The following is a 57,671-nucleotide window of genomic DNA, read 5'->3' as shown; positions in this document are numbered from 1 at the left end:
GCGGGCTATCTTTCGATAACCTGCTCTTTTTCTTGATTTTTTGAACCAGCACCCTAACTTAATGACATTGGACGCAGGGGGCCTCCTTTGTTAACTCGGATTAGCAGCTCATTCTGCAGCAGTTGCCACAGAGGCAGGTTCTTGATCTGCCAGCTTGCCCCAGCGTCCTCCTCCTGGCAAAGGGCAAGCCCGTTCCTTCAACCAGGCGACCACTGGGATGATGCAGCCGCAAGCCGTGCAGGTTACACCGTCAGACAGCTTGGGACAAGTGCTGCACAGATGCAGCCTTTCCTGATACTGCTGCATGTCGACTCTTCGCTCCAGAGCAAATGCCGAGGTCTGCAAAATGCGCTGCATTTGCGTCTCTGTTACCTTGTAATTGTCCCGGCAGGCTTTGCATGTATTGTCCGCCATGAGACTTCTTACGCCTTCGGCGCCAGCTTCAGCGTCGTAACCGACATAGCAGGCAGTGTAGCATGGAGCTTGCCGCCTTCCAGACTACAAGCCTCAAATGTCTTCGGTGCGACGTTGTTTGGTTGATCAAAGGTATTATGAGCATCCACTCGGTCTCCGGCCAGTGTAATTCCTTCTACTTGCCACTGCGCTGCAGCCAATCCTCGGAGATTAATCGCCACATCCGCTTCAGCATGATGCTGCAAGTTGCACAGGCTGATATGAATGCAGCCCTCTGCATCTCGCGAAGCGGTTCCCGTTACAGCTGGAATTTCGCTGTCATCCAGCTTATAGCTGCCAGCATCCATAGCAAGCTCCAGCAACTCGGCATCCTGGTGAACCTTGTACATATCAAATACATGATAAGTCGGGGTAAGAATCATCTTCTCGCCTTCCGTCAAGATAACAGCTTGCAGAACATTGACGGTCTGGGCAATATTCGCCATGCGCACGCGCCGATTATGCTTATGGAAGATATTAAAGTTCAGCCCGGCTACCAGGGCATCGCGAATACTATTCTGCTGATACAGAAATCCGGGATTGGTTCCGGGCTCTACATTGTACCAGGTTCCCCATTCATCAACGATCAGGCCTACACGTCCCTCAGGGTCATATTGATCCATAATCGCCGAATGACGGGTAATCAGTTCATCCATCCGTAAGGTTTTCTTCAGCGTCGTATGCCATGCTTTTTCATCAAACCCTGTTGCTTCGCCCTTGTCTGCCCAGCTATCATTCGGAAGGGTGTAATAATGAAGCGTGATGGAATCCATGAATCTTCCTGCTTCACGCATGACGACCTCCATCCAATGGTAATCATCCACATTCGGGCCACAGGCGATGCGGTGGATCTTGTTGTCTCCGTAATTGCGCACATAGGTCTGGTAGCGGCGATAGAGATCGGCATAATATTCAGGGCGCATATTCCCCCCACAGCCCCAATTCTCGTTCCCCACGCCAAAATAGGTTACCCTCCAAGGAGCCTCCTGACCGTTGGCCGCTCGAAGCTCTGCCATTGGGGATACTCCGTCAAAGGTTAAGTATTCAACCCACTCGGACATTTCTTGAACGGTTCCACTGCCCACATTCCCGTTAATATAAGGCTCACAGCCTAATTGCTTGCACAGCTCCATGAACTCATGCGTACCAAAATGATTATTCTCAACCACCCCGCCCCAGTGCGTGTTCACCATGCGTTTCCGCTCTTCTTTCGGGCCGATGCCATCCTTCCAGTGATACTCGTCCGCAAAGCATCCTCCCGGCCAACGCAGTACAGGAATCTGGATCTGTTTGAGCGCTTTCACAACATCGTTGCGAATCCCCTTTGTATTAGGAATGGGCGAATCCTCGCCAACCCAGATGCCTTCATAAATACATCTCCCCAAATGCTCGGAAAAGTGACCATAAATATGACGATGAATCGTTCCTTTTCCAAGATCGGTGTTCAGTATCCCTTGCAAACTCATCCCGAATCACTCCTTAATTAATAAAAATATTAATCAATATGTCACTTCAATAATATTATAGTTACCTTTTCTCTTTTCAGTCAATTCATTTTTTTGTTCAAATCCTTATTCTTGTCAAAATCACAAACTATAGATAATATATTTATTAATCATGCGAAAAGGACGGAAGAAGATGAATCTTGATTTAAGCGAACAATCACTTCCGGTTTATGAGGCGCTGGCAAGCTCTGTCCGGCTGCAAGTGCTGCGCCTTCTGGCCGATCGTTCCATGAATGTGAAGGAACTGGCTGCTTCCATCGGCTTATCGAGCGCTATTATGACCATGCATGTCCGTAAGCTGGACGAAGCCGGGTTGATCACAACCCAGATGCTCCCGGGGAAAAGCGGTCTGCAAAAAGTGTGCTCTCTTGCCGTTACCGAAGCTCAGATTCAGTTTCCCGGGATTGACGACGCGCCGGAGCGCCATTGTCACCGGGTAGAAATTCCGGTAGGCCACTATTCCGATTTTTACATCGAGCCTACTTGCGGACTGGCTACGACGGAGAAGTTTATCGGCGGCTTTGATGATCCCCGCTACTTTTGGGAGCCTGAGCGGATTAATGCTGCGATCCTTTGGTTTGGACACGGCTTTATCGAATATAAAGCCCCCAATTATTTGTTATCCACTCAAGCTCCCACCGAGCTTGTATTCACCTTCGAGATTGCATCTGAAGCTCCGGGCATTAGCGAAAATTATCCGTCGGATATTTCCTTCGCCTTCAACGGGGTTCCCCTCGGTATATGGACGAGTCCAGGCGATTACGGTGAGCAGCGCGGAAAGTATACGCCGGATTGGTGGCCTAGCGCTATTAACCAGTACGGATTATTGAAGCAGCTGCGAATTAATCATGAAGGAACCTTTATGGACGGGATCAAGCTGTCGGACATCACGCTTGATCAGGTTGACATTCGAAGGAAACAATGGACATTCCGCTTTGCCGTTGACAAGGATGCGGTGCACATGGGCGGACTCACTTTATTCGGTAAGGGATTCGGTAATTACAACGAGCATTTGATTCTGGAGCTGTTCTATCAAGAAGCACCCTCCTCTAGCAGTTGAACTAACGGTTGTATGCTGGGGCAACGTGCGAATAGAACTAGAATATCCCAAAGGAGTAGTTTTAGATGAAGGCGCTATTACTGAAGGGCAAGGGGCTGGCCGATGGAATGAAGGTCGGAGCGATCTCCTTCGCCCATCCCCTGTCCTTTCACCAAGTTGCGCTTGGAAGCGTGCATCAGTCGAACAATCCCACTTAGCAGCGTGAACACCCCCTGGATTTGAAATCCCAGGGGGTGTTCCATGCTTTCTCAAGGGGCGTACTTATAGTTGAACTATATAGACTGCGTAGAAAGGGCATAAGAGCAAAGTGTTAAAAGCTTTCTGGAAGAAAGCTGCTTCGGAAGCATAAAGCGGAAGCATTCGCCTTTGTGAGTCGATTTCTACCTCCTATTATCTTGGTTCAATTAGAGAAATCCGCGAACAAGAGCGATCGTAAGCACACTTCACACGTTGCCCTCAAAACGTAAAATTCAATAGTTCAACTCTTTAGATGATATTCATTCAATTGAGCGCAGGATAGCTTAAGGTTTATTTGCTTGAAGCAGCGCAGCCAGAAGCTTGGCACTTTCTGCTCGGGTCGCTTGGTCCTGAGGCGCAAACAACAGATTGCCCCGGCCCTGCATTAACCCAAGCTCCACCGCTTGATTCACATACGTCTTCGCCCAGTCTGAAATCTTTGCACTGTCACCAAATTCTGCATTCTTGGCTTGCTCTGCAGATTTGCCATTCACGTATTGATATGCACGGACGATCATTACTGCTATTTCCTCACGGCTGATTGCCGCATTCGGATCGAACGCAGAGGCATTGCGCCCCGATACAATCCCCGCTTGCGCTACGGCAGCTACAGGGCCGGCATACCATTTGGAGCTGTCTACATCGGCAAAGCTCGAAGAAGCAGCCTCCGTATTCAGATCCAACGCCCGGGCGATCATCACCGCGAATTCCGCACGGCTTACGTCTTGCTGCGGCGCAAATGAAACTGCGCCCACGCCTTCGATGATGTGTTTTGCCGCCATTTGCTTAATCACATCCGAAGCCCAGAAGGAAGATGGTACATCATGATAGATTTTGTCATATTCCAGCACGGCGTATTTACTGAAGTGATAAACCTCGGCCGTCATGCTGCTGCCTTGCTTGCTTCCTCCTGCATATTCCAGTTGCCCACTGTCTGCCACATGGTATACCCCCCGCAATTCAGGCTTTGTCGTACCGGTTGCAACCAAGCTTAAAGTTACCGGTTTGTTAAAGGAGGATAAGACCACAGCGGATCCATTCTTAGGCACAATCTTTAGGTTGAAATCCAGAACATCGCCTGCTGCTGTCAGGCGAACCGCTTGGAGCATGGCTTCCGCTGCCTTAAGCAACGAGGCTGCATTCTCGGCAGAAAGTCTGTCGATACTGAAAATGATTTCAGCCGTACTCCATTGGTCCGCTGGAAGCTGCTGCTTTAACTGTTCCAATACGTCTGCCGGAATCTGTACCTTGACTTCTCCATTTACAAATTCAAGGCTTTGCCCTTGCAGTAAATCAGCTGCATTAGCAGGCAGGGCAACCTCGCGGACTCCATTTTCCATACTAATCACAACTTTTCCCGTGCCGTCATTCGCCTTTAGAGTGCTTTCGCTAATCTGAATGCGACTATTTGAGTGATTTGCATTGCCGGAGCTTCCCGCACTTCCCGTGCTGCCGGTATTGCCATTGTTGCCCTGATTTCCGCCTCCTCCATCAACCGTTCCGCCCGTAGTTGTCACCGTTAAGGTGAGCGTAGAGGTTGCTTTGCCGATTGCTTCGCTGTTCCCTGTAAAGACGGTATCCCAGATTGCTCTGTCCGGAGCAACCGAGACAGTAATCGTATTGACACCTTTCTTCAAGTTAATTTCTTTCGAGAAGCTCATGTCATCGGCAATGCTCACCGCTTGCGCGTTGATCTTCAGATCGCCGCCTTTGATAGCATTTCCTCTGATGGTCACTGTATCTGTGGTTAGAGATGCGCCATCCATTGGTGAAGTAACCACAACCGGCTGATCGATCCAGCGGAGGATGGAGTCCTCAATCACCATTTTGTTTCCGCCCTGGTTAGTGATCAAGACATTAAGATCGGTACCTTCAGCTCCGTAGCCGTAGTAACTGACATCATGATCGATCGCAGAATCATACGGAGTGTGATCTGCCAGACCCTCCTCGTTCCAGGTTTTGTTCTTCGTATACTTGTAGGTAATCGAAGTTCCGTCCTGAATGAAGGTAGTGTATTCCCAATCCGCCGAAGTGGCCCCGTTACGGCTCATTTCCCATGCATTCACATCCCAGTTATTCTGCGAGCCCGGAATCGTGATCGGTGTGCTCAATGGCGTATAATCCGGCGCATGGACTTTAAAGGTCACTTCTACCATCACAAGATCAGGAGTTACCGCCACAATATTCGAATCCACAGAATTGCCTTTTCTGTCGTAAGCCCGAACGAAATAAGTGTAGGTGGTTCCGTTCTCCACATCATAATCCCGATAGGTGTGAAGAGCAGCGCCCTTCACCACTGCGATGGGCTCACCATTACGGAAAATCCGGTATAAGAACACCGAGTCATATGCGGCTTCATCTGCTCCCTGTTCGCCGCCAAAGGCTGCCAGCTCTGCTTCTACAGTTGGCGCAGCCTCGTGAATTGCATCCATCAGATCGGTGCCCTCTGCATTCTCGGTGGTTGCATCAAATACAGAAGACAGTTGGAGCGTTGATTTCGGCTGAGGATACACAACCTCGGTAACTGACCAAGCGAGATTGACCTGTCCTGATTCCTGCAAAGGCTGATCCAGCGTAATGTCTACAACTGGCGGTATCTTGTCGGACGGATCTTGGGCGATCGTCACCGTTTCAATATTTGTATACATCCAATTTCTTCCGGCATCCGTTGAAAAAGCCACCCGATACTGGTATTCACCCGCTTCATAAGCGGTGAAGGTCCCTTTGAATACATTATTTGTGCCATATCCTCCGCCCTGGCCTGCATAACTGGCCGGAAGCGGCTCCCAATCCATCCCGCCGGGCACGATGATTTGCAGTTTCGCCTGAAGACCTTCTGCTAGGAACTTATCAGTAGCATCCTTAATCCACACCTCGGCAGTGACGCTTTGGTCATATTCCAGGTCCACATATACGGAGCTGGTTACTGTCGCAGGACTAATGTAATAGTCTCCGGAATTCCAGGAATAGTGCGGAACCAGTGCACTGCTCTCCGTCACCGGAGATTCATTCCCGTTTCCATCCACAGCTGTAACCATGAAGTAATACTTCTTCCCATTGGTGAGACCGCTTATAGAAGCGCTGGTACCTGTAATGATCTCTTCCGAAAGGATCCGTTCATGCAAGCTGCCGCGAATGGTGGAAACATATACATGATATTCCTGGGCATCTCCGCTTGGACTCCACTGAAGAGTTACCGAGCTAACGCCTTCTGCTCCAGTCAGATTGCTTACAGGTGCCGGCAAAGCAAGCGATTGTCCGGCATCCGCAGTCAGCATGCGTCCATCCATCGCGGGAATGGTCAAGGTAAGAGCGCCATTGGCCGTTGTCACCTTGTAGTTGCTATTCAGCTGGTCGGTCAGATGAATCCCGTTTTTCAATTGTCCTTGCAGGTCCAGTTCTACCGTCTGATTTTGGCTGCCTCGGTTAATCGCCACGATCGCGTATTGATTATCCAGCTTGCGTCCGTATACATAGACATCTCCGCTAGCATACAGGGTCTCCAACTCCCCGTAAGCGAACAATTGCTTATTGTCTGTACGAATTTTGCCGATCTTCTGGTAATGCTCGATCAGATCCGTATCCTCATTTCCCCAAGGATATACGCGGCGGCTGTCCGGATCACTTGAGCCCGTTACACCGGCCTCGTCCCCGTAATAAGTTGTCGGCGCCCCCGGGTACCCCATCTGGAAGATGGAAGCCAATTTCAAGCGGCTCTTGCCGAGCTCGTAGTTATAATTTTTATCAAATTCCGCCCGTTCAAAGCTGTCGGTACCGCCCCCGAGAACAAATACGGCCCTTGCGGTATCGTGTGAGCCCATCAGGTTCATCAAGGCATAAAATGCTTCCTTCGGATAATCCTCTTTTACAGCCATCAGTGTACTATCCGCCGATTCGGCATTTCCGTTCTTCAGGAAATTGATCAGGGCTCCGCGGAAGCGGTAGTTCATGACCGAATCGTATTGATCACCGAGAAAATATTTGGAGGCATCGTCCCAGATTTCTCCGAGGATCAATGGGTCCTTGCCACCGTTCAGCTTCTTATCCTTGATTTCCGTCCGGAATTCCTGCCAGAATGCAGGATCAACCTCGTTGGCTACATCGAGCCTCCAGCCGGAAGCACCGAGTGTAAGCCAGATTTTTGCCGCAGAGTCATCATCCCGGAAAATGTAATCCGCAAATTGCTCATTATTCAGCTCACTGTCATAATTGACCGCAGTCCCCGGCACCGATTTAATCTCAGGCAAGCTGTCAAATCCCCACCAGGATTGGTATTCGTACCGTTCATTAGCCGTTCCTGCGTCCACCTTGTTGTTCTTGATATTAAACCAGTTCTCAAAGCCATACGGACTAAAAGTCTGTCCTTCCTCCGTAAGGCTTTTGGCCGCTTGTTCCTTCGCCTCAGTCTCGGTCATTCCCTGATCATTCATCAGGTCATAAATAAGCGACCAATATTCGTATGCCCCGATGGTCGGATATTTGCCGTAACGGTCAAAATAGATGGAATCATCGCCGGTATGGTTAAATACGCCGTCCATAATCAAGTGCATGCCGCGCTTTTGCAGCTCGGCAGTAAACACCTCGAACTCCTCAGCGGTTCCGAACATCGGATCCAGTGACTTCCAATCCGCTGCATCGTACTTATGATTGGAGGAAGCCTCTGCTATAGGGTTAAGGTACAACGTATTGACACCCAGAGATTCGAGATAATCCAGCTTGGCGTGGATGCCCGCAATATCCCCTCCGAAGAAGTCGTTATTGTATTCTCCGTCTCCCTGATAGCCCGGTTCGTTTTTCATATCCGGATTATCCGGCAGCTCGCTCCAGTCCATATGCTCAATCGGCATAGGCCCCCTTGAGCCATGTTCATCCTTGACATGATCATTATCCTGATTTCCGTTAAAGAAGCGGTCCGGGAAAATCTGATACACGACAGCTTCCTTCATCCAATCCGGCGTTTTAAAGGCCGGGTCATATACCGTCAACTGGAAATATCCCGCATTGCTTGCAACCGCGCTCCCGGCTCCGCCTTCAGCGGCATCTTCGCCGTATTCGATTTGAGCGTCCCCGTCACCGGCAAGGAATTTATAGCCATATACACCTACAGCTGAGGGAGTAACGGATGCTTCCCAAATTTCAACTTCCTCGTTATTGATCATTGCCGTGCCTGCGCTGCTCATATTGTATAGCTTGCTTGAACCGCTCGTGTAATTCTTCAGAAGCACTCTCGCCCGAGTCAAGTCGCCGGACTTTGACTGCAAACGAAGTGTGACCTCTTCCCCGGCTGAAACAGCTCCGAATGGAGCGCGATATAGCTTATCCCAAGTGTGATGATACAGCTTGGCTGCGTTAACCGCGCCATCTGAACCGCCCGGGCTGTAGTCCGTGTAGATCGCGTGCGTTGCGTCATTTATATAAGTAAATGTGATCTTGGTATCCTCAAGCACATTCAAGCTGATATTGCCGCCATCCTTGACGCCGTCTGCACCATAATTGACATCCCAGGAAGGCCCTAGCGCTATCTTGTATTCATAGCTGCCCTTCGGCACATTCAAGGTAACGGTATAGACCTTGTTATCGAATTCAGCATCTCGCAAGAGGGCCTGGGCTCCGGCGGGATCCCAATCAGCGGAGTCTCCGATTTTAGACTGGATGGAGCCTACCAGACGCGGAAGCTGGTCCTTACTCAAAGGCGTATAGTGCGTCGTATCCGCAATGGCATGTGTATTATGGTTGTAGTAGAAGGTCACCTCCCGCTCAGCAGCCAAGGACAGCTTGATGTTATCTCCGCCCTTGTTCGCCCCGTAGCTTACATCCCAGGAGTTATTCAAAGCTACCTTGTACTCGTAATTACCTGCCGGCAGAGTCCCGGTAAAATGATAAAACCCGTTGCCATCGTAAATCATCCTGGCCGTATTATCTCCAGGCGACCAATCGGTGCCGTTCAATTCACTTTGCAAATCACCAACCAAGACAACAACCGCCGGTTCCGGATCGCCGCTGGCGGCACTTGCCGGAGAAAATGTAAACGCTTGCGAAAATAAACTGATAAACATGGCACACACCAGAGTCATGATAAATGTGCGCTTAGATAGAGAACGTCTGCTCACCGTTGTTTCTCCCTTCGTTTCAAAGTCTCAAAGTCCGACCCTCACCAACAATTCATGCACCCTTCCGCTTCTGGCGATCTCCCCTCCTTCCGGCATACAGAGCTACAAGAAACCGTACTAAACATCCAATAATGCCTTCACTTTTTATGCAAACGATTGCGCAAACTCGACAAAAATGACGTCTGCCGCGAAAGTTCCATTATAGTAATGACCTTACGTAAACAGCAGCATGTCACAATATGCCGAAAAATCAGCCTTCTCAAGCTCCAAGGCATATTTGATTCGTATGTAGAACACTAGGTGTAATTCAAAATAACCCTTCTTCTTCAAGAAAACGTTTGCGCAAATAGCAAAACGGAAGGACTTAATTGTATTTTACTAGAAAGCGCTTTTATTGCAAGAAAAATATAGATTTACATCATTTTTCTATAGCTGCTTGGCGTCATACCTGTCAGCTTTTTGAACACCTCGTTAAAGTGCTTTATGTCCTTATAGCCCACTTTTTGTGCGATCGCAATGATCTTCTCGTCTGTATGCTGAAGCAGATGGCAGGCCTCTTCGATTCGAAGGCCCTGAACGTATTCCGAAATGGTCGTACCGGTATAATCCTTAAAAAGCTTGCAGAAGTAGGTCGGACTCAGGAACGATTGGGAAGCCAGCTCGTTCAGCTTGGCCCCGAGAGCATAGTTCGCCCTGAGATATTGCTTGGATTGTTCGATTAGCTTGGCATGATGCGTCATCGCAGCGCCTCCGGCCTTGCCCGATTTCTTAAGCGCTCGGAAGATGTGAATAAGAAGCTCGATAAGATAAGCTCTGAGAAGTTCGACATATCCCTCTTCCTGCCCAGTAAACTCCTCCAGCATCTTCCGGTAGATCGCTTCAATCGCCGAATTTCCGCCGCCCAGTATTTTCACATCGTCGATATGGTCTGCTTCTATAGTGAAGATGGATCGAAAGGATAAATAGTGAATTACGTCGCTGAAGTCCATGTAATCAATCAGATTTACATCTATAAAATCAGGCTTAAATACACAGTTGTACACCTCCAGAGGGGCTGCGGAGGGCGAATCGAACGACCTGAATTCGTGAGGCACATCGTAGTTGATCAGGAACAAGTCGCCTTTGCCAACCTCATAGGTTTTATCTCCCAGAATATGAACCCCCGTTCCGGAAGCGACATAAGAAATTTCGATAAAGTCATGCACATGCAGATGCGGCTTAGGGCTCTCCGAAATGTAATTCAGAAAGATGGAATGCCCGTGCCGGAAAAATTGTTCTCCGGTATCCCGGTAAATTGAAGCATGATTCATAAAATTCACCCCCTACAATTATAATACAGCCCCATGAATTCATGGAAACCGAAGGATACAATTGGAGTGTACAAATTCCTGTTATCTTGAAGAGGAGGGAATGGATTGATTATTCAGGAGATGAAATGCAACAGGATCGAGAATCCGCTGGGTTACGAATTAAGCAAGCCCCGGATGAGCTGGATTGTTGAGCCTGGAGCCGAGGGTGCGACAATCCAGCAAGCTTGCCGGGTTGAAGTGGCCCTGGATGAGGCGTTCTTGAATATTTTGCATGACAGCGGAAAAAGAGAGGATATCAACAGCATCTGCTATTCTCCGGAACTGGACCTGGAACCCCGCACCCGCTATTACTGGAGGGTCCATGTCTGGACAGACCGCGGTGAAGCGGCCAGCCCTGTGGCCTGGTTTGAAACCGCCAAACTGGATGAGGCTTGGACGGGGAGATGGATTACGCCCGATTGGCAGGAGCAATCTGTTCATCCGCTCCTGAGAAGAGGCTTCAGCATTCATAAGGACATCGCTCGGGCAAGGCTATATATTTGCGGGTTGGGGCTGTATGAGGCGGAGATTAGCGGACAGCGGGTCGGGGACGAATACTTCACGCCTTACTGCAACAGCTACAACAACTGGATTCAATACCAGACCTTTGATGTTACCGACCACATCCGCCAAGGGGAAAATGTTATCGGCGCCATGCTGGGCAACGGCTGGTATAAAGGCAGGTTTGGATTTAACGGCATAACGGACGGCTATTACGGAAAACATTTTGCCTTGTTATGCGAGCTCGTCATCACCTATACGGATGGCAGCGAGGACACGATCTGCTCGGATAAGAGCTGGAGATGCGCGCCGTCGCAAATATTGGACAGCAATCTTTATGATGGGGAGGTTCAAGACGCTGGCAAATATATCGAGGAATGGTCTTCTCCCTCCTTCCATCACGCCGGTTGGGATGGAGTCCGCTGCCTCGACATCGATTTCAATCTGCTGGAGGCCCGCAGAAGCCTGCCGGTAAGGATCAAGGAAGAACTGAAGCCCATAAAGGTGATTCATACGCCAAGAGGCGAAACCGTTCTCGATCTGGGGCAAAATATGGTGGGGTGGGTCCGCTTTAAAAATAAGGCTCCAAAAGGAAGCGTCATACAGCTTCAATATGGCGAGGAAATGCAGGAGGGCTGTTTTTACAGGGACAATCTCCGGTCCGCCAAAGCGGAATTCACCTATATCTCGAATGGACGGCCCGATGAGGTGCAGCCTTACTTCACCTTCTACGGCTTCCGGTATGTGAAGGTAGAGGGGTGGCCCGGGCAAGTGACGACGGAGGACTTTACCGGATGTGTCGTCTATTCCGACCTGGAACCGACGGGAGCTCTTGAATCCTCTAACCCGATGGTGAACCGGCTCATTCTGAATGCCCTATGGGGGCAAAAGGGGAATTTCCTGGACGTGCCTACCGACTGTCCGCAGCGGGATGAGCGGATGGGCTGGACGGGAGATGCCCAAATGTTCTCCGGCACCGCCTGCTTCAATATGGATTGCAATGCCTTCTTTCATAAGTATCTGTATGACCTGGCCCAAGAGCAGGCTACAATGGGCGGGATTGTTCCGCTTACCGTTCCCAGCTTCGGCATGAACGAACAGGATTCGCACACCGGTTCCAGTGCATGGTCCGAAGCCGCGACCGTTATTCCTTGGAACCTTTATCTCCACTATGGAGACACGGCCATATTAGAGCAACAGCTAAGCAGCATGAAGGGCTATGTTGACTGGATAAGAAAGCAGGATAACGGAAGCAGGCTGTGGAATACCGGTGTTCACTACGGGGATTGGCTTGCCTTGGACGGGGAGGGGGAATTCAACCCGTTCGGGGGAACACCAACCGATCTGATTGCCACCGCTTATTATGCCTACTCCTCGGAGCTTGTCGCCAAAGCAGCCAAGGCATTAGGCAAGGACAGCATGGCAGCAGATTATTTCAAGCTGTCGGCTGAGGTAAAAGCAGCCTTCTGCCAAGAATTCGTCACCCCGAGAGGACGACTGGCGGCGGATACCCAAACCGCTTACATTCTTGCCCTTTTCATGGATTTGGTTCCGGAATCGTTCCGGGCGCGAATCATCGAAGACTTGCGCCGAAATCTGGAGGAGAACAAGTTCTATTTACAGACCGGATTTGTAGGGACGCCTTATATCTGCAGAGTTTTATCCGAAAACGGGCACAACGATCTGGCATACAGATTATTGCTTAACGAGGAATATCCGAGCTGGCTCTATGAGGTCAAGATGGGAGCAACGACGATTTGGGAGCGGTGGAATTCGCTGCTTCCCGACGGGAAATTCGGCGAGCTCGGCATGAACTCGTTGAACCATTATACGTATGGTTCCATCGTGGAATGGATGTACCGCAATATGTGCGGAATCCAGCCGCTGGAGGACGCCCCCGGCTTCAGAAGAATTCGGCTTGCCCCTCAGCCAAATCCCCTTCTGAAGCATGTTAAGGCATCCCTGAGGACAGCTTCGGGACTCTACGAGAGCGCTTGGAGCTATGAAGAGGACGGTCTCCATTACCGGTTCCGCATTCCTTTCCATGCCGAGGCCGACCTCGTACTTCTGGATGCGGATAGCAAGGACATCATGGTAAACGGAATATCGCTCGAGACAGGCAGTCTATCTTACAAGGAAGAAGACCGGACAGTGAACATGGTACTCAAGACCGGTCAGTACGAAATTATCCATGCTATCCAGCAGTGAGCTTCATGAAGAAATCAATCAGCAAAACGGCCAAAGAATTCTCCTTGGCCGTTTTTACTGTTATGTGCGATTATTTCCCCGCAACCAGCTTGCCCTCTTCCAAAAACAATACCCGGTCACACAGCGGCAACACTCGCTCATCATGCGTTACAATCACTGCGCTTTTCGCTTGTCCCCTTACTTGCTGCGCAATCAGGTTGACCACATCCAGTCCGCGGGCCGCATCCAGACTGGCGGTTGGCTCATCCGCAAACAGGACTGCCGGATCATTCATCAGCGCTCTCGCGATAGCGACCCGTTGCCGTTCCCCGCCCGAAAGCTTGTCCGGATACGCCTGTAGCCGATGGGACAGGTCCATCTTGCGGAGCAATTCAGCTGAACGCTTTGCGGATTGAGCCTTCACCTGACCTGCCAGGTTGGCAACAAGCTGCAACTGCTCTTGTACTTTCAAATACGGGATCAGATTTGCACTTTGAAAGATAAATCCGATTTTCCGCAAACGCAGCTCTGACAACTCCAGTTTGCTTCTATTAAGAATAGATGTGCCCTCAAGCCGAACATCGCCGCCCGTCGGTGCCAACAATGCGCCTGCAATGGACAGAAAGGTACTCTTTCCTGATCCGGACGGGCCCATCACGGCGATTATTTCTCCTTCGGATACCTCCAGATTCAGGTTGTCCAATATCTTTCTTTCGCTCCCTCCATCTTCAAAGGTTTGCGTAATTTGTTGCAATTCAAGCAGATGTCTCATGCCGCAGTCCTCCCAATCGCATCCAGCGCATCTATTTTAGTTACCTTCCATACGGAAAATAAGGAGCCGCCAAGTGACATAACGATAAAGGAGACACTGGTAATCACCATGGTTAGCCAGCCCAATTGAAATGGCATGGAGTCAGGCAAGACTGCCTTGAATAGTTGAACGATCAGAATACTTAGAGCCAGACTGCCGACCGACAGAACCAGAACCTGAAGCGCTACGCTTTTTGCCAGATAGGAAGTTCGAGTGCCAATAGCCTTTAAAATACCAAACTGGCTTGTCTTCTGGATGGTAATAACGTAGAAGAAAACGGCCAGGACAAATGCAGAAATGGCAAACAGGAATCCAATCATCATCAGCAGTGAACCCTGTTCTTCCTTGTAACCCGGAATGGCTGAGATAGCCTCCGACTTGGTAATTATCTCCGTTCCCGGCAAGACCTCCTGCAAATGGGTCAACTGATCCGCCGAATCCTTTACGGCAATCGCATTGTACCGGGTGTTACTTGCAGCCTCATCAGCACCTGGATGACCTGGGGACTGCATTTGAAGATCAATCCAGTCTTGCTCACTGAGAAATACCGCAGGGGTATGGCTAAAGGATTCATTGGCTACAAATCCATTGACCGTCCACTCCGCTCCTGAAGCTTGATCTACAAGCACCGTACCGATATCTATCCCATCCTCAGCCATCGATTGATCGACAAGAACATAACGTTTCGATAAATCAGAGAACTTGGTACCGGATGTCAGCTCAGGCATCAACCAGCCTTCCGGCCGAACAGCAAGCAGCGTAATATCCAGCTTCACCGTCTCCCCCTCAGGAATGACAGTCGTCATGCTGACTCCGAGCGGCTCCACATTCTGATCGCCTACAACCGCCGCTGCCGCATCAAGCTGCTCCTCGTCGATCTGTGACCGGGTAAATCGGTGATTCGAGTTATCTTCCATTACAAAATGAGTAGCCGCCATATTTTTTACAGAAGCAGCATTATCATAAGCAAGCCCTTGAGCAAGGCCTGTGACGAATAATACGAGAAACGCAACAAGCACCATTATTATAGCAATCAGGATATATCTTGCCTTGGCAAATCTCATCTCTCTAAGCGCTAAAAACATATGCTTCCCTCCTTTGGTATGAGCAAATTATAGGAAGCGAAAATAAACAGCAAATAAACAACAGGTTACAGCCGCGGTAAAGACACCGTAAAGAGGGTCCCCTCCGATGAACTGGTCACCTCAATTTGACCGTCATGGATCTGGATGATTTTTTTCACGATGGAAAGACCTAGCCCTGTCCGGCCAGTATGCTTCCGTGCAGGATCCGCCCGATAGAAACGATCAAATATAAAAGGCAGATGCTCGTCTTCAATCCCATCTCCGGTATCACGGATGTGGATCAAATGATGAGCAGCAGTCTGCTCGGCGCGGATCTCAATCGATCTTCCGTTCGGAATATGATTTACCGCGTTGCCAAGCAAATTCATCCATACCTGCATGAGCAGCACTTCATCGCCGTGAAGCTGGATCGTGTCGGGCACAGAGATTTTGAGCGACAGCTCCTTTTCCTCCAACTGCCATTGCAGCAATTTGGCTGCCTGCCGAATTTGGCCAAGCAGAGAGAAGGTTGTTCGGGTAATAGCCTCCTGACCGGATTCCAGGGAGGAGAGCAGGAGCAGTTGTCTGCTAAGCAAAGAGAGATGCTGGCTTTCTTCTTCAATAATCGTCGAATAATGCTGCCGGTCTGACGGGGAAAGACTGTCGTCGGCGAGCACCTTGGCAAAGCCTTGAATCGAAGTGAGCGGGGATTGGATTTCATGGGATACATTAGATACAAACTGCTGGCGCGATAAATCCACCCGCTCCAGCTCCCGGCTCATCGTCATGAAATGTCCGGCTAATTGCCCGACTTCATCACGTCTTGTGCCCGGCAAGCGAAGATTGTAGTTGCCTGCGGCTATTTGCTTGGTCGCTTCCGTCAATTGAGTGATCGGTTTTACCAGGTATCTGGTACTGAAAATGAATAGAGCGATACTGATAACCACCGTAAGCAAGCCGATCAGAGCGAAGAAAATGCGCAATTCGCCGAACTGCAAGATCACGTCCGGGCGCATGAACAGAGCATATATTTGCTGATCCAGATGAACGGTAACCCCAACCGTATTGCTTAACCGGTTATCGAAAAAGCCCGTAATAAATAGCTTATTGGGAAATTGGGCTACGCCATGGTAGACCTCTCCGTTCAGCACTTGATCAATAGCCTGTCTGCTCAAATCCTGCTTTCGAAATTCGCTGCCGAAAAAGCGGTCCTCACCTTGGGCATTCGTCAGATAGATTTCATACCCAAGCGCGGCAGCATTATGAAGATAGTCCTCCATTCGCTCAGGATCATCCTCTGCATATTCTTTAATTTGCTCCGCAATGGTGACCAGCTTCTGATCATTGAAGGACTTAAGCTGGATATGATAGTACACATTCGAAATGATGAATCCTAGCAAGCTGCTGGCTAGAATAACGGCGACCGTAATGAGAAAAACCCTGGAGTACAACGATCTCATGGTGTCTTCACCTCGATCTTATAACCGATCCCCCGGACCGTCTGAATCGTAAAGTCGCTTGTATAATCCGCAAAACGCTCCCGCAGCCGCTTGATATGAACGACCACGGTATGGTCATCGCCCTCATAATCCTCTCCCCATACTAGACGAATCAGTTCGTCCCTCGAGAACAGACGCCCTGGATATTGGGCAAGCTGGGATAGCAATTCAAATTCCTTCATGGGCATGATGAATACAGACTGTCCGTCGGAAACCTCGAAGTTATTCCGGTCAATCGTAATGCGATTCAATTTAATGATATTATCCGAGGTTCGGTTGTAACGGCGGAATAACGCTTTGACCCTGAACACCAGCTCCTCCGGCTCGAACGGCTTGGTCACGTAGTCATCCGTCCCGCGCATATAACCCCTTTTCTTATCTGCCAGTTGATCCAGCGCAGTAAGCATAATAATCGGAATATTGTAGTCGTTCCTGATATATTCGCATAAATCAAAACCGTCCATCCCGGGCATTAAAATATCTATAATCGCGAGATCCATCGGAGCCTGCCCCATCAACTTAACCGCTTCTTGCCCATCCTGTGCTTCATGCACCTGATAGCCCTCCTTAGTCAGCGCATAACGAAGGAGCTCCCTGATATTCACATTGTCGTCAGCGATCAGCACTTGCTTCATAAGCTTGTCCTCATTCCCTTCATAACCGAAATAACCGTCAATAGTCTTAGTATAATGGGTTTGGAATATGACTGCGAATTGCAGACGCAAGTGGACTGTATTAGGCCGCAAGGTCAAAAAATCATAAGAAAGCTAAAGAAAAATCAAGAACGCGGAATGTTCATCCGAAACTTTTCTTTAGCAAGCACAACTCCTCAAAATATCATAAAACATGATGCCGAAAAACAGTGCCATGGTTATTTTATAATGAATGTGTAGCGCTACAAAAAAACTGCAAGCGTTTTCATTCATTGCGGTGTCATGCATGAATTTATCATTCAATTAACTAGAGAAGGAGATTGCAATGAGACAAAAAAGTCTGATCATTCTTCCCATTGTGATGATAGTTTCATTTGTGTTGTCAAGCATTACTAATGCAGATGTAACTTCCAATTTCACAAACCCGCTGATGGGCGGCGCAGACCCGACCATCGCCAGAGCTGCGGACGGTTATTACTATTCTGCTTCTTCCGGAGATAATAATATCACTTTAAAAAGACATGAAACCATTCTTGGCGTGTCCACCGCGAAAAGCAAGATAGTATGGGAAAAACCGAGCAACTTTGGATACGTGTGGGGTCCCTATATCTATAGATTGGAAGGAAAATGGTATCTTTATTTCACTTCCGGTCCAGAGAATGACTTTGGTTACGGACATCCCAGCTCATACGTGCTAGAGAACGCATCACCCGATCCGTTTGAAGGAACCTGGGAGCTCAAGGGAGAATCCGCCAATGCCGATAGCGACGGACAAATTACGATTAAGAAGGGACTTCTGAATACAGAGGGCTACGGCTTGGCCTGCGGTATCGTATCCATAAAAGGGGAAAGCTACTTCACCTATACCAAATACTACTATTTTCCTGATCCTCATGATCCTGCCAAGACTAAATTTGACGAGAGTCCAACCATCGTTAAAATGAAGAATCCATGGACATTGGAAGGTCAGGAGACTACCGTCGCTATGCCGCAATACGACTGGGAAAAACACGGTGACAGCATCAACGAGGGCGCTGCCGTAGTAGAGAGGAACGGCAAAATCTATTTTGCTTATTCGGTAAGCAGCTTTATGAATGATAACTATGCGGTCGGCGTCTCCGTAGCTGATGCAACAGCAGATGTGATGAATCCCGATTCATGGCGGAAACATCCGGTGCCTGCGTTGAAACGCTCGGATGAGAACAGTTCCTATGGACCGGGATCGCCCCTATTCCTGAAGTCCGAAGACGGTACAGAGGATTGGTTAATGTACCACGGAATCCCGACCCATGGACAGGGCGGCGGAAACAGAGGAATAAGAGCGCAGCGAATACACTGGGATGACAATGACTTCATAAATCTCGGTATCCCCTCTAACCCCGGCACTGTTCTGAACAGGCCTTCCGGAGAAGAAAAAAGTCAAATTTATGAAGCAGAAGATGCAAATCTATCGGGTGTTTCCAGAGTTATTGGGAACAGTAGTTATGCTTCAGGCGCGGTGTATGAGAAATACAGCAATAACAGCGCCGATGACTATATAGAGTTTACCGTTAACGCCAAGGATCATGGCATCTACTCCCTGGACTTCAGATATAAAAATCCGGAAGCCAATGCCGTTACCATGAAATTAGGCGTCAACCAGGAGGCAGCCAGAGACCTTACCTTTGCCCCGAATCCGGGCTTTGATGCAAACTTCGATATTCATACAACTTATAACGTTAGGCTGAACGCCGGAAGCAACGCGATCCGACTCTCCGGTAAGAGCACTTTAGCTCTGGATGCAATGATCATCAAAAAAACTGCGATGTATGAGGCGGAAGATGCCGAATTGTCCGGAAATGCAATGGCAGATTCAAACCATCCGGGCTACAGCGGGACCGGGTTTGTCGGAGGACTGTGGGTTTCCAATTCTGCAGTAAGCTTCAAGGTGAATGCCGCTGCTGCAGGCAGTTATTCGGTTAAGCTGGGCTACAGCTTAGGATTTGATGATGACAGAACGCTGAGTATGTATGTCAACGGGCAAAAAATGAAGCAGGTAGATTTCTTTAGTCTAAAAAGCTGGGATAGTTGGGCCGACCGTTATGACAATGTTTTCCTGAAAGAAGGGGAAAATACGATCACGTACAGGTATGACAACGGCGATACCGGTAATGTCAATCTAGACTATATTGCTGTTACCGAAGCATCTACCTGGCATTATGGTGCAGAAGATGCAACAACTACGGGTTCAAATGATGCTGCAGTGGTATATGCCAAAGACGGCAATATGGGAACCGGTTATGTAACCGGGCTGTCCAGAGCGGACTCATCCGTGACATTTGCTGTGAATGTCGAGAACGAGGCATCTTATGATGTAAAGCTGAGATATGCGAAAGAAGCTGCAGGCAAAACCTTGGGGCTATACTTGAACGGCTCGTATGTTAAAAGTATAACCCTCCCTCCTACCGGCGGACTTACGGTCTGGCAGGAGCAGCTTGAGACTTTAAGCCTCAAAGAGGGAAAGAACATTATCACCTACAAAAATGAAACCGACAATTCAGGCATTATTAATATTGACAGCATTCATCTTAACAAGCGTACTCCCTGGAGGTATCAAGCAGAAGATGCAACCAGATCAGCTGGACTACAGATTGCCAAAGATCATTTATGGTATGAAGGCAACGGATTTGTAGGCGGCTTTGAGCAAACAGGCGATGCGCTCAAGTTCGAAGTGAACGTCCCCAATACGGCTGCCTATACATCAACATTGCGGTATTCCGGTGCACAGAGTTCAAATATAACCATGACGATGTATGTCAACGGGCAGAGAATCAAACAAGTTTCCTTACTTCCGACAGCGGACTGGGATACCTGGAGTAACAGTATGGATCCGGTAAACCTGAATGCGGGAAAAAATGTCATTGAATTCATCCGTGAACAGGGAGATACGGGAAGATTCAATATCGACAGCCTCACCATTGACAAGACCAGCGGCGGGTTTATGAGCTCGATTGCCAAGAAAATCAATCCTGAAAAGATGGTAAAAATCCAGCCGAAGCACAGCGGAAAAGCCTTGGATGTGGATAGAGTGTCAAGTGATCCGTTGGCGGTAATTAACCAGTGGGCCAATGGCGACGGAAATAACCAGCTGTGGAGATTCCTCGATCTTGGTACGGGGTATTACCAGATTCAGTCGGTTCAAAGCGGACATGTCCTCGACATTCTTCCAGGCTCGCCGATACAGCAGCTCTGTCAGAATATCCGAGCTTCCGGTTCTATACCTGATACTCAACAATGGAGGCTGGAAGAAGACGGTAACTACTATAAAATTGTTAACAAAAGCAATAACAGAGTAATCACGATTGAAGGCGCATCCAAGAGTGACGGCGCAACGGTGAGGGTAGCGGATGACCAGGCAAATGATAATCAACGCATGAAAATTGAAATCCGCAACCTCAGTAATAGTGAAATCAGCGCATTGACCGAGCAAAATGAGCGCTATAACATCACTTTTGACGCCAATGGCGGAAGTCCGGCGCAGACGGTTGTTCAGGCTGTCTACGGCGAACGTTTAACTGCTCCGGACGTAACGAAAGAAGGTTATGCGCTGGAGGGCTGGTACAGCGATGCCACAAAAGCGAAATGGGACTTTGCAACCCAGACCGTGTCCAATGTACTGACGCTGACTGCGAAATGGACCCTTGGGCCTCCGGAGGTGCAGATTGTCAGTGAGGGCACACTTCGAGCTGGAGCCGACGGAGTACTCCGTGCAGCCGGCAAGGGGGCCGGGGTATTGACCTATGCCTGGTATGTCGATGAAGGGCAAGGCTACGGCGCACCCATCGAAGTGGGCGATGAACTGAGACTTCCGGGATTAACGGAAGAGATGAGCGGCTACAAGTACAAGGTCGTCGTGACGAATGAAAACGGTTTGACCGGAGAGCAGGAATTTATTCTGCAGGTGCTCCCGGCAGACACGGAATGGATTACACCGGCATTCACGGTAGATTTACCGACGCAGATTGAGACCGTCGAGGGCGAACCTATAACGCTTCTGGTCGAACCCTCAGGAGACGTGGAGTCTATAGAGTGGGAAATGAAGCGCAAGCCGGACGGTGATTGGCTGCCGATCCCGAGTGTTACCGGTGCGGTATACCGCTTCGCACCGGGAGTCGAGGACGACGGGTCGCAATATCGTGTTGTGTTGACCGGTAAAGGAATGACCCCGCCGGAACGCATCACCGGAACGGAGCTGCTGCTCAAAGTATATCCATTGCATGATATTCCAGTGATTGAATCGTTCACGGTCTCCGGTAATCCGGTGAAGGAAGGCGATGCTGTCACCTTTACCACCGTAGCTCATTCGGTATATGGAGAGCTGAGCTACCGTTGGCTGAAGAACGATCTGATGCTGGAAAGCCTCGGCAGCAGCAGCCTGACCCTCGGACGGACTCAGCTCTCCGATGCAGGCTCATACAAGGTGCAGGTCACCAATACCCGGACTATTAACGGCCGATCTTATACGGATACGATCAGCTCGGCAGAGATTAAACTGAACATTTATCGTGATCCGTCAGCGCCGACCAGCCCTCCGGTAACCGGGACGGTTCCTGCACCAACGCCTAAGCCGATACCAACACCACAGTCTTCGGCCGCAGTTATTTCGGCTGAACAACTTAGCAACCCTACGGAGAATGGAAGCGTAACTGTGCAGGTAGGCAAGGCTGCTGTCGTTGAGCTTCCGGTAAATGCCGGAGAACTGCTGGGAAGCCAGAGGCTCCGGCTGCAGGGAGACGGCGGAATAACTCTTGAACTGAAGCCGGAACTCCTGAAGCAGCTGGCCGCATTACTACCTGCAACCGGGCAGGGCGGGCCCAAGATTGTGCTGAAAGCGGAGCTGACAAAGCTGGAGGATGCTGTCCTGAAGACAGAAGCAGGCGTAAATCTCAAGGGCAAGCTGTTGAACTTCGATCTGAGCTTGAACGCAGGTGACGGAACAGCACACCGTCTCCAGAAGGCAACTGCACCGGTAAGCCTAAGCTGGCTGGCCGATGAAGGACTACATCCGCAATTGCTGGGCCTTTATCTGACAGGCAGCGACGGCACGCTCACTTATCTGGGCGGAGCAGCGGAAGCCGGACGAATGAATGCGGTTCTTGACGGCAACGGCACCTACGCGCTGCTGGAGTACACCAAGCAATTTAGCGATGTTCCCGCAACGCACTGGGCTTTTGAAGCTTTGCGTGAATTGTCCGCGAAACACCTGATCAAAGGAGTATCGGAGACCTCCTATCAGCCGGGCCGGAATATCACACGGGCTGAATTCGTACAACTGGCGGCAGGTGCACTGCAATTCAACGGCAGCGGCGCGACCTCCTTCGCCGATGTTCCGGCTGGCGCCTGGTACGGCCAGGCCCTCTCCGGCATGGTGGAAGCCGGTCTGATTATCGGCCGGACTCCGGAATCTTTCCACCCGGGGGCGGAGATCAGCCGCGAGGAGATGACGGTCATTCTGATGCGGGCATACCGGCTGCAGCATGGTGCCGTTCCGGAAGCTGCGGACAGACTATCCATGACGGATGCTGCGGATATTTCGGGCTGGGCTGCGGATCACGTTGCGGCAGCAGCTTCGCTCGGAATTGTGAACGGGCGAGCCGATGGCAGCTTCGCACCCAAAGCTTCCGCTACCCGTGCTGAAGCTGCACAGATGCTGCTGAATTATTTGAGATAAGCCAAGCATTATTGTCGGCTCTGCCAACAGCTATAACTAAGGCGCTCCCCCTGATGTTGTCAGGGGGAGCGCCTCTTGTTAATCATGCAAGTCTTAGGATATTGGGAATCTGTTATGAGAACCTTGCAGGAAAGGCGACAGCAGTGCTCCTGGGATGAATCACTTCTCTGCACTTCGGATCATGTGCGTAAGGCTTCTTATTTCCTGAATATCGCGTGTCGCTCCTAAGATAATCCAGCCTGTGCACTGGTCGTGGGGACCGATATAGACAGTCTCTCCGTCTATCGTTTTTTGCTTCATAGAATTGGGTCTCGTCTTGCAGGGCTCCAGAGCATACATATTATCCCTGATCGCCCGTTTGGCTATCAGGGAGCGGGGATAGCATGCCAGTGAACGAATCACATAAGCTGCGGCGTCTTTGCCTGCGTTGACCAGCATCTCGGCCGTCAATGCTTCACCAGCGCTGGCATCCGCGAAGTATTCACGAACCTGTGGCAGAGCGGCCAGCCCATCCACCGGCTCAGGAACGTATTGATAACAACGGATCGGATCCAGCTTCGTCCCGGAATCATAGACGGCTAACGGGTTCTCTTCCGGTGGAGCGGAGTCGCGGAGCAGCATTTTTTCGGGCGAGACAGGCAGAACATAACTTCCTCCGCATGACAAAAAAGGCCCTGCCAGCTGGATATGGTATCCATCATCCACCGGTTGGGCTGTATCCGTTAAATTGAGCACCGTATCCTCCCTGAACAGCGTGGTCGCCCCGTAATGGGTTAAGATCCGGATTGTTTTTTCATATACAGGCTGTATCCCGTACCCTCTTACCGGCACAATTCCCTCCAAGCATATACTCCGCTCATCCCAGACCAAACGGATTGACTCCGTATCCGCTGGGGAGTAAGAGCCCGTCCCATGGACGGTTCTCACTTCATCCGGAGTACCAAAGATTTCAGGACCGATGGCGGCAACAGCCGCATAGAAGCCTGCATCCCAGCCTGAATGCTCATTGTCGGAAAGGTCCACGTTGTCGGCATGCAGCAAATACCGCGTGTCCCGCTCCCAACTGAACTTTTCCGACCCAAGCCAGACCTCCCCTATATCCATACCGCGTTCAAGGATTACGTTAAAAACAAGCCGGCCATTGGATATAGTAAACAAATGCAAATGTGAGCCGAAACGGTCTGTAAACAGCTTCAGGGTAACGAACCCGCCGGCCGGCAGCAGATACGGAACCTCCGGCTGCATTTGCGACAGCATCAACTCGCCTGTAGGTTTAGTGTTCATAGGGGCTATCTCCCATTACCGTGACGCCGGGATCAGATACGCCGATTCGGCTCAGCAAAAAAACAGGCTCAAGCTGCTCAAAGCTCGTGACGGTCAGATGGGCGCGGGCAAGCAGTTGCTCTGCCCCAATGCCCACCACGCGCATACCTGCCCGGATAGCCCCCTCTACACCAGCCTCCGCATCTTCAAATACATAGCATGCGGACGGAGCCGCATCAAGAAGCCGGGCTGCCTGAAGGAACACCTCCGGGTCCGGCTTGGCTTTAACAATGCTGTTCCCGTCCACCACTACATCGAACAATGGCCCGATATTCACTTTGTCCAAAATCAGCGGTGCGTTTTTGCTGGCCGATGCAATCGCCGTTTTGATACCGCTTGAGCGCAAGTGATGAAGAAAGCGCGCTACGCCCGGCAATACATCCGCAGGCGTAAGCGTGGTGAGATACTCCTTGTACCACTCATTTTTCCGGGAAGCCAATATTTCCTTCTGCCCTCTCGTCAGATTCGTTATCCCTCCGGCCCGAAGCAGGAGTTCAAGTGAATCCATCCGGCTAACACCCTTCAACTGCTCATTCTCTATCTCGCTGAAAGCGAACCCCAATTCCTCAGCAAGCCGCTTCCAGGCTTGATAGTGAAATTTGGCGGTATCGACAATGACCCCGTCCAAATCAAAGATGGCTGCCTCAAATAGTTTGACTTGCATCAGACTTCCTCCTGTCCAGTTTGGTTACTTCATAAGCATCCGGACGAACCGTTGCCCGGTAGCGATCCCCCCGCCAAACGATCGGGAAGCTTAGCTCCTCCCAGCCGGCAGGCAGACGAGGCTCCAGGTGAAGGTCCTCGCTCCACATCGCGCTGGTCATACCGGCAAAGCCGTAAACGATAAGCTGCCACAATCCGCCGCAATTGGCGATATGAATTCCCTCGGCAGCCCCTTTCTTCTCCACAGAGAGATCGATCGCCATCACTCGCTGCAGAAATTTGGCCGCTTCCTCCTTCTCGCCCAGCCAAGAGGCTACAATGCCATGAACCGCTGCGGATAAAGAGGAATCATGAGTCGTTATCGGCTCATAATACGCATAAGCCGCCTTCATCTGCTCCCGGGTGAATTCCTGCGGAAAGAGCAGCATTAATTCGAGCACATCGGCCTGCTTTAACGCCTTGGAACGATAATTGCGCTCCTGGGAAATGAAATGACCAAACGGTCTGGAACGGTCCGTCCAGAGGGTATCAAATTCCACATCAGCATACTGGGCGAAGTCGTCGGATTGCGGAACAATTTCCGTCCGGCTATCATACGGCAGCCTCAGCTTCTCCGCCGTGTGCCGAAAGAGCTCCCGTTCATCCGGGCGGATATCCAAGCGCTCTGCCACAGCCGCATAGCCTTCCGGCTTGCTGTGTAGCAGCTTGCTGAGGCAAAGGGCCGTCTGCTCCAGACTGAACTTGACCATTCGGTTGGTAAAAGCATTGTTGCGGGTAAACGGCAGATATTCATCCGGTCCCATCACGCCAAGCAGCTCGCCGTACCCCTCCGGGTTCCAATCCACTCGATCACACCAATAACGGGCCGTTTCGACCAGAATATCGATGGCGTAATGCTCCAGAAATTCATCGTCTCCGGTCGCGTTCATGTAATGGTACAAAGCATATACAACATCCGCCGTAATGTGGATTTCGTGATCGGCATACTGCCAGTTGGCACATTGCTCTTCCCCGCTTAACGAGGATTCCCAAGCATATCGTGCGCCCCGGTATCCGTAATTCCGGGCATTGCACCGCGCCCCCTCCAGCGTATGATAACGGAAAAGAAGCAGGTTGCGGGCAGCCTGCGGGTTGGTATGCAGGAAGAAGGGCAAAAGGTTAATCTCCGTATCCCAGAAGTATCTGCCGAAATAAGCCTCGCCGGCATAACCCTTTGCACAGATCGCTACCCGGTCATCCCGCTCTGCATTGGAACGAATCAAATGGTAAAGAGAAGCACGAACATTGACTTGTGCCGCATCATCCCCTTGAATACGGATGTCCGCATCCTGCCACTTGCTCTTCCACTTGGCGGCATGCCGATGATAAAGCTCTTCCCAACCCAAGTCACGGGCTTGATCCAGATGCAGAAGCCCTCTGTCACGAACCGTCCCCTCCTCTATATCCCGGTCCGTTGTTACGGCAGTCAGCTTGCGGACCGTCAATCGGTCTCCGCTCTTCAGCGGGCATTCGGCCCGGAGCGATGCCATGATCGCGGTATGTTCACCCTGCCAGGTTACCGCTTCCGAGACTTCCAACGTAGAGAGCATGAAGATTTGATTGCCCTCCTCCGTCAGGATGTCGAGCGACAAGCTGCCCTCGGGCTCTGCCGCAGGAGTAATCCGGGCAAAGTGACTCATGCCATTGGTGCGCACATCAGCCCGGAGTGTGGGTTTAATCTCCAGACTTCCTTCGCTTGACAAGACTTCAATTTGCACACGCTGGATACAAAGATGGGAATCTGCCATGCTGATGTACCGATCATACTTACAGTACAAGCGCATCCCCGCCGCCGTTTCCCATATAAATGAACGATGAAGACTTCCATCACGCAGATCCAGCCAGCGTTTGTAGCTGCTGATCCGGCACCGGTCCATGTCCAGACTCTCGCCGCCGGATCTGAATTCAAGCCCCAAATAAAAAGGAAGATTGATGATTTCCTCCTTCAACAACGGATGCCGGCCAACAATGCCCGGAATAAAGGTTCCCTGCTTGGATTTGGGATGCCTTGGCTTCTCAAGCGTGACATTATCGGGAAAGCGCAGATATTCCTCATCCTGAGGCGCATCACTGCACCCCTCTTCAAAGCTTCCGCGGACATGCATATAGCCATTCCCTTGGGTAAAGAGCCCCTCATAATACTTGTGCAGTTCGGCGTGATACCCGTCTTCCTTCAGGCACCACAGCTTTTCCTCATTCATCTGCCATCCCTCAATTTCTTTGATCTTTTCCCTTCGTTTCCCTTACAACAGGTCACCCCTTAACCGCACCCGCGGCAAGTCCGGATACCACTTGCTTCTGTAGCAGTATATACACAACAATGCTAGGGATAATTACGACCATCGTAGCCGCAAACATCACGCCGTAATCGCTGGCGAATTGGCTCTTGAAATAGTAAAGCGCTAGCGGCAACGTTCGGCTCTGATTACCCGTTGTCAGAATAATAGCGAACTGGAATTCGTTCCAGCAGAGCAGAAATTGCATGACACCGGCCGTACCGAAGCCCGGCTTTGAGATCGGCAGGATGATTTTGAAGAATGTCCTGATGAAGCCGGCACCGTCCAGATAAGCCGATTCCTCCATCTCCTTAGGAATCGTCAGGAAGTAGCTTGTTAAAATATAGAGCGAGACCGGCAAGCCGAAGCCCGCATAAACAATAATCAGTCCGACCAGCTTGTCATAGAGGCCCAAGGTGTTCACCGTCAGATATAACGGTTGCAGCATGGCAGCACCCGGAATCAACAGCGATAGAGAGAACACTCCCATCAGCAGCTTCTTCCCCCGGAACTGAAAACGTGCCAGGGCATAGGCTGCCATTCCAAGAAGAAGCAAATTCACTACTGTCCCAAAGATCCCCACGATCAAACTGTTAATGTAAAATCGGGATATCGGCGCAATTTTAAAAGCCGTCACATAATTGGAAAAGCGAAAGCTGCTTGGCCAGCCGAGCGAATTAGTCAGAATTTCTGCATTTGTCTTGAAGGATGCCAGAAACACCCACAGGAACGGGCCAAGCGACAACAATATAATCAGAAGCACAAATCCATATTTAAGCACACCCAAACTTGTTTTCAACATTCTCACCCCAGTCGCTCCATTCAGTTATGGGAGCTGCCTATTCTGAACAGATTTCGGCACAGCAGAACAAAAATCAAGCCAAAGCCGATTAGGAATACGCCCACCGAATTGGAATAACCGAAGTTATTGTCCATAAGTGCGGTTTTGTATATATAAATGGGCAAATTCATCGTTTCATTGCCGGGTCCGCCACCGGTCGTCATCAAAATAATATCCATCTTCTGCAGCATACTTGTTCCGGCCAGAATAACGCAGGTGCCGATAATATTACGCAGCATAGGAATGAGAATATAGAGGTTGATCTTCATCTCGCTGGCCCCGTCGATCCGTGCTGATTCAAACAGGCTTTCCGGAATGGCTGCGATCTCGGCCAGGATCAGAATCGTAACGACAGCCGCATAGGGCAGCCAGGTCATGGTGACCGAGAGGAAGGCCGTGGCATAATCCATGAACCAGTTCTGAGCGTAATCCGCATTGCCAAACAAGCGGACAATACTGTTCACCGCACCGAAGTCAGGATTGAGCAAGCATAAAAACAGCATGCCTACGGCCGCACTTGAAATGATGTTGGGAAACATATAAACCGTTCGTGCGAACTTCCAATAGAATTCCTTCAAATTGAGAATGATGGCGAATACCGTACCAATGGCGACGTGGACTGTAGACTGTAGGAATACCCAGATCACCGTATTTAGAAAGCTCTTGCGAAAGTTGGAGTCATCCGTAAATAGTTCGATATAGTTGGCTAGACCTATAAAAATCGGTTTTTGCCCGGCCGACCATTCCGTAAAGGATGTGCCTAACAGAATGACCAGCGATACGGCATAAACGACAATAAACAAAATAAGCGTAGGCAATAAGAATAGCGTGATATAGCCTCTGTTTTTTCTTACCATGCATATGGTCCTCCCCAACCTGATTTTACGGCAGCCATGGCTGCCGTAAAATCAGGTCACAATTCGTACACTCAATCGTAAACTTGCTGTTTATTTACTTTTGGCTGCAATATCTGTCAGCTCATGCACAATATCCTCTGCCGTCGATTTACCGAATACAAGCTTCGGATAGAGCGTCTTCCAAGCGTCGGTAACGTTAGGATAGACAATAGCGTCAAAGTTCTTAAAATGAACCTCTGTCTTCTGGGCTACCGCTATAGATTCAACAAACAGCGGATATTTCTGTTTAAGCTCTTCTGAAGGCTGAACCTCGTCAGATACCGGCATGACATTGCCATATTCAAGCGCGATGGTCTGGCCCTCCATCCCTGTCTTGAATCGGATGAATTTCTCGGCGGCATCGCGGGTTTCTTGTGTTTTAGCTCCGATCATATAACCTACTTCATAGGTTGAAAACATGCTGTTGTTCGGGAATGCCGCGACCCCTACCTTTTGATCAAAGCCTTCACTGCATTTGGTTGGATCGCTAAAGTCTCCAATCATCCACGGACCATTAGCAATTATCGCTGCCTTGTTCTGACAAAAGTTATTTGCCGCATTGGCATATCCTGCCCCAAGCGCATCCTTGGTCGCATACTTCTCCAGCATCGTCTTCACCAGGTTGAGCGCTTGAATCATCTCCGGCGTATTAAAGTCGGAGGGATGAAGGGTGTTCATGAATGAATTGCCTGCATCTCCGTTCGTACCCACGATCGCGCCAAGAATCAGATTCGTCGTCCAGGCATTCTCCCCGGTCATCAGTGAGAGGGGGATAAATCCTGCTTCTTTCAGCTTTTCGTTGTTGCTCATAAATTCATCCCAGGTCTGCGCTGGTTTGATTCCTGCCTGCTCAAACATTTCCTTGTTGTAGAAATAGCCGATGTTTTGCTTCTGATCACTGATGGACCAGACCTTCCCATCCCGTGTATTGGCTGTGATAGCTGCCTCGCCGATCTCCGCTTTCCATTCCGGGTCCTTGTCCAAATACTCGTTGAAAGGGGTTGCAAGATTGCTCTTGATCAACAGATCGTTAATCCCGTTCTTGCCCATTACGACATCCGGAACATCCCCGGAGGCAGCCAGGATCTTCAATTTATCCTCATAGGCGGAATCACTCGGAATCTCTTCAACCACGACTTCCACTTCATCGCCATACTTGGCATTGAACTGTTTGATCTGTTCTTCTTCCATCTTGGCTGACGCGTGAGTTCCCACGCGGAAGGTAAGATAAGTAATTTTCACCGGTCCCTTGGCGGCAGGAGCAGTGCTTGCCTGATCCGATCCGGCAGGTGTAGAGTTTGCCGCCCCCCCGCTGTTCTCTGATGAGCCCGGTGATCCACACGCCGAAATGGACATGGCCAACATGAGCGTGCTTGCTAGAATACAACTCGTTTTGTACAATGACTTTCTCAAATCAAATCCCCCTCTGTTAATAGTGACGGCTTAGTGCAGAGATGTTCTCCTGCAGCCGATGTGCTTTGTTACAGCCCCCATTCTAGAACAAAGAAAAGGGCAATTGAATTGGTTTTTCGGTATGATCTTTTATAATATCTTGAGCAAATATAGAAAAGCCGAAGGCTATCTGAAAGGGCTTTCAGTTATCTTTAACTCTTTGTTGATTTCTTTACCAAATGGCTTGAGATGGGCCTGTTCGGCTATTCGACATAAAGAAAAGATTATATAATAACTTTACTATAGCGTCATAGCCAAGGAGCAGATAGCATGTCCAACACCATTCTGGGGTTTATCTCCCGCATTCCGGTAAGGAATAAAATTGTTATTATCATTTTTTTGCTCATTCTACTGCCCATGACCTTCGCCGGCTATTATTTCTATTGGAGCATCTCTGGAATCCTAACAAGGAATGCCAATGATAACCTGTCGCTCTTAATCGGCCAGACCAACGATAATATCGAGAAGTCCTTTCAGGTCATTGATAATACCTCACTGCATTTCCTTGCCAATAAAACGGTAAGGGCCTGGTCTATCGAGGATGTGTCTTTAGAAGATGATTACTACAAAATATTTATCAATAAAATTGAAATGGAAGAAGACTTGAAATACAGCCTGATGTTCAATAACGCTTGGAATATCAGCCTGTTGTCAACTGCTTATGTTTTTTTTGACGAGGACAATTATGTATCCGTTATAAAGTCGCAGCCTAACATTGAACAAATTAACAAGAACAATCTCGTTGTCTATCATTCGGTTCATAATATGGAACGGGGCAAGGAAATTATCCCGCCGAGCAATGATGACTATACGATCTACTTCACACGAATCGTATCCAATATCAACCTTCCCCAGCATCGTCTTGTACTGATCTTTGGGACGAAGGAATCCGATTTAGCGGAGAAATATGCTGAACTGCTCACCTTCCCGGGCGCTATAGCCTACATCATCGATAACCAGGGAACCATTTATTCCACTGCCGATAAGCAAGCGCTGGGCTCTGTTGTTTCCCCCGCCGTCTATGCTCTGAAAAATCATCATGAAGTAAGCGAGGTCAAGATCAACCAAGAAAGCTACCTCGCCATATCCCGCAGCATCGGTACAACCGGCCTTACCTTCATTGCGGGTATTCCTAAGAAGCAGATACTCTCCACATTGTCCGACAGCATGCGCAGATACATATGGATTATTACTCTGATTGCTTTTGTATCCCTCGCAGCAGGCGTCTTGTTGTCTCTTCGCTTTACACGAGTTGTTCGTGATTTACTGCGGAGCTTCCGCAAGGTCAAGAAGGGCGATTATGACGTCAGAATGCCGGCCTACAAGGATGTAGAACTCAATCAGGTAAGCAGCACCTTCAATAATATGACGGAGGAGATCAATTATCTGATTAAGGAAGTTTATGAGAAGCATCTGCTGATTAAAGAATCCGAGATTAAATTTTTGCAAGCTCAGATGAATCCCCACTTCCTATTCAATACGTTAATCACCATCGGCTATAAGGCAAAGCTATCCAAAGATGAGACCGTTTACAAGATGGTTACGTCTCTGACGGAGCTGCTGCAAGCAAGCATCTATTCCAATAGCATGGCCAAGATTCCCATTCGCCAGGAACTGGATTTCATCAGATTCTACCTTTATCTGCAGAAAGAAAGATTTGAGGATAAAATTGAATATACCATTCATATTGAGGACGAAGCCATACTGGATCTGATGCTTCCCAAGCTATGCCTCGAGCCCTTGGTAGAAAATGCTGTGGTTCACGGTGTTGAAAAAAAACTGGGTAAAGGTCTGATTCACATCTATATTTACCGCAGAAACGACTCTATCTTTTTTGAGATTAAGGACAACGGTACCGGGTTTGAATATGTTCCGCAGAATTGGAGTGAATTCGAGAACAGAGCCGGGCGCAAGCAAGGCCACAACAACATCGGCTTGATCAATACGCAAAAACGGGTCAAGCTGATCTACGGTGAGCCTTATGGAATTACTATCGAGAGCGAATTTGGAGCAGGGGCCAATGTGACTCTTCATATCCCTGCTGATCAGGGGGAACTATCATATGTATAACGTCATGATCGTGGATAATGAGCCTGTTATCAAAAAAGGGCTGCAGTGCTTTATCGACTGGGGGGCTCTGCAATGTGAGGTGGTTTGTGAAGCATCCAATGGCATGGAGGCTGTGGAATTGCTGAATCAGTATGATATTCATATTATCGTAACCGATATCCGGATGCCGGCAATGGACGGTTTGGCTTTATCCAACTATGTACACCGTAATTTTCCGGAGATCAAGGTCATCATTCTTACCGCCTTCGCCGACTTCTCCTATGCCCAAACGGCCATTCAGTATGAAGTAGTCGACTTCGTGGTCAAGATCAATCCTACGGAGAAAATTCCCGTAGCCATTGAGAAGGCCACGCGCCTGCTAGAAAAGGAGAAAGAGCAAAAGGAGAAATTAATGCAGCTAGAGAGTAAGATCAATGATACTCTTTCTGAAATTAGTGAAAAATTTCTAAAAGAAGCCGTGGAAGGCTTGATTAGCGATGAGGCAAGCTTGTTCGGCCGCTCGAGAGAGCTTGGGTTGCGCATCGAGAACTATTTTGGAATCTATCTGGAATTTGAGGATACGGAGAGTTCTCCCTCAACCCATGAGTATCGACAGTTCTTGGCTTCCATTCGTCAATTCCTTGCGCTAGCCTTCGGGGACCGTCCTTCTTATACCATGGTCATGGAACACAATAGCATGCTCGCTATTGTGTCCATGAACGGCGAACCTGCGGCTGTCTCCACACAAGCCTTGCTCACCATTTGCAATGAAATCCTGGCTATGTCCAAGAGTTTCCAACGATATCATCTGAATATTGGCATTAGTACAATGCACCGGGATGTAATGACGCTGTCCCTGGCCTACCGCGAAGCCAAAGAAGCATTGCAGGGCAACTTTTACAGCGATAATCATGTTGCCGTCTATAGGCCGCATGCCAACCAAACACTCACTCCCGGAGCGCCGCCTCATCTTACTGCAGAGCAAATTGCCGAATATCTGCAACATGGACAAAGCGAGTTGGCCATCCGCCAACTGGGCCAATTACTCGAGAGCTATAAAAGCACCCAAGAGCCGATTGAACATGTGAAGGTGGCTTGTCTGCTGATCGGCTCTTACTGTTTCCGCCTGCTGAGCGCCAGCCAACCCTTTGCACCGGAGCCTACTGAAAGCCAAACTACGGTGTATAAGCAAATTCAGGAGAGCAAGAGCATCCAGCAGTTGACAGACATCCTCAAGCGTTTGATTGAGGGCTGTTCAAGAGCCTTGGCGTTCAATGACAAACAACCTAACTACATCGTGATAGAGTGCCAGAAATATATCAGAGAGCATTACAACCAGAACCTGAATCTTCAGATTATTGCAGACCATATCCATATCAACAGCAGCTATCTCAGCCGCCTCTACAAAAAGGTAACCGGTGAATCCATCATCGACGCCATCAATAAGTATCGGATTGAAAGAGCCAAGAAATTGCTCAGGAATCCGGCGAGCAAAGTATTTGAAGTCGCGGAAGCCGTCGGTATCGAGACACCTGCTTACTTCACCTATGTGTTCTCCAAATATACGGGAATGAGCCCCAAGGAATATAAGCTGAACTATTCGCAAACCGAATTGATATAAAGGCCAACTACGGTCAAGACACCGCAATATCTGCACAGCAGTTCTTGAACTTCTTGCCGCTTCCGCAAGCGCAGGGATCGTTGCGCCCAGGCAGCTTACCCTTGAAGTAGCGTTGGACATTCTCTGCGAACAGTTGCTGCCGCAAGGCTATGCCCAGTGTCTTCATCCGCTCGTCGGCATAAGCATAAATACGCTTGTAGCTCGTACAGAAATAATCAGGATCCGAGGTGCTTAGGTCATCGGCCCATTTGCGGTTACGCGGACAGCCCCCATGGCATAGCGGCTTGTATTCGCAGCTAAGGCAGGCTTCGGGCAATGTAGGCTTCATACGGAGGAATTTCTTCCGGACAGGATGAGACAGGAGCTCCGTCAAGCTGTGCTCAGCCACGTTTCCAAGCTTCCAGTCCTCGTGAATATAGAAGTCGCAGGGAAAGGCATCCCCATTCTGTTCCAGCACCAGGATGCTGCCGCAGCCGGAGCGATGAATGCACAGTTCGGCTTCACGGCCTGTATACACGTTCAACATGTTATCAAAGAAACGGATCGAGGTCCGCGGCTGTCCGTCATTATACCAATAATCAAAAGCCTCGCACAGAAACTCGCCATATTCCTCAGGAGTTATATCATAGGTTCCCGGCTTGCCCACTTCTTGCGAGCGGAAGTCCATGCACGGAATGAATTGCACATACGTGAAGCCTTCACGCTCGTAGAAATCAATTAGCTCCTTGGCTTTCGTGATATTTCCACGGTGAAGAACCGTAAGTATATTAAAATCAACCCGGTGACGCCGAAGACAATCAATCCCCTTCATCACTCGTTCAAAGCTGCCCTGCCCCCGCGAATCGACTCTGCGAGCATCATGAATTTCTTGGGGACCGTCGATGCTGACCCCGATAAGGAATTGATATCTCCGAAAAAAAGCTGCCCATTTATCTGTGATCAGCGTTCCGTTCGTCTGAACAGCATTACTGATAGATGTATGAGGAGGCGCATAAGCTGCTTGCAGTCTCACAACCTCCCCGAAAAAATCAAGTCCGGCCAGCAGCGGCTCTCCGCCCTGCCAGGCAAACGAGACGCTCCCTCTACTCAGCTCCATATATTCGCGGATAAATTTCTCCAGCACAGCGGGATCAATCTTATTGATCCGCGGACCGGGCTTTCCTCCACAGGTGCTGTAATAGCAATAATCACAAGCCAGGTTACAATCCTCCGAGACCGTCTTCCACATCACGCTGACATTTTCATTATTGCTAATCCCACATATCCCGCTCATGATTTTCCTCCAGGGTGAATTATAGTAGCTGTGAGGACAGGCACATCTCAGATCGATTACTTATGTGTGAATATCACAGGTTAAAGGAGATTAATCTCCTTGATCTTCTCCAAGGGAAGCTTCGGCTCGCGCTCCTCGGTCAGAAGTCCGTTCACCTCTTGCTGGACATCGGTAATTTGTGTGTAACAGTACCCCACAATATAGTCCGTTGCCTTAACGGCTTCATGGATCCCGCGGAAGCGGTCAAAAAACGCCTCTTCCGAGACCACCTGACCGCCATAGCCCCATCCCTTGTCGGATTTAAAAGCGATGCCCCCGAATTCGCTCAGAATAATTGGTTGTCCTTTGTAGCTGTAACCATCTGCAAAAGCGTATTTCCAACGGTTGAACGATTTCACATTGTTGACGATATCATCCTTGCTTGCATAGCGCTCCAGGAATTGTTCCTTGGTCTCCACATAATCGTGCAGCGTCAAGATATCGGATACCGTATGCTCCCAGCCGTCGTTCGTGATCACCGGACGATTCGGATCAAATGCCTTGGTTAATTGATAGATGGCTTCGGTAAACTTCTGTTGGCGCACATCCTTGAAAACATTCATAATTCCCCAGGATTCATTGAACGGTACCCAGGTAATGATAGAGGGATGATTATACTGCTGACGGACGATCTCCATCCACTCCTCTGTGAAATGCTGCACCGCCTGATCATTGAATTCATAAGTCGCAGCCATCTCCGACCACACCAGGACACCCTTAACATCGCACCAATACAGGAACCGGGGATCTTCCAGCTTCATATGCTTGCGGACACCGTTATACCCCATTTTCAGCAGGAGCTCAATATCCTCGATTAATGCCTCCTCCGAGGGCGGCGTCAAGTGGCTCTCCGGCCAATAGCCTTGATCCAGCAACAGCCGCTGATAGATCGGAATATTGTTGAGCAGTACTCGGCCTTGCTGGATAGAGATCTTCCTCATACCGAAATAGGAATAGACATGATCGATTTCGACTCCATTACGGTACAGAATAAATTCCACGTCGTACAAATTCGGATTTCCCGGTGACCAATAGCACTTTTTCCAGGGCCCGTTCCTTTCATGTACGAGATCAACCTCCAGAGTCAGCCATGGACGATCAACCGCAAGACTGGTTCGCTTAACTTGCCGGCCCTTCATCGTAATGACCGTTTCCAGGGTAAGCCCGCTCTCCTCAGAGGTGCCTCCTTTAACCTGATAATCAAAATGAACGGTTGAGGCGTCAAGATCAGGAGTTATTTTTACCGCGTCTATATGTTGCTCGTCAACGTATTCAAGCCACACAGACTGCCAAATGCCCGTCGTCTGCACATAGAAGCACTCGAAGTTGTCGTCCACCCAGCGCTGCTTACCCCGTGTCTGGGTAGCATCCTTGCTGTCCTCTACCTTAACCGTAAGCTCATTTGGAGATTCACAGGAAACATAGGGCGTGATATCAAAGGAAAACGCCGCGTAGCCCCCTCTATGCCTTCCGACGTACTCCCCGTTCACCCACACTTGTGCAATATAATCGACCGCTTGAAAATGCAGGAGAATCCTCTTTCCCTGCGCAGCCGAAGGGATATCCAGTTGTCTGTTGTACCATACGTACGGGTGATGCGCTTCTTCGCCGATCCCGCTCGCTTTCGTCTCATACGTAAATGGGACGTTAATGGTGCGATTGCCGGCAAAGCTCCGGTGCCAGCCCGCCGCTTCACCGACATTGTCATCATCAAAGTCAAACCGCCACTCGCCATTTAGCAAGTTCCAATCTTCCCGTACAAACTGCGGCCTAGGATAATCTTTTATATATTTCTTAGTCGTCATCGTGTTCCACACACTCCTTAAATTCAATGGCTCACCGAAATGGAAAAGTTATTCTGCATGCTTTGCTTTCACTTCGGCATAATTCAGCTTCACCGTTGTATTGAGTGGAAGACGGTCTTCCTTATCCATCGTCCAGTACAGCAGCTTGCGCTCAAGCCCGGAACGGATGTCCGCACAAGCCGGATCATCAAAGCGGTTCTCCAACTCGTCCGGATCCTTCTTCAGATCATAAAGCTCTCCCTCACCGCTTGCATAAATGTTCAGCTTCCACTCCAGCGTGCGGATGCACTTTCCTTTTCCGATCCAGGCATCGCGGTAGGCGCACCAGACGAAGCAGCGGTCATCGAACGGATGCTCCGGACGGACGGTGATGTCGGAGATGCGCAGAGGCTCTCCTTCCTCGCCGCTCTCGATAACCACGTATTCACGCGGCACGTAATTCTGGCCTCTCAGATAGGGAGCCAGGCTTCGTCCCTGGGCACCCGGCGGGATCGGAATCCCGGCCATATCCAGGAAGGTCGGCATCAGATCAATCAGCTCGACCGGATGGTCCGTTCGCGCAGTTCCTTGATAGCCCGGCGCAGCAACGATGAACGGCACACGGGTAAAGGAGTCGTAGAACATGTTATGCTTCTGGATCAGCCCATGGGCGCCCATGGAATCGCCATGGTCGGAAGTAAAGACGACGACGGTATTATCCGTCAGACCAAGCTCATCCATCTTGGCGAACACACGGGCAAGCGTATCGTCGATAAAGCGGATCATGCCGTAATGGATCGCCCTTACCTGGCGAATCAGGTCGTCATCCGCCGTATCCATTGCGTCCATCAGATAAGCCACCCGCTGCCGCTCCGGCTTCTCTTCCAGGTTATCTTTCGGCGGAAGCGGTACGGTCGCGGGATCGAACATGCTGGCATAAGGCTCTGGCGCTTGATACGGCGTGTGCGGATCAGGGAAAGACAGCCAAGTGAAGAACGGCTTCTCCGGATCGCGCTGATGTTCAAGGTAATCGATCATGGTCTCTCCGAGAAGATGGGTTCCGCACTTTTCCGGACGGGCAGGATTGGTTCCATGACCGAGCGGGCTCACCCAGCAAGTATGGGACCACTCATGCGCCGCCTTGGTTTCGGGATCATCCCTGTGGCCGTCAACCAGATGCCCATGATCCGCCAGCCTGATGTAATCAAACACTTGCCGGAGGGTGCTGGCTTTTTCGGGATCCGTCACTACGCCAGGATAGTAGGTTTCAGTGTTTTCCATAAAGGCATGGTTCTTACCGATAATCGCCGTCTGATATCCTTGCTCCTTGAGCAATTGCGGCAAGGTTACCTCAGCCGGATTAATCATCATATGATTCGCCTGAATCCCGATCGTGGAGGCATACCTTCCTGTAAACATCGAAGATCTCGACGGAGAACAGGCCGGATAATTGCAGAAGGCTTGTTCAAAGACAACCCCGCGTTCAGCCAGAGCTTCAAGAGCCGGAGTCTCCAATACGGGATTGCCGTAGAGTCGAAGCGTTTCCGCGGATTGCTGGTCAGTCTGGATCAGAAGCAGATTCGGTCTCTTCTGCATATCAAAATTCCCCTTCCTTTTAGATCATCAGCCCTTAATTGAACCGATCATGACGCCTTTGACAAAATAACGTTGAATGAACGGATAAAGCATCAGTACAGGAACGCTCGAGATGATAATGACGGAATACTTGATGCTCTCCGCCATCATGACGCGCTCGGTCATGCCGGCAGCATCGCCGCCTGCCATATCATCCTGATTCAGGATCAGGATTTCACGCAATATCAGCTGCAGCGGATATAAATCCGAATCCTTCAAATAGATCAGTGCGTTAAAATAGGCATTCCAATGTCCTACGCCGTAGAAGAGCACCATGACCGCCAGAATCGGCTTGGATAAAGGCAGAATGACACTCCAGAGCAGCCGGAAAAAGGAGCAGCCGTCCAGCCATGCGGACTCTTGCAGTTCGTAAGGAATGCTATTCTGAAAGAAGCTCCGCATCACGATGAGGTTATAGGTTGCAATAGCCCCCGGGATCAGCATGGCCCAGATTGTATTGTTGATGCCCAGGCCTTTAACTAAAAGATAAGTCGGAATCAGTCCTCCGCTGAAAAACATAGTAAACGTAACAAAGAACATAAGATATTGTTGACCCGGCAGATCCTTGCGAGAAAGCGGATAAGCCGCCAGCACGGTCAATACAATATTAATAAGCGTGCCTGCTACCGCATAGAAGATGGTATTTCCGTATCCCTTCCATATCTTCTCATTTTCGAATACCAATCTGTAGGGCTCCAAGGTAAAGCCCTGCGGCAGCAGCCAGACCCGGCCTTCCACAACGTCAATCGGATTGCTGAACGAAGCGCTGACTACGAACAGCAAGGGGTAGCCTACCAAGATCAGCAGCACGGCAGTGATGGTGTATACAGCGGCATCGAAGAGCTGGTCATCCCTGGATCTGATCCTGATTCTTTTCGTTTCTGCCATTCTCTTCTCTCCTCTCTACCACAGACTTGATCCGGTCTTTTTACGGGCAAACCAATTCACCGTCACGAGGAGGGTAAAGTCGATCACGGCATTAAACAAGCCCGCTGCCGCCGTGTAACTGAACTGACCGCCCTGAATACCGTTTTTGTATACAAAAGTCGGCAAGATATCGCTTCTGCTGGCATTGAGCGGATTTTGCATCAGAAGTGCTTTTTCAAAGCCGACATCCATCAACTGACCGATCTGGAGAATGAATAATATAATGACGGTAGACATGATCCCCGGAATCGATACATGCATGACTCGTTGCAGCCTGGTGGCCCCGTCGATTTTTGCCGCTTCGTACAAGGTAGGGTCAATGCCGCTGAGCGCCGCAAGATAGATGATGGAACCCCAGCCCATATGCTGCCAGATCCCGGAGGTTACGAAGATCGTTTGAAACCAGTCCGCCTTATGCATGAAGTTGATAGACTCCATCCCCAGGGCAGTCATGATTTGATTGACTTTTCCCGTATCCGGATCAAGAAAAATATGCAGCATCCCGACCAGTACAATAATCGAAAGAAAATGAGGAATATAGGATGCATTTTGCAGCAGCTTCTGGAGCCACTTGGCGCGAATCTCATTGACTAGCAAGGCTAGCAGAATGGGGACCGGAAAGCCGATCAACAACTGAAGCAGGCTCAACGAGAGCGTGTTCCACAGCAGCTCTCCAAAATAAACGGAAGAGAAGAACCGTTCGAAATGCTCCCAGCCTACCCATGGGCTGCCCAGAATTCCTTTGGTTGCGGAGAAATTCTTGAAGGCGATGGTAATGCCGTACATCGGAACATATTTAAACAAAATGTACCAAACAATAGGGACCAGTAACATCAAGTAAAGCTGGTACCGGACTACCATCCGTTTCCACAGAATATGCTTTGGCGTCCGATAGATACCTCTTGATGCGGTCGTTTTTGCAGCTTCGGCCTGCATGACTTTCACACTCCTTATCGCATCGCAGGCGCCAAGGGCGGCATCATATCCGCCGCCCCCGGCAAGCCTTCATTATTTCTTGGCGTCGTATGCGTCCTGATACGCCTTCTCCAACTCGCCGATCTTCATCTTGTTCAAGGTAGCCACATATTCATCCCACTTGTCGAAGCCGATCTCGCCGATGATGAACTTTGCGACCGACTCTCTCACGTATTTATCGATATCCGCTTTAATCGGGATGATTCGGTCAGAGGTCCCTTTATCGAAGATCGGAGGGCCGTATACGGTCTCAGGCAAGTAGTCTTTTATGAACTCGTTGACCTCCAGCACCTTCTCGTTCTCGACAATGTTGCCATAGGTATTCGTGACGACGTGAGGGAAGCTGCCGCCCGGCACCAGATTCACTTCGCCCAGCGCCGCCATAAAGCCGCGGGAGTCATTTTTGATCGAATCATTAATGACCGGCTGGCCGTCCTTCATCGTATAGGTCTCGCCCTCTACCCCATATTGGAAGAACTTCGAGCCCTCTTCGCTGTAGAAATAATCAACCCAACGAATCGCAGCCTCCGGATTCTTGTTCACTCTGGAAATAGCGAATGTTCCTATTGGTGCGGCAATTGGACCCGTTGCCGAATAGATCTGATCTCCGTGAGGACCTATGATCGGATTCATGCCGGTGAATTGATCCTCCACTTGCAGAAACGGATCGGAGGCCTGAATGAAGAACATACCGATCAAGGCTTGGGACAAATTGCTTCTCCAGTTCGGTATATCTCCCGCATAGAAGTCCTGCCACAACAGCTTCTCGCTGTACAGTTGATTGAGGAATTGCAGGAGCTCCTTGAAGCGGTCATCGGTCAGCCATATGTTTACCTGGTCATCCTTGATATTGATTTGGTAGCCCATTTGCTGCTCTAATCCGAAAGACCCCGAGAAGGTGGAATACACCATTCCGATATCCCGGAGCCCTAGCGGAATCTCGTCCTTCTTCCCATTACCATTCGGATCGTTGTCGCGGAACGCCCGGAGCACGGTGAACAGTTCATCTATGCTCGCAGGTGCTTTCAAATTAAGCTTGGCAAGCCATTCCTTGTTGATCCAGATTTTTTCCGATCTTCCCGAGCTGGCCAGACGTATGCTTGGCAGGGAATAAATATGACCGTCCGCAGCCGTCACGGTTGATTTCACCTCTGGGTATTGCTCGAAAATACTTTTCAGATTCGGCGCATGCGCATCGATCAAGTCCTCCAGAGGAATCAGCATTTGCTCCTGTTGGCCATAGTGGGCAATATCCGTATTGCTCAGGTTCGCCCGCAGAAAGATGTCCGGCAGCTCATTGGCGGCAAAGAGAAGATTCCGCTTCTCATCGCAGCCTTGTCCCGTTGGCAGCTCGTCGAATTGCAGCTTGACATTGGTCATTTTCTCGTATTCCTTAAAGATCAGAACATCTCCCCATTCCGCATGGTTGGCGTCCTTACAACCGAATACCTTTAAGGTGACAGGCTCCTTCACGATCGGAAAGCCCGACTCGGTAAGATTGGATGTCTCACCCGTACTTGCCTGACCTGCGTTCGCCCCGTCTTTCGCATTGCCGCAGGCAGAGGCCAGCACTGTAACCGCGAGTACAGCAGCTACCAGCATAATCATTCGATTCCTAAGCTTTACACTCACCAATGTTCCATCCCCTTTTCTAGGTTTTTGATTCTATCGCTCCTATGTAAAGGCTTTCATTCAGGAGCTTGATCTGATTATAGGCCGGACAGAAATGTGATAATGTTTCACTTTTTTATACTTTCGTATTAAATTTTTGCAGCCTTGTTATTTAGCCTTTCTCTTCATTCGTTGCGCATAAGTTGAAGGTGTCTCCCCGGTCGCTTCCTTGAATACGCGGATAAAATAGCTGTTGCTGCTAAATCCGAGTTTGAGGTGAAGCTCCTTGAGCGGCGTATCTCCTTCTCGCAAAAGCTGCTTGCTCCGTTCGATTCGCTGCTCCGTAAGCAGCTCCGTAAATGTGCGCCCCGTCTCTTCCTTCACGAGCCGGCTTAAATACGAGGGGGTAATTGCCAGTCTCTCCGCGGTTTCTTCGAGCGTAACTCCCTCCCGATACCGGCTGGCAATAATCTGCATAGCTTGTCTAACATGACGGGATTGGCCGGAAGGAAGATTCATACTATACAGTTCCTGTGCGAGCCTTGCATAAATAGTGCAAACCACGGCTTGCACGCGGTCTCTCGTTAGTCCCGGATGCTGGAAGACTGAAAGCTCCTTCGCTACCCAGTCGGCCGGAATGTCTGCCTTGCGTGCAACTTTTGCAGCGATCTGCACCAATTCTCCGGCCATTCGTTCCAGATGGTTGGCACCTCCCTGCTGCTCAACGGACATAATTTCCTTAATAATTGCTGAAGCTTCTTCTCCGTCCATTGCTTCCATTGCGGCCAATATCCTCTTTTCTTGCCCAATGGTTACATACGGCGCCTTGGCTACTTGCCCCCCACGCGCAGGCTGAAGCACCTGTCCTTCCGCTCGCCGGGCCAGCTTGTGGTAAGCTTCACAGCTCTGCTCCAGTGAAGGGAAGAACGGGCTGGTCAGAATAGTGGCCGCCAGATTCATATATATTTTCAGGGAGGCTTCCAATCGGGCTGCCTTTGCAAGAACCGATTGGGCCAGCGCATGTTCACTGCGTTCGTGCCCGCTGGAAATCAGCATGATCCAACGTCCGCGATCCATATCCACGGTACAGCTTAAGGGATATCCCCCTGTCGCTTGATCGCACAGGTCCGCTACCGACCGAAGATACGCATTTAATTCCTGTTCCTTCAATCGCGCCGTCAATACTTCGTAGTGAGCAAGCTGGACAAACATAAGAACAAAGCGTGGAGGCGCCTTGCCGGGGTCGCTTTCCGAAAAATAATGCTCCAACGGCTGCAGGTTTGGCTCTGCGCCTAACAAATGATCGCGAAGAACCGATCTTGCCAACGCGATATCGGCCATCTCCTTTGCCCGCAGCTGGGTTACCCTTTCTTCCAGCTGCTTGCGGACTTTTCCGATTACAGATCCCAGTGTCCCGGGGTTAAGCTGATGCTTTAATAGATAATCGACCGCCCCGTAGCTAAGAGAACCTCGAACATATTCGAAGGAGTCATAGCTGCTTAGAACGATGATCTTCAATCGGGGATAAGCTTCTGACAATTGCCGGGTTAGTTCTAAACCGTTCATTCCTGGCATGCTCATATCGACAATCACTACATCCGGCTGCTGTGACTTTACCAATTCCATCCCTTGCTGTCCGTCTCCCGCTTCTCCGCATACGACGAATCCCGTTTCCTCCCATGCCAGAAGGGATCGCAGGTGGTTTCTAACCAAGGGCTCATCATCAATGAAGGCAATTTTCCAGTTCATGCTCCCTCTCCGCCCCTCTTCTTGGTTTGCGGCAGTCTCAGTTCTACCGTCGTCATCATTTCCGGCACACTATAGATCGATAATCCGTAGTCTTCGCCGAAGGTCAAACGAATGCGATCCTTTACGTTTCGTATGCCTACACCGGTCCGGTCCCGCTCACTCGGCTCGAATTCGGGACGGAGAATAGCCTCGATCCGCTCCTCCGTCATTCCCGTTCCGTTGTCGGTTACGTCAATGGAAATTTCCGAGTCCGTCCGGCAATAGCATTTGACGGTAACTCTTCCTTCCCGCTCCTGTGATAAGCCGAATCCGTGCAGAAGGGCATTCTCCACAATCGGCTGAAGCACGAATTTCGGAACCAAACAATCCATGATTTGTTCCTCCGCGTCGATGCTTACGACGATTTGATCCGTAAAACGGTATCTTTGAATGCTCAGATACCGTTTCAACAGTTCCAGTTCTTCCCGGATCGGAATCACGTCCCGCTTCTGGTCAACAGCGAATCGCATAAGCTCCACCAAGGAGGCGGATATTTCGGCAATATTGGGGACCTGTTGAAGCTTGGCCAAATAATTGATCGTATTCAGCGTATTGTAGAGAAAATGAGGATTAATCTGGGATTGTAGCGCTCTATACTCGGCTTCTCGCTTTTGTCTTCCCCGCTCTTCCGTCTCTTCCATCAGTTCCTGCACATGCGTCATCATGGAGGAGAACATGGCACTTAGCTGCCCCACCTCATCCTCGGTATCGATATGCGGCCTCGCTTTTAATTGGCCTCCCCGGACCCTTTTCATTGTGTTATGCAGCCGCTTCAGATTTTTTGTAATTTGCTTTGACAGCAGAATAGAAATGATATGAACAGCCAGCAGAACCAGCAAAGTAATCAGGATAAAATGCTTTCGAATCTGCTTCACCTCGCGAAGCAGTTCTTTGGTAGGAACCATGCCGATGGTGGTCCAGCCGGTAAGGTCGGATGCGATCTCTACGGTTAAGAAGGTCTTGCCATCTATCTTTTTTAGCCTTCCTGCAGGCTCGGTCCCGCTCTCTACACTCCTGTTCTCCAACAAAGAGAATAGGTCATGATTTTCACTGTCGTTCGAACCGCTGTGGTAAATCACCTTGCCCCTGTTGTCCACAACGCCGATCAGAATGCCCTTCAGCGGCTGGATATTGAAGACCCTCGCCATAAAGTCAGGGTGAAATTCGATCACGCAAAGTCCGATGCTTCTCCCTCCCGCCATCAAGGGGCGAACAAGAAGCATGGAGTTTTCCGTAGATCCGTCAAATAGCACATGTCTTCGGTTATCCTGCAGCTCCCTATTCTCGAGCAGATTTTGCAGCTTCATCTGATGGATCCTTGAAAAGCCGTTCTGCATCAGCTTACCGTTATAACCGATAATGGAAATCCGCTCAATATAAGACTTGTAGGCCGCCATAGAAGCGATGTAATCTTCCACAAGCTTCTTTTCCTGAAACCATTCATAGGTCGGTGCAGCTGTATCGCTAAGCAGACTTTGGGCAACCATATCCCGCGTTACGATTACCTTGGCGACTTGATCAGCCTCCTCCATCGTGGATCGCAAATTCTCATCTGCCCTGCGGATGCTGTCAGATATAAATGTCGTTGCATTCTCTTCGATAACGCTTGAAGTATTTTGATATGTGCTATAGGAAATCGGAATAATCCCCAGACAGATCATGATGCTGAAGGACATGAACATCTTTCCCTGGATCGTGCGCATATTTCTCCCCCTCATTATCCTCATTGAGCACGAAAAGCCACCTCCCGATTGCTCATTCGGAAAAGTGGCTTATCGTATTTTCTGATATACCGATGTTTCATACAATATTCCTGTCCACTTGCCCATGTAAACGCTATCAATTTAATGTTGAATGAGTGTGTTACTATGTAAATAGTAGCATGAGGAATTATTGATCATTCGATTAACTATTATGCATAATCGACTATATTGGAGCGGAAGAAAAAGGGGCGAATAAAGATGGCCGTTCTTAGTAGAATCAGATTTGTTGAGGATTTTAATTTTCGAATGGCATGGATCATCAAAAATGTAGTGCACACCGAAACGGAGTTTTCCCGGGCAAGTTATCCTACAACGATTATATGGATCGTCCTGGAAGGTACGAGAATGATCGAGGTAGATGGCGACATCCATAAGGTTCAGGAAGGGGATGTCGTCGTCATCCCCCCGCAAACGCCCAGAATCGTATGTTCAGGCGATCCAACAGACGCCCCGTTTCATTACTATTCGATCGGCTGCGATATTAAAATCGGTTCGCTGAATTTCGTGGAACTGTACCATCTTCCTTTAATTACAAGGATTGAGGATTCATCCGCATTTCAGGAAATCTCCATGCTAAGCGCAAAGCTGCTGGCTCAATCGCTGGAAGTGATCACAATGCTCCATGCCCTGAATCAGCCTCAACTCATCGTCAGCAGGGTCGATACCGACGAAACGATCGCGCTGCTTGGCGTAAACGCATCGTTCCATACCTGGTTTACCCGGTTCCTGGAAATGATGAGGTGCTACATAGTCGATAAGCCGCAAGAAATTGACCCCAGAATACGCCGGCTGTGCGCCTACATGCAGGCTAATCTGGACAGAAGTCTTGCATTGCATGAGTTAGCAGAATATCTTTACCTCAGCGAAAGTCATCTTCGTCTTCTTTTTCGTAAAACGATGGGTATGTCCCCATCAGAATATTTGCGTCAACTTCGTCTGCAGCGTGCGAAGGAACTGCTCGTTAACACATCTTATTCGTTGAAAGAAATTGCGAGGCTTTCCGGCTTTCAGACACTGAATCACTTCAGCAGAGTATTTCGAACATGCGAGTCCGTTTCGGCTACCGAATACCGGAATCGTTATTATGGCAGCGCTGAGGGATAACCTTAAAGTTTTGTCTCATATCTAACGATACGGATACCACTTTCTTCAAGGTGCTACTGTCGCTTTTCTCCAGTATAAGCCCCATTACTTGCGAAAATAACTCATCTCCGCAGGCGAGGAGGTCTTGGTCTTCACTTCTCCCTCGCTATTACCTTCAAGACCTTCAACCGAGCAATCCCGCCGGTATTTCCCCTCCTTCAACTTCATATCGATAAAATCTACGACCTGCTGCAGAGAGTTGATTTGTGCAGCAATATTTTCTCTATGGCTTCTTAAAAGCTCAACCAACTCAGGGTAATCGGCGGGATCGCTATCTTTGGACACCGCCAAAAAGGGGCGCATTTCTTCTAGTGGCATTCCCGTCTTTTTGAGGCAGCCTAACAATTGAATGGTCTCGACGTCCTCCTGACGATAGATACGATGCCCGTTGTCCTTCCGCTCCGCTCGAGGGAGCAATGCGATCTTTTCATAATAACGGATCGTATCCTCGGTCATTCCCGTATGCTCCGCGGTCTGTTTTATCGTAAAGGTCTGTTCATCCTTCATCTCATTCTCTCCCGGCGATTGTTTTTTGTGCATTATACATCTTGGAGCTTACTCCAAGTCAAGCCCTTCTCCTTGGAGAAAACATGATTCTGGTCCCTTGACTTGGAGTCGACTTCAAGTTGTAGAGTGTGCATGACTGGAGCAAATATGCCGCTATAAGGAGGAGACACATGATGATGAAGAGCCCAAGTGAACACGTTGCATTGATTACCGGCGCAAGTGCCGGGATCGGTTTGGAATTAACTCGAAGACTACTGTCCGAGAACTGGCAGGTGGTTGCTCTGAACCGTTCCGGCTTTCCAGAGGACGATCAGAACCTCCAAAATGCGGTTCACAGCGGATCGCTTCGAATTTATAAAACGGAGGATCTTTCGGATTATGTCAGCTTGAGACATACCTTGGAAGAGATAAAAAGCAAGGAGCAGCGAATCGATATTTTATTCAATAATGCAGGGGGTTCCTTTTCTCAACTAAGCTATTCGAAGCAGGGGCGGGAGATGCATTATGAGCTGCTGACGGTTGTTCCGTACATTATTCTGATGGAAATGAAGGGGTTGCTAAAAAAAGGGGAATTGAAAACGGTGATTAACACCTCGTCTACCGCGTTTCATTTTACCAAGGCATTTTCGATGGAAATTCTGGAGCGTCCCAAAACGTTCCGTAAACTGATCGGTCCTTACGCCACTTCAAAGCTGGCTCTTTCACTGTGGACTCAAGCCATCGCGCCTCAGCTTGCCAAGGAGGAGATCATGATCCGCAGCGTTGACCCTGGCGGCAACAACACGCTAAGAAAGGGGAAACCGTCTGGAATCCCCCTTGTGGTTAAAGCTCTGATGCAGTTATTTTTTCCGCCGCCTGCTCACGGTGCCGGCAAGCTGTATGAAGGGGCTCTCGGAGACCACCAGAATAAAACCGGCGTATACTTGGTGAAAGGTCAGGTTTCAAAATTAAAATTTAGTAACCAGTCGCAGAATGTGTTGCAAAGGATCCGGTGGATTTATGAAGATGAATTTTTAATACGGATAAACTGATTCACTGCACTAAACAGGGCTTTTACAGATGAGATCATAATATCAACGTCAATACCGCAACCCCAATATAAGCTGCCGTCCGAAGCCGTAATCCCGATATAAGACACCGCTTGTGATTTAGAGCCCGTTTCAAGGGCATGCTCTTTATAGATCAAATCGGTGTAGCTTATACTAAGACTGGTTTGCAGCGCATTGCTGATCGCATCGAGTCTTCCGTTTCCGGCGCCTTCAATTTCCTTCACTTCATTGCCGGTCCGTATCGTGACGATGGTTTGAAAATCCTCATGGTCTGTAGAGCGGTATTTGATAAACTCGACAGGCGTTTGTATATTCACATATTCCTTCTGGAAAATATCATAGATTTCATCCGGCATTAATTCCTTTTGCCGATGATCGGATACGTTTTTGACGAAATAGCCGAAGTTTTCGCGCATTTTCGCCGGCAGATCGAGTCCATACTTCAGCTGCAGCACGTATCCGATCCCGCCTTTGCCGGACTGGCTGTTAATGCGGATAATATCGCCTTCATACTCTCTGCCGATGTCTTTTGGATCAATCAACAGATATGGAACCGACCAAGTCCCGGGAGCCTTTTCCTCGCGCCATTTCATGCCCTTGGCAATCGCGTCCTGATGCGAACCGGAGAAAGCGGTGAATACCAGTTCGCCTCCGTAAGGATGCCGTTCGCTTACTCTCATCTTGGTCAGTCGCTCGTAAACAGAGATGATCGCCGGAATGTTCTCGAAATTCAGCTTCGGATCTATCCCATGCGAGTACAGGTTCAGAGCCAACGTTACAATGTCGACGTTCCCTGTTCTTTCCCCGTTCCCGAACAAAGTGCCTTCGACGCGCTGTGCTCCGGCCAGCACCCCCAGCTCCGCATCCGCCACGCCCGTTCCCCTGTCATTATGCGGATGAAGCGACAAAATTACATGCTCCCGGAAATTCAGATGCTCGCTCATATACTCGATCTGGCTGGCATAGACGTGAGGCATCGACATCGATACGGTTGCAGGAAGATTGATGATGACCGGATTGTCCGCCGTCGGCCGCCATACGCCCAGCACGCTGTTGCAGACTTCCAGCGCAAAATCAATTTCCGTCCCTGTGAAGCTTTCCGGCGAATACTGGAATTGGAAATTCCCCTCCGTTTCCTCTGCGCACCGCTGGAGCAGCTTGGCTCCCTCCACAGCGATATCGATAATTTCCTGCTTGGATTTACGGAATACCTGTTCCCGCTGAGCCACGGACGTTGAGTTGTACAAATGCACTACGGCTTTTTTCGCGCCCTTCAGCGCTTCAAATGTTTTGCGGATAATATGCTCTCTTGATTGGGTCAGCACCTGGATCGTTACGTCGTCCGGGATCAATTCCTGCTCGATCAAAGTGCGCAAAAAGACAAACTCCGTCTCCGATGCAGCGGGAAAACCGACCTCGATCTCCTTGAATCCGATTTCTACAAGCATTCGAAAGTACTCCAGCTTCTCCTCCAAATTCATCGGGACGATTAGGGCTTGGTTTCCATCACGAAGGTCTACGCTGCACCATGTCGGCGCCTCTGTCATATACTCCTTCTGAGTCCATTTCAAGCTTGTCTCCGGCGGCATAAAATATCCTCTGGCGTACTTCTCAACATTCTTCATAGATAATCCTTCCCTTCATCGATTTACTGTGCTGACCTGCCAAAGACCGAAAGAGCAAAAAAAGCCTTTCATCTCCACTGACAGAGACGAAAGACTTTGACATCTTACGCGGTACCACTCCGAATTCATGCCATCAACGGCATGCCCTCTACGGATGCGGGATTGCAGAACAAACCAGGCATCCTCCTGATGATAACGGCCAGGCTCCGGCTCCGCTTACTTCACACTTACACTTTTAGGGTTCAGCGGGCAACTCCAAGGCGAGTTCCGATTTTCTACACGGCTGTTTCACACCATCCAACAGCTCTCTGTTCGTTTGGAAAACCGTACTATTCCTTCTCAACGTATTTGAATGATTTGAATTTATGCTATCTCACCGACATGATAGTGTCAAGTGAAATCTGATTTTCCACCGGTCGGATATTATTTGCGCATGTCAACAGGCAGCTCGAATCGGCTGTAGCCCGCCATCCGGAACGGAAGGGTCGACGTTGCCCATGGAAACGGGTATTCGCTGTACAGCTGCCGCCTTGCCGCCACGTCCCCCATCTTCTCGGACAAGCCCGGCAGCAAGCGTACCGTAGACTCACCAGCCTGCCGCTCGGTCACGAATTGGCCGGAAATGGCATGAACGGCACGAGCCGACTCATAACTGCCATTAGAGACCAATACGAAGCTTCGGCACGCCTCCAGTGGCGAAAAGAGCGGCTTCCCCGGGCTCTCGATCGCTTCCATCAGGTTCACATACATGTTGCGGATCAAGTCAACCGGGCCAAACGCCAGCTCCTCTTCACCATCCCGTGTGTGAATAGTCAACTTGTTCTCGTAATCCCAATATGCCTTCCCTTGCGTTCCATTTACGGTAATGAATGGCTCTCCACTTCCTTCAGAGCAGAGCATTGCATAAAAATGGACGTCTACGCCATTAGCCATAACGGCGCGAATACAAGAGACGTCGTCTCCTTCGATATCGTTGACATGGTAGAGCTCGGCCTGCACCGATTGCGGATGCAAGCCCGGTGCACCTTCGACTCCGGCCGCCAGTAAGCAATTATGCAGCAAATGGGCGAAGGGATTGTTGAATGTCCCATCCAGCACATATCGGCCGTCGCTGACCAGCTTGCCCGCCCAGCGGGTTCGGTCATAGTACGCACGAGACCGTTTCCACATGCCGACTCCAACCACATGCTCCACCTGACCTAATGCGCCGGAGCCGAGTCTCTCTAGTAGTGCCCGGAACGCCTGACCCGACGTATTCTGGAAGTTCACCTGACACAAGCGCCCGGTCTCGCGCTGCACGGCGATCATCTCGTCCAGGTCTTGAATCGTGATCGCCGGAGGCTTCTCCACCAGAACGTGAAAGCCCATGCGCATCGCCTGGATGCACATCGGCTTATGGGTGGCAATCGGCGTGACGATCGCCACGAAATCGACGTCCGGATGAAGTGTAAGCATCTGCACATAATCCGTATAATGGATGGCTCCGAGTGCAGTCAGCTTGCCATAAGACTCCTGGTGGGCATCAACATTCGGTTCTGTAAAAGCAACAACCTGCAGCCTGCCCTCTTCGGACAGCTTCTGCATTATATTCACATGCTCAACGCCAAATCCTCCGATTCCAATCAGCGCAACGCGACAAATCTTCACTTTCCATCCCTCCATAGCTGATGCCTTGACAAGCCAGGTATCGATCTCCCCGCTCGCCAAGGCAAATACATGAACTATTAAACGTGCTGCAAATAACGTTCCTTAATGAGTGCAAGCGCCTCATCTCCCGGCATATCCCATACTTGCCGGTTGAAGATTTCCACTTCAATCGCTCCTGCGTAACCGGCCGCCTCAACGGCATGGCGCATCCGGCGCAGCTCGATAACCCCGTCCCCCATCATCCCCCGGCCCATCAGCAGGTCAGGGACCGGCACGACCCAATCGGAGACGTGGAACCCGAGTATCCGTCCTCTGGCCCGCTCAATTTGCACATACAGATCGGGATCCCACCAGACGTGGAACGCGTCCACAACGACACCGACGTCCTGGGGGTCGTGCTGCTCCGCAAGCGTGTTGGCTTGCGCCAGCGTATTAATAACGGACCGTTCAGCGGCGTACATCGGATGCAACGGCTCGATGCCAAGCTTGACTCCGTGCGAGCGGGCGAACGGGGCAAGCTCTGCGATGGCCTCTTCGACGGTCTTGCGGGCAAAATCGATGTCCCGGTCCGGCGCCGGCCCGCATACGAGCACGAGCACATCGGTGCCGAGCTCGGCGGCCTCCTCGACGGCGCGGCGGTTGTCGTCCATCCGTTCTTTGCGCTCAGCTGCGGTGGCCGCCGGAAAATAACCGCCGCGGCACAGGCTGGAAACGCGCAGGCCTGCGTCACGCACAAGCCGCTTGCTCTCGGCCAAGCCGGCTTCGGCCACCTTATGCCGCCACAGGGCGATCCAGGGCACTTCGGCACGTACGCAGGCTTCCACGGCCTCACTCATATTCAACCGATCGGTCGTAATCTGATTCAAGCTGAGTCTATCTATGGAACGAAGCGGTTCCATGGTAATCCCTCCCGGATTTTAAATATCGCTAACGATGATTACGGCCGAATACCCGCCAGTGCCAGAACAGGCTTCATCCGCTGAACAGCAAGCTCCGGATCGGCCAATAGCCCTGCCCGGTCAGCAAGCACGAACAACTCGGCCAAATGGACAATGGAACGCCATCCCTCCGCTCCGCCGATCATACGGAAATGCGGCTGGTGACCGTTCAAATAGGCCATAAATACAATTCCTGTCTTGTAGGCGTACGTCGGCTTCCGGAAAATATGACGCGACAAGGCGACTGTAGGCTCCATGATTGAATCGTAACCCGCCAGATCCCCCCTATCAAGCGCGTGGAGCGCCTGGGCGGCAGCTGGCGCAATCGCGTCGAATATACCAAGCAGCGCATGGCTGTAACCCTGCTCATCGCCCTTGATGAGCTCCGGATAGTTGAAGTCGTCGCCGGTGTACATCTTGACACCCTCCGGCAACAGCCGGCGCATCTTGATTTCTTTATCTGCATCGAGCAGTGATATTTTGATCCCGTCCACCTTATCTGCGTGTGCCCGAATGACGCGCAAACAAACATCCATCGCCTCTTCCAGATCATTCTTGCAGCCCCAATAACCGGCCAGCGCAGGATCGAACATGTCACCGAGCCAATGCAGGATAACAGGCTGCTTCACTTGTCCCAAGATGCGCCCGTATACGCGCTCGTAATCCTCCGGCCCTTTCGCGCAAGCGGCAAGCGCACGGCTCGCCATCAGAATGACTTGTCCGCCTTCGCCCTCGATGAAGCCGACTTGCTCCTCGTAGGCGGCTTCCACGTCAGTGATTGTGACCGAAGGCCCCGGAAGCAGATGATCGGTTCCGGCGCCACAGGCGATTTTGCCGCCGACCGAGTGCGCTTCCGAGATCGAGGCGCGGATCAGCTCTTTCGAACTGTTCCAGTCGAGACCCATGCCTCGCTGTGCAGTATCCATCGCCTCCGCCACACCCAGACCGAGCGACCACAGATGATGCCGATAGGCGAGCGTCGAGTTCCAGTCAATCGGCGCGTGATGCAGCGGATCGGCGTCTGCAAAAGGATCGCAGACCACATGGGCGGCGGAGAAGGCGATGCGGCCCGTAAACGGCGGCTTGGCCGACTGGGCGAACAAGGCGCTTTTGCCCGGAGCGTATTCGTACAACGCTCCCCCTGCGCGGGGGAGAATCAGCGATTTGGCCATCTGTATTCCCCCTTTACAAGCTCAGCTTCGGCACGTCAATCCAGCGGCGTTCCTGCCATGACTGCAAGCTGAGATCGGCAAGCTGGGTGCCCTTTGCCCCTTCAAGCAGATCCCACGAAAACGGCGTATCGATGACGACATGCTTCAGGAACATTTCCCATTGTACCTTGAAGGCATTATCGAACATTGCATTGTCAGGTACCTCCACCCATTGGTCACGGAACCGGAACGGATTCGGAATATCCGGATTCCATACCGGCTTCGGCGTGTTGACCCGGTGCTGCGTCTTGCAATCTCTCAAGCCTGCCACCGCACTGCCTTCGGTGCCGTCAACGGTCACCGTAAGCAAGTCGTCCCGGTCGACGCGCACCGCCCAGGACGAATTGGCCTGTACGATAATCCCGCCTTTGATCTCAAACGTGGCGTAGGCTGCATCGTCTGCCGTGCAATCATATGGGGCGCCTTGTTCGTCCAGACGCTTCGGAATATGCGTAGCGGCAAGACAAGACACGGATTCCACTTCCCCGAACAGGTTCTCGAGCACATAACGCCAATGGGCAAACATGTCGACGATAATCCCGCCGCCGTCTTCCTTGCGGTAGTTCCACGATGGCCGCTGACCCGGCTGCCAATCGCCCTCGAACACCCAATAGCCAAACTCCATTCGCACCGACAGGATGCGTCCGAAGAAGCCGGAATCGATCAGACGCTTCAGCTTGAGTAATCCGGGCAAAAACAGCTTATCCTGGACGACCCCGTTTTTCACACCAGCCTTGGTCGCGATGCTCGCCAGTTCAAGCGCCCCATCCAAATCGACGGCCGTCGGCTTCTCACAATAAATATGCTTGCCCGCGGCGATTGCCTGCTTGATGCTTTCTGCGCGGCGTACCGTCGTCTGACTATCAAAATAAATTTCATTATAGGGATCGGCAAGACAGGCTTCAAGATCCGTGCTCCAGCGCTCAACCCCATGAGTGGCGGCCAACGCCTGTAGCTTGTTCTCCTGCCGGCCGACCAGAATCGGATCAGGCATGACGACGTCTCCCCCTGGAAGCGCAACGCCCCCCTGCTTACGAATTGCAAGAATTGAACGGATCAAATGCTGGTTGGTCCCCATTCGTCCGGTAACCCCGTTCATAATAATTCCGATATTGCGAACTGCCATTATTCATTGCTCCCTTCGCTTCGTATACCCGTATTGTAGCCCGATTCATAACCGCATTTCTTACAACTCCGGGAACACGATTCTCAATTTCGGAAGCGATTTCTTCAAGGCAAGAAATATCCCCCGCCAGCACTCAGCCGATGGGGGATAGAGGGGATAGAGGGGATATCAAATTCAATCAATTATCCGGTCGTTCGTTGATTATGGGCGCAAGCTCCCTGCCTGCTTGGCTTGCATGGGCATTAGACTCCCGGTACATTTTCGGCGACAGCTTGGCAACGGCTTTGAATGACCTATAGAACGTGGACACAGAGTCGTATCCAACCTCGAAGCAGATGGAAATGACGTCCTTGTCCGTTTCCTCCAGCAGCTTCTGAGCGACGCGAATACGCACCTCGGTTAAGTATTGAATTGGCGTCATGTCGTACCGTTCCTTGAAAATGTTGTTCAGGTGCCGTGTACTGATGCCCAGCTTGGAGGCGATATCCCCTGCGGTCAGCGGATCGAAATACTTCGAATCAATGTAGCTGCGGATTTTCTCGGCGCGCAGCCTATTGGAGCTGGAGCCTGCTCCAGAGACCTCTGTCTCGACAGAACTAACCAGCAAGAGCAGCAGTTGAGATAATTGGACCTTGAGTGAAAGCCGGACAAGCGGCGACGACTCTCTGGACTGCTCGAACAGCATTTTTCTCAGCCATTGACGGAGCTCGCTCGCAGCAAACATTCCCGGCTTTAACAAGCAAGAATCAGAGAAGTAAACGTGAAGCAACTGATCCTTCATATCTTTATCGAGTACTTCCTCGTCAAACGCCAACACTAGCAAGGTCAGCCTGGAGTCTGACATGACCGAGTGTAAGGAGTACGGCACAATCAGCGCCGTATCATCAACAGTCAGCTTCCGTACCTCACCGTTCAGCCGGATCGCGCCTTCGCCCTCCAGCACAAACAGCAGCTGGTGCGTCGGATGATAATGCTCAGACACAAGATGGCCATTCATATGCTTCTGCTCGTATACGTCAACCGCATTTCTAGACAAGTCGATCCGTTTCATCGTCACGGCGAAGCCCCCGTTTTTTAAAGCGTTTCATTTATAGCTATTTTAACGCGATCAGAGGCTTTGTTACAACATTCGGCTTCCAAGCCAACTCAAAAGGTTAGACTGCCTCCACCTTTCGCTTGATTATCTATACTCATTCGGGATATAGGCATTGTCGACAAATCCAGGATTTGCCCGTTAGCTCCATTCAACGAATAGATGTCGCTATTGTCCGAGCCATTCAGGATCCATCTGAGGCAACCAAAGAACTCTCATAGCTACTTCTTACTTGACCGATATGTTCTCAAAATAGGATATATCTGCCACTCCCTTGAACGGCGGTATATGGCCGGGCCACGCCCGACAATGATGAGCATTACATCTATGCTAAAACGCTACGATCATAGACAGCCACGGTCGCGCGCAGCTGATCGAGCTGTTTGTCTCTGCCACGATGTCTCATGAAATTAGATCTATAGCGTAGAATAGTAGAGAAGATTGAGGCCGTTATACACGATATGCACCACTACCCCGGGCCAGATGGAACCCATCTTACGGAACAGTATACCATTCAGGATGCCGACCATGAATGCGTCGAACAGGATGACGTTGAATCCATGAACGACGCCGAAGATCGCAGCGCTGCCAACCACGCCACCCCATGCTCCGTAACGGTTCAGCGCATTGGCAATAACGCCACGGAATACAAACTCCTCGCCGAGCGGTGTGAGGATAGCGCCAGTGATAAGCAGAACGAAGAGTGAGAGCGCGCCACCTTGCGCCGCCATCTGGAAGTCCGCTTGGTTGTTCGGCTCGGTGATGAAGTGAAAATACACCCCCTCTATAACGAAGCATCCGCCGAACGCGACAACACCGAGGGCGGCTCCCACAAGTAGCCATTTCCGTTCGATCGCCCGGAAACCGAAAGCGCGTAGATCGCGAACCCGCAGGGCGTAGGCTGCGAACAAGGCGGCGAGACCAACGAGACCATTGCCTACACCCCCAATGTTAATTCTCAAGATGGCTTGCTCGTCAGGGATTTGTGACATCCAAAGACCGAGCATAACAATGCCGATCAGGTAGAGACCCAGTGCAGTTAGGGTCTCTGGCCAGCCAGGTCGGGCTTGGGGCATAGTGGACGTGGAAGAGCTAATCACCTCCATGAGTTCCTTTTCAGTTTCAGACAATTTTTCAACATTTTTCACGGGTGTACACCTTTTTGCATCGTTATGCGTAGATAACGACTTATTTAGTATATAAGTTGATACGCTAGAGATTTCAGAGATTATCGGCAG

The 57,671-nt window shown here is 50.2% G+C and carries 38 protein-coding genes and 1 other annotated feature; of the genes, 8 read left to right on the top strand and 30 right to left on the bottom strand.

The features are described 5' to 3' along the window. Positions 1-108: 108 nt before the first annotated feature. Both KQJ23_RS18510 and KQJ23_RS18505 read right to left on the bottom strand, forming a co-directional pair. Positions 109-414, bottom strand: coding sequence for a DUF6171 family protein (locus KQJ23_RS18510; protein ID WP_216480391.1), 306 nt, complete (start codon positions 412-414; stop codon positions 109-111). A gap of 8 nt (positions 415-422) precedes the next feature. Continuing rightward, entirely contained in the window at positions 423-1,919 is a 1,497-nt protein-coding gene (locus KQJ23_RS18505; protein ID WP_216480390.1) for an alpha-N-arabinofuranosidase, read from the bottom strand. Between the two features lie 172 nt (positions 1,920-2,091). Here KQJ23_RS18505 and KQJ23_RS18500 point away from each other — a divergent pair, with 172 nt between their 5' ends. Then, positions 2,092-3,018 (top strand): ArsR/SmtB family transcription factor, encoded by a 927-nt coding sequence (locus tag KQJ23_RS18500; protein ID WP_216480389.1) that lies wholly within the window; start codon positions 2,092-2,094, stop codon positions 3,016-3,018. A gap of 65 nt (positions 3,019-3,083) precedes the next feature. Further along, positions 3,084-3,215 (top strand): hypothetical protein, encoded by a 132-nt coding sequence (locus KQJ23_RS24015; protein ID WP_283571204.1) that lies wholly within the window; start codon positions 3,084-3,086, stop codon positions 3,213-3,215. Positions 3,216-3,539: 324 nt separating this feature from the next. Here KQJ23_RS24015 and KQJ23_RS18495 read toward each other — a convergent pair whose 3' ends face one another. After that, positions 3,540-9,365 carry a pullulanase X25 domain-containing protein gene (locus KQJ23_RS18495; RefSeq protein ID WP_216480388.1) on the bottom strand — a complete coding sequence of 1,942 codons (5,826 nt, stop codon included), beginning with the start codon at positions 9,363-9,365 and terminating at the stop codon, positions 3,540-3,542. A 413-nt stretch (positions 9,366-9,778) separates the two neighbouring features. Beyond that, the gene (locus tag KQJ23_RS18490; protein WP_216480387.1) at positions 9,779-10,675 is read right to left on the bottom strand and encodes an AraC family transcriptional regulator; all 897 of its coding nucleotides are present in this window, start codon (positions 10,673-10,675) and stop codon (positions 9,779-9,781) included. Between the two features lie 105 nt (positions 10,676-10,780). On the opposite strand from KQJ23_RS18490, the gene KQJ23_RS18485 reads away from it, so the two are divergent. Continuing rightward, entirely contained in the window at positions 10,781-13,423 is a 2,643-nt protein-coding gene (locus KQJ23_RS18485) for an alpha-L-rhamnosidase (RefSeq protein ID WP_216480386.1), read from the top strand. A 70-nt stretch (positions 13,424-13,493) separates the two neighbouring features. On the opposite strand, the gene KQJ23_RS18480 is transcribed toward KQJ23_RS18485, so the two are convergent. The 4 genes from KQJ23_RS18480 to KQJ23_RS18465 form a co-directional block, all read right to left on the bottom strand. Next, positions 13,494-14,174 (bottom strand): ABC transporter ATP-binding protein, encoded by a 681-nt coding sequence (locus tag KQJ23_RS18480; protein ID WP_216480385.1) that lies wholly within the window; start codon positions 14,172-14,174, stop codon positions 13,494-13,496. Further along, positions 14,171-15,298 carry an ABC transporter permease gene (locus KQJ23_RS18475; protein WP_216480384.1) on the bottom strand — a complete coding sequence of 376 codons (1,128 nt, stop codon included), beginning with the start codon at positions 15,296-15,298 and terminating at the stop codon, positions 14,171-14,173. The genes KQJ23_RS18480 and KQJ23_RS18475 overlap by 4 nt, the downstream gene beginning before the upstream one ends. Positions 15,299-15,363: 65 nt before the next feature. Next, entirely contained in the window at positions 15,364-16,737 is a 1,374-nt protein-coding gene (locus KQJ23_RS18470) for a sensor histidine kinase (RefSeq protein WP_216480383.1), read from the bottom strand. After that, positions 16,734-17,411: a response regulator transcription factor gene (locus tag KQJ23_RS18465; protein ID WP_216480382.1), complete on the bottom strand. Its 678-nt coding sequence runs from the start codon at positions 17,409-17,411 to the stop codon at positions 16,734-16,736. The genes KQJ23_RS18470 and KQJ23_RS18465 overlap by 4 nt, the downstream gene beginning before the upstream one ends. Positions 17,412-17,754: 343 nt before the next feature. On the opposite strand from KQJ23_RS18465, the gene KQJ23_RS18460 reads away from it, so the two are divergent. Then, complete coding sequence (locus tag KQJ23_RS18460; RefSeq protein ID WP_216480381.1) at positions 17,755-23,139, top strand: CBM35 domain-containing protein; 5,385 nt, start codon at positions 17,755-17,757, stop codon at positions 23,137-23,139. A 159-nt stretch (positions 23,140-23,298) separates the two neighbouring features. On the opposite strand, the gene KQJ23_RS18455 is transcribed toward KQJ23_RS18460, so the two are convergent. The 6 genes from KQJ23_RS18455 to KQJ23_RS18430 form a co-directional block, all read right to left on the bottom strand. Continuing rightward, complete coding sequence (locus KQJ23_RS18455; protein WP_216480380.1) at positions 23,299-24,423, bottom strand: DUF4432 family protein; 1,125 nt, start codon at positions 24,421-24,423, stop codon at positions 23,299-23,301. Continuing rightward, on the bottom strand, positions 24,413-25,126 hold the full coding sequence (gene pgmB, locus KQJ23_RS18450) for a beta-phosphoglucomutase (RefSeq protein ID WP_216480379.1): 714 nt from the start codon (positions 25,124-25,126) through the stop codon (positions 24,413-24,415). The genes KQJ23_RS18455 and pgmB overlap by 11 nt, the downstream gene beginning before the upstream one ends. Continuing rightward, positions 25,107-27,365, bottom strand: coding sequence for a glycoside hydrolase family 65 protein (locus tag KQJ23_RS18445; protein ID WP_216480378.1), 2,259 nt, complete (start codon positions 27,363-27,365; stop codon positions 25,107-25,109). Before KQJ23_RS18445 ends, pgmB begins: the two co-directional genes overlap by 20 nt. 52 nt (positions 27,366-27,417) lie before the next feature. Beyond that, positions 27,418-28,239, bottom strand: coding sequence for a carbohydrate ABC transporter permease (locus KQJ23_RS18440; RefSeq protein WP_216480377.1), 822 nt, complete (start codon positions 28,237-28,239; stop codon positions 27,418-27,420). Between the two features lie 23 nt (positions 28,240-28,262). Continuing rightward, the gene (locus tag KQJ23_RS18435; protein WP_216480376.1) at positions 28,263-29,138 is read right to left on the bottom strand and encodes a carbohydrate ABC transporter permease; all 876 of its coding nucleotides are present in this window, start codon (positions 29,136-29,138) and stop codon (positions 28,263-28,265) included. A 90-nt stretch (positions 29,139-29,228) separates the two neighbouring features. Then, positions 29,229-30,590, bottom strand: coding sequence for an ABC transporter substrate-binding protein (locus tag KQJ23_RS18430; protein WP_216480375.1), 1,362 nt, complete (start codon positions 30,588-30,590; stop codon positions 29,229-29,231). 309 nt (positions 30,591-30,899) lie between these two features. Between KQJ23_RS18430 and KQJ23_RS18425 the strand changes: the two genes are divergently transcribed. Beyond that, positions 30,900-32,699 carry a sensor histidine kinase gene (locus tag KQJ23_RS18425; RefSeq protein WP_216480374.1) on the top strand — a complete coding sequence of 600 codons (1,800 nt, stop codon included), beginning with the start codon at positions 30,900-30,902 and terminating at the stop codon, positions 32,697-32,699. Beyond that, on the top strand, positions 32,692-34,299 hold the full coding sequence (locus KQJ23_RS18420) for a response regulator (protein ID WP_216480373.1): 1,608 nt from the start codon (positions 32,692-32,694) through the stop codon (positions 34,297-34,299). Before KQJ23_RS18425 ends, KQJ23_RS18420 begins: the two co-directional genes overlap by 8 nt. Before the next feature lie 13 nt (positions 34,300-34,312). Here the strand turns inward: KQJ23_RS18420 and KQJ23_RS18415 are convergent, their stop codons facing one another. The 8 genes from KQJ23_RS18415 to KQJ23_RS18380 form a co-directional block, all read right to left on the bottom strand. Then, entirely contained in the window at positions 34,313-35,572 is a 1,260-nt protein-coding gene (locus KQJ23_RS18415) for an anaerobic sulfatase maturase (protein ID WP_216480372.1), read from the bottom strand. A gap of 80 nt (positions 35,573-35,652) precedes the next feature. Beyond that, the gene (locus KQJ23_RS18410) at positions 35,653-37,416 is read right to left on the bottom strand and encodes a glycoside hydrolase family 2 protein (protein WP_216480371.1); all 1,764 of its coding nucleotides are present in this window, start codon (positions 37,414-37,416) and stop codon (positions 35,653-35,655) included. A 48-nt stretch (positions 37,417-37,464) separates the two neighbouring features. Continuing rightward, a complete protein-coding gene (locus tag KQJ23_RS18405) occupies positions 37,465-38,991 on the bottom strand; it encodes a sulfatase family protein (RefSeq protein WP_216480370.1) in 1,527 nt (508 codons plus the stop codon). Between the two features lie 27 nt (positions 38,992-39,018). Then, positions 39,019-39,918, bottom strand: a complete 900-nt coding sequence (locus tag KQJ23_RS18400; RefSeq protein WP_216480369.1) for a carbohydrate ABC transporter permease — start codon at positions 39,916-39,918, stop codon at positions 39,019-39,021. A 15-nt stretch (positions 39,919-39,933) separates the two neighbouring features. Next, positions 39,934-40,893: an ABC transporter permease gene (locus KQJ23_RS18395; RefSeq protein WP_216480368.1), complete on the bottom strand. Its 960-nt coding sequence runs from the start codon at positions 40,891-40,893 to the stop codon at positions 39,934-39,936. Positions 40,894-40,965: 72 nt separating this feature from the next. Continuing rightward, positions 40,966-42,564 carry an extracellular solute-binding protein gene (locus tag KQJ23_RS18390; RefSeq protein WP_216480367.1) on the bottom strand — a complete coding sequence of 533 codons (1,599 nt, stop codon included), beginning with the start codon at positions 42,562-42,564 and terminating at the stop codon, positions 40,966-40,968. A gap of 147 nt (positions 42,565-42,711) precedes the next feature. Beyond that, complete coding sequence (locus tag KQJ23_RS18385) at positions 42,712-44,292, bottom strand: response regulator transcription factor (RefSeq protein ID WP_216480366.1); 1,581 nt, start codon at positions 44,290-44,292, stop codon at positions 42,712-42,714. Beyond that, entirely contained in the window at positions 44,289-46,034 is a 1,746-nt protein-coding gene (locus tag KQJ23_RS18380) for a cache domain-containing sensor histidine kinase (protein ID WP_216480365.1), read from the bottom strand. Before KQJ23_RS18380 ends, KQJ23_RS18385 begins: the two co-directional genes overlap by 4 nt. A 306-nt stretch (positions 46,035-46,340) precedes the next feature. Here KQJ23_RS18380 and KQJ23_RS18375 point away from each other — a divergent pair, with 306 nt between their 5' ends. Beyond that, the gene (locus KQJ23_RS18375; RefSeq protein ID WP_216480364.1) at positions 46,341-47,198 is read left to right on the top strand and encodes an AraC family transcriptional regulator; all 858 of its coding nucleotides are present in this window, start codon (positions 46,341-46,343) and stop codon (positions 47,196-47,198) included. A gap of 84 nt (positions 47,199-47,282) precedes the next feature. On the opposite strand, the gene KQJ23_RS18370 is transcribed toward KQJ23_RS18375, so the two are convergent. Then, a complete protein-coding gene (locus tag KQJ23_RS18370; protein ID WP_216480400.1) occupies positions 47,283-47,744 on the bottom strand; it encodes a MerR family transcriptional regulator in 462 nt (153 codons plus the stop codon). A gap of 173 nt (positions 47,745-47,917) precedes the next feature. Between KQJ23_RS18370 and KQJ23_RS18365 the strand changes: the two genes are divergently transcribed. Then, the gene (locus tag KQJ23_RS18365) at positions 47,918-48,775 is read left to right on the top strand and encodes an SDR family NAD(P)-dependent oxidoreductase (RefSeq protein ID WP_216480399.1); all 858 of its coding nucleotides are present in this window, start codon (positions 47,918-47,920) and stop codon (positions 48,773-48,775) included. Here KQJ23_RS18365 and leuA read toward each other — a convergent pair. The 7 genes from leuA to KQJ23_RS18330 all read right to left on the bottom strand — a co-directional run bounded on the left by leuA (position 48,742) and on the right by KQJ23_RS18330 (position 57,581). Then, positions 48,742-50,418: a 2-isopropylmalate synthase gene (leuA, locus tag KQJ23_RS18360; protein ID WP_216480363.1), complete on the bottom strand. Its 1,677-nt coding sequence runs from the start codon at positions 50,416-50,418 to the stop codon at positions 48,742-48,744. The genes KQJ23_RS18365 and leuA overlap by 34 nt on opposite strands. Positions 50,419-50,497: 79 nt before the next feature. Beyond that, positions 50,498-50,770, bottom strand: a binding site (T-box leader). Between the two features lie 71 nt (positions 50,771-50,841). Continuing rightward, positions 50,842-52,065, bottom strand: coding sequence for a Gfo/Idh/MocA family protein (locus KQJ23_RS18355; RefSeq protein ID WP_216480362.1), 1,224 nt, complete (start codon positions 52,063-52,065; stop codon positions 50,842-50,844). A gap of 77 nt (positions 52,066-52,142) precedes the next feature. Beyond that, complete coding sequence (locus tag KQJ23_RS18350; RefSeq protein WP_216480361.1) at positions 52,143-52,964, bottom strand: sugar phosphate isomerase/epimerase family protein; 822 nt, start codon at positions 52,962-52,964, stop codon at positions 52,143-52,145. Positions 52,965-53,002: 38 nt separating this feature from the next. After that, entirely contained in the window at positions 53,003-54,175 is a 1,173-nt protein-coding gene (locus tag KQJ23_RS18345; protein WP_216480360.1) for a dihydrodipicolinate synthase family protein, read from the bottom strand. 13 nt (positions 54,176-54,188) lie between these two features. Further along, a complete protein-coding gene (locus tag KQJ23_RS18340; RefSeq protein ID WP_216480359.1) occupies positions 54,189-55,340 on the bottom strand; it encodes a Gfo/Idh/MocA family protein in 1,152 nt (383 codons plus the stop codon). 178 nt (positions 55,341-55,518) lie between these two features. Further along, complete coding sequence (locus tag KQJ23_RS18335) at positions 55,519-56,391, bottom strand: AraC family transcriptional regulator (RefSeq protein ID WP_249529894.1); 873 nt, start codon at positions 56,389-56,391, stop codon at positions 55,519-55,521. Positions 56,392-56,849: 458 nt separating this feature from the next. After that, positions 56,850-57,581 (bottom strand): CPBP family intramembrane glutamic endopeptidase, encoded by a 732-nt coding sequence (locus KQJ23_RS18330; RefSeq protein ID WP_346779426.1) that lies wholly within the window; start codon positions 57,579-57,581, stop codon positions 56,850-56,852. Positions 57,582-57,671 lie beyond the last annotated feature (90 nt).

It is taken from the genome of Paenibacillus brevis (assembly GCF_018919145.1).
Taxonomy (GTDB): Bacteria; Bacillota; Bacilli; order Paenibacillales; family Paenibacillaceae; genus Fontibacillus; species Fontibacillus brevis.
Note: the sequence above shows the minus strand (reverse complement) of the source record. Positions and strands in the feature narration are given on the sequence as shown.

Bases quoted from the DNA above. Each gene is read 5' to 3' on its own strand.
- KQJ23_RS18370 (WP_216480400.1), bottom strand. From the start codon at position 47,744: ATGAAGGATGAACAGACCTTTACGATAAAACAGACCGCGGAGCATACG.
- KQJ23_RS18510 (WP_216480391.1), bottom strand. From the start codon at position 414: ATGGCGGACAATACATGCAAAGCCTGCCGGGACAATTACAAGGTAACA.
- KQJ23_RS18400 (WP_216480369.1), bottom strand. From the start codon at position 39,918: ATGGCAGAAACGAAAAGAATCAGGATCAGATCCAGGGATGACCAGCTC.
- KQJ23_RS18475 (WP_216480384.1), bottom strand. From the start codon at position 15,298: ATGTTTTTAGCGCTTAGAGAGATGAGATTTGCCAAGGCAAGATATATC.
- pgmB (WP_216480379.1), bottom strand. From the start codon at position 25,126: ATGCAAGTCAAACTATTTGAGGCAGCCATCTTTGATTTGGACGGGGTC.
- KQJ23_RS18410 (WP_216480371.1), bottom strand. From the start codon at position 37,416: ATGACGACTAAGAAATATATAAAAGATTATCCTAGGCCGCAGTTTGTA.
- KQJ23_RS24015 (WP_283571204.1), top strand. From the start codon at position 3,084: ATGAAGGCGCTATTACTGAAGGGCAAGGGGCTGGCCGATGGAATGAAG.
- KQJ23_RS18375 (WP_216480364.1), top strand. From the start codon at position 46,341: ATGGCATGGATCATCAAAAATGTAGTGCACACCGAAACGGAGTTTTCC.
- KQJ23_RS18405 (WP_216480370.1), bottom strand. From the start codon at position 38,991: ATGCAGAAGAGACCGAATCTGCTTCTGATCCAGACTGACCAGCAATCC.
- KQJ23_RS18460 (WP_216480381.1), top strand. From the start codon at position 17,755: ATGAGACAAAAAAGTCTGATCATTCTTCCCATTGTGATGATAGTTTCA.
- KQJ23_RS18425 (WP_216480374.1), top strand. From the start codon at position 30,900: ATGTCCAACACCATTCTGGGGTTTATCTCCCGCATTCCGGTAAGGAAT.
- KQJ23_RS18335 (WP_249529894.1), bottom strand. From the start codon at position 56,391: ATGAAACGGATCGACTTGTCTAGAAATGCGGTTGACGTATACGAGCAG.
- KQJ23_RS18505 (WP_216480390.1), bottom strand. From the start codon at position 1,919: ATGAGTTTGCAAGGGATACTGAACACCGATCTTGGAAAAGGAACGATT.
- KQJ23_RS18345 (WP_216480360.1), bottom strand. From the start codon at position 54,175: ATGGCCAAATCGCTGATTCTCCCCCGCGCAGGGGGAGCGTTGTACGAA.
- KQJ23_RS18465 (WP_216480382.1), bottom strand. From the start codon at position 17,411: ATGAAGCAAGTGCTGATCGCTGACGACAATGTGAATATCAGGGAGCTC.
- KQJ23_RS18385 (WP_216480366.1), bottom strand. From the start codon at position 44,292: ATGAACTGGAAAATTGCCTTCATTGATGATGAGCCCTTGGTTAGAAAC.
- KQJ23_RS18395 (WP_216480368.1), bottom strand. From the start codon at position 40,893: ATGCAGGCCGAAGCTGCAAAAACGACCGCATCAAGAGGTATCTATCGG.
- KQJ23_RS18445 (WP_216480378.1), bottom strand. From the start codon at position 27,365: ATGAATGAGGAAAAGCTGTGGTGCCTGAAGGAAGACGGGTATCACGCC.
- KQJ23_RS18435 (WP_216480376.1), bottom strand. From the start codon at position 29,138: ATGGTAAGAAAAAACAGAGGCTATATCACGCTATTCTTATTGCCTACG.
- KQJ23_RS18415 (WP_216480372.1), bottom strand. From the start codon at position 35,572: ATGAGCGGGATATGTGGGATTAGCAATAATGAAAATGTCAGCGTGATG.
- leuA (WP_216480363.1), bottom strand. From the start codon at position 50,418: ATGAAGAATGTTGAGAAGTACGCCAGAGGATATTTTATGCCGCCGGAG.
- KQJ23_RS18420 (WP_216480373.1), top strand. From the start codon at position 32,692: ATGTATAACGTCATGATCGTGGATAATGAGCCTGTTATCAAAAAAGGG.
- KQJ23_RS18500 (WP_216480389.1), top strand. From the start codon at position 2,092: ATGAATCTTGATTTAAGCGAACAATCACTTCCGGTTTATGAGGCGCTG.
- KQJ23_RS18480 (WP_216480385.1), bottom strand. From the start codon at position 14,174: ATGAGACATCTGCTTGAATTGCAACAAATTACGCAAACCTTTGAAGAT.
- KQJ23_RS18340 (WP_216480359.1), bottom strand. From the start codon at position 55,340: ATGGCAGTTCGCAATATCGGAATTATTATGAACGGGGTTACCGGACGA.
- KQJ23_RS18380 (WP_216480365.1), bottom strand. From the start codon at position 46,034: ATGCGCACGATCCAGGGAAAGATGTTCATGTCCTTCAGCATCATGATC.
- KQJ23_RS18365 (WP_216480399.1), top strand. From the start codon at position 47,918: ATGATGAAGAGCCCAAGTGAACACGTTGCATTGATTACCGGCGCAAGT.
- KQJ23_RS18470 (WP_216480383.1), bottom strand. From the start codon at position 16,737: ATGAGATCGTTGTACTCCAGGGTTTTTCTCATTACGGTCGCCGTTATT.
- KQJ23_RS18490 (WP_216480387.1), bottom strand. From the start codon at position 10,675: ATGAATCATGCTTCAATTTACCGGGATACCGGAGAACAATTTTTCCGG.
- KQJ23_RS18350 (WP_216480361.1), bottom strand. From the start codon at position 52,964: ATGGAACCGCTTCGTTCCATAGATAGACTCAGCTTGAATCAGATTACG.
- KQJ23_RS18455 (WP_216480380.1), bottom strand. From the start codon at position 24,423: ATGAACACTAAACCTACAGGCGAGTTGATGCTGTCGCAAATGCAGCCG.